General features: G+C 62.7%; 51 protein-coding genes, 1 tRNA gene and 1 pseudogene (2 of these 53 only partly in view). 36 read left to right on the top strand and 17 right to left on the bottom strand.

Annotation, left to right across the window (positions count from 1 at the left end; genetic code table 11):
- Positions 1-355, bottom strand: partial view of a helix-turn-helix domain-containing protein gene (locus EN824_RS35810; protein ID WP_245464380.1) — the 5' portion only. It extends 47 nt beyond the left edge of the window; only the first 355 of its 402 coding nucleotides appear in the window; its start codon is at positions 353-355; its stop codon lies off the left edge, out of view.
- Positions 356-1252: 897 nt separating this feature from the next.
- Here EN824_RS35810 and EN824_RS00555 point away from each other — a divergent pair.
- The 5 genes from EN824_RS00555 to EN824_RS00535 all read left to right on the top strand — a co-directional run bounded on the left by EN824_RS00555 (position 1253) and on the right by EN824_RS00535 (position 8331).
- A complete protein-coding gene (locus tag EN824_RS00555; RefSeq protein WP_127278545.1) occupies positions 1253-1441 on the top strand; it encodes a hypothetical protein in 189 nt (62 codons plus the stop codon).
- 82 nt (positions 1442-1523) lie between these two features.
- Positions 1524-3080: an arylsulfatase gene (locus EN824_RS00550; protein ID WP_245520920.1), complete on the top strand. Its 1557-nt coding sequence runs from the start codon at positions 1524-1526 to the stop codon at positions 3078-3080.
- A 121-nt stretch (positions 3081-3201) separates the two neighbouring features.
- A complete protein-coding gene (locus EN824_RS00545) occupies positions 3202-4113 on the top strand; it encodes a formylglycine-generating enzyme family protein (RefSeq protein WP_135867413.1) in 912 nt (303 codons plus the stop codon).
- A gap of 168 nt (positions 4114-4281) precedes the next feature.
- Positions 4282-6504 carry a mechanosensitive ion channel family protein gene (locus EN824_RS00540; protein ID WP_135916378.1) on the top strand — a complete coding sequence of 741 codons (2223 nt, stop codon included), beginning with the start codon at positions 4282-4284 and terminating at the stop codon, positions 6502-6504.
- A 150-nt stretch (positions 6505-6654) separates the two neighbouring features.
- A complete protein-coding gene (locus EN824_RS00535) occupies positions 6655-8331 on the top strand; it encodes a tetratricopeptide repeat-containing sulfotransferase family protein (protein WP_135882400.1) in 1677 nt (558 codons plus the stop codon).
- Positions 8332-8956: 625 nt separating this feature from the next.
- Here the strand turns inward: EN824_RS00535 and EN824_RS00530 are convergent.
- Entirely contained in the window at positions 8957-10117 is a 1161-nt protein-coding gene (locus EN824_RS00530) for a porin (protein WP_135882398.1), read from the bottom strand.
- A gap of 377 nt (positions 10118-10494) precedes the next feature.
- On the opposite strand from EN824_RS00530, the pseudogene EN824_RS35805 reads away from it, so the two are divergent.
- Positions 10495-10816 (top strand): annotated as a pseudogene (locus EN824_RS35805) (site-specific integrase); the annotation flags it as partial.
- Between the two features lie 178 nt (positions 10817-10994).
- On the opposite strand, the gene EN824_RS00520 reads toward EN824_RS35805, so the two are convergent.
- Positions 10995-12062: a cyclic nucleotide-gated potassium channel gene (locus EN824_RS00520; RefSeq protein ID WP_127870105.1), complete on the bottom strand. Its 1068-nt coding sequence runs from the start codon at positions 12060-12062 to the stop codon at positions 10995-10997.
- A gap of 202 nt (positions 12063-12264) precedes the next feature.
- On the opposite strand from EN824_RS00520, the gene EN824_RS00515 reads away from it, so the two are divergent.
- Positions 12265-13317, top strand: coding sequence for a RelA/SpoT domain-containing protein (locus EN824_RS00515; protein WP_189522104.1), 1053 nt, complete (start codon positions 12265-12267; stop codon positions 13315-13317).
- Here EN824_RS00515 and EN824_RS00510 read toward each other — a convergent pair.
- On the bottom strand, positions 13314-13754 hold the full coding sequence (locus EN824_RS00510) for an Lrp/AsnC family transcriptional regulator (protein WP_095771477.1): 441 nt from the start codon (positions 13752-13754) through the stop codon (positions 13314-13316). The genes EN824_RS00515 and EN824_RS00510 overlap by 4 nt on opposite strands.
- Before the next feature lie 133 nt (positions 13755-13887).
- Between EN824_RS00510 and rocF the strand changes: the two genes are divergently transcribed.
- The 5 genes from rocF to EN824_RS00485 all read left to right on the top strand — a co-directional run bounded on the left by rocF (position 13888) and on the right by EN824_RS00485 (position 22205).
- On the top strand, positions 13888-14820 hold the full coding sequence (gene rocF / locus EN824_RS00505; RefSeq protein ID WP_127870103.1) for an arginase: 933 nt from the start codon (positions 13888-13890) through the stop codon (positions 14818-14820).
- A gap of 2 nt (positions 14821-14822) precedes the next feature.
- Entirely contained in the window at positions 14823-15878 is a 1056-nt protein-coding gene (locus tag EN824_RS00500; protein WP_127870102.1) for an ornithine cyclodeaminase, read from the top strand.
- 583 nt (positions 15879-16461) lie between these two features.
- On the top strand, positions 16462-17568 hold the full coding sequence (locus tag EN824_RS00495; protein WP_245511731.1) for an efflux RND transporter periplasmic adaptor subunit: 1107 nt from the start codon (positions 16462-16464) through the stop codon (positions 17566-17568).
- Positions 17565-20768, top strand: coding sequence for a multidrug efflux RND transporter permease subunit (locus tag EN824_RS00490; RefSeq protein WP_135931674.1), 3204 nt, complete (start codon positions 17565-17567; stop codon positions 20766-20768). The genes EN824_RS00495 and EN824_RS00490 overlap by 4 nt, the downstream gene beginning before the upstream one ends.
- Before the next feature lie 351 nt (positions 20769-21119).
- Entirely contained in the window at positions 21120-22205 is a 1086-nt protein-coding gene (locus EN824_RS00485; protein WP_135867306.1) for an ABC transporter ATP-binding protein, read from the top strand.
- A 51-nt stretch (positions 22206-22256) separates the two neighbouring features.
- Here the strand turns inward: EN824_RS00485 and EN824_RS00480 are convergent, their stop codons facing one another.
- The 5 genes from EN824_RS00480 to EN824_RS00460 form a co-directional block, all read right to left on the bottom strand.
- Positions 22257-23099, bottom strand: a complete 843-nt coding sequence (locus tag EN824_RS00480) for a carbohydrate ABC transporter permease (RefSeq protein WP_127276611.1) — start codon at positions 23097-23099, stop codon at positions 22257-22259.
- Positions 23096-23980 carry a sugar ABC transporter permease gene (locus tag EN824_RS00475; protein WP_127276608.1) on the bottom strand — a complete coding sequence of 295 codons (885 nt, stop codon included), beginning with the start codon at positions 23978-23980 and terminating at the stop codon, positions 23096-23098. Before EN824_RS00475 ends, EN824_RS00480 begins: the two co-directional genes overlap by 4 nt.
- 58 nt (positions 23981-24038) lie before the next feature.
- The gene (locus EN824_RS00470) at positions 24039-25313 is read right to left on the bottom strand and encodes an extracellular solute-binding protein (RefSeq protein WP_135931673.1); all 1275 of its coding nucleotides are present in this window, start codon (positions 25311-25313) and stop codon (positions 24039-24041) included.
- A 114-nt stretch (positions 25314-25427) separates the two neighbouring features.
- On the bottom strand, positions 25428-26933 hold the full coding sequence (locus EN824_RS00465; RefSeq protein WP_135931672.1) for an alpha-N-arabinofuranosidase: 1506 nt from the start codon (positions 26931-26933) through the stop codon (positions 25428-25430).
- 104 nt (positions 26934-27037) lie between these two features.
- Complete coding sequence (locus tag EN824_RS00460; protein ID WP_127276601.1) at positions 27038-27964, bottom strand: transcriptional regulator; 927 nt, start codon at positions 27962-27964, stop codon at positions 27038-27040.
- A 910-nt stretch (positions 27965-28874) separates the two neighbouring features.
- On the opposite strand from EN824_RS00460, the gene EN824_RS00450 reads away from it, so the two are divergent.
- The 9 genes from EN824_RS00450 to EN824_RS00410 all read left to right on the top strand — a co-directional run bounded on the left by EN824_RS00450 (position 28875) and on the right by EN824_RS00410 (position 37461).
- Positions 28875-29108 carry an acylphosphatase gene (locus EN824_RS00450; RefSeq protein WP_135882370.1) on the top strand — a complete coding sequence of 78 codons (234 nt, stop codon included), beginning with the start codon at positions 28875-28877 and terminating at the stop codon, positions 29106-29108.
- Between the two features lie 158 nt (positions 29109-29266).
- Entirely contained in the window at positions 29267-29917 is a 651-nt protein-coding gene (locus EN824_RS00445) for a Rieske (2Fe-2S) protein (RefSeq protein WP_135882369.1), read from the top strand.
- Positions 29914-30759, top strand: a complete 846-nt coding sequence (locus EN824_RS00440; protein WP_135882367.1) for an aromatic ring-hydroxylating dioxygenase subunit alpha — start codon at positions 29914-29916, stop codon at positions 30757-30759. Before EN824_RS00445 ends, EN824_RS00440 begins: the two co-directional genes overlap by 4 nt.
- Positions 30756-31415, top strand: a complete 660-nt coding sequence (locus EN824_RS00435; protein ID WP_135931671.1) for a glutathione S-transferase family protein — start codon at positions 30756-30758, stop codon at positions 31413-31415. Before EN824_RS00440 ends, EN824_RS00435 begins: the two co-directional genes overlap by 4 nt.
- Position 31416: 1 nt before the next feature.
- Positions 31417-32796, top strand: coding sequence for an amidohydrolase (locus EN824_RS00430; RefSeq protein ID WP_135931670.1), 1380 nt, complete (start codon positions 31417-31419; stop codon positions 32794-32796).
- Positions 32797-32835: 39 nt separating this feature from the next.
- Positions 32836-33930 carry a BMP family ABC transporter substrate-binding protein gene (locus tag EN824_RS00425; protein ID WP_189343778.1) on the top strand — a complete coding sequence of 365 codons (1095 nt, stop codon included), beginning with the start codon at positions 32836-32838 and terminating at the stop codon, positions 33928-33930.
- A 2-nt stretch (positions 33931-33932) separates the two neighbouring features.
- The gene (locus EN824_RS00420; RefSeq protein ID WP_135931669.1) at positions 33933-35456 is read left to right on the top strand and encodes an ABC transporter ATP-binding protein; all 1524 of its coding nucleotides are present in this window, start codon (positions 33933-33935) and stop codon (positions 35454-35456) included.
- On the top strand, positions 35453-36553 hold the full coding sequence (locus tag EN824_RS00415) for an ABC transporter permease (RefSeq protein ID WP_127870088.1): 1101 nt from the start codon (positions 35453-35455) through the stop codon (positions 36551-36553). The genes EN824_RS00420 and EN824_RS00415 overlap by 4 nt, the downstream gene beginning before the upstream one ends.
- On the top strand, positions 36550-37461 hold the full coding sequence (locus EN824_RS00410; protein ID WP_135882356.1) for an ABC transporter permease: 912 nt from the start codon (positions 36550-36552) through the stop codon (positions 37459-37461). The genes EN824_RS00415 and EN824_RS00410 overlap by 4 nt, the downstream gene beginning before the upstream one ends.
- A 75-nt stretch (positions 37462-37536) precedes the next feature.
- Here the strand turns inward: EN824_RS00410 and EN824_RS00405 are convergent, their stop codons facing one another.
- Positions 37537-38208 carry a GntR family transcriptional regulator gene (locus EN824_RS00405; RefSeq protein WP_135931668.1) on the bottom strand — a complete coding sequence of 224 codons (672 nt, stop codon included), beginning with the start codon at positions 38206-38208 and terminating at the stop codon, positions 37537-37539.
- Between the two features lie 335 nt (positions 38209-38543).
- Between EN824_RS00405 and EN824_RS00400 the strand changes: the two genes are divergently transcribed.
- From EN824_RS00400 to atzF, 8 genes are read left to right on the top strand one after another with little or no spacing between them, the layout of a single operon-like run.
- Positions 38544-39671, top strand: coding sequence for a BMP family ABC transporter substrate-binding protein (locus EN824_RS00400; protein ID WP_127278477.1), 1128 nt, complete (start codon positions 38544-38546; stop codon positions 39669-39671).
- 15 nt (positions 39672-39686) lie between these two features.
- Positions 39687-40811 carry an ABC transporter permease gene (locus EN824_RS00395; RefSeq protein ID WP_135882352.1) on the top strand — a complete coding sequence of 375 codons (1125 nt, stop codon included), beginning with the start codon at positions 39687-39689 and terminating at the stop codon, positions 40809-40811.
- Positions 40811-41737, top strand: a complete 927-nt coding sequence (locus EN824_RS00390; protein WP_127278475.1) for an ABC transporter permease — start codon at positions 40811-40813, stop codon at positions 41735-41737. Before EN824_RS00395 ends, EN824_RS00390 begins: the two co-directional genes overlap by 1 nt.
- Before the next feature lie 31 nt (positions 41738-41768).
- Positions 41769-42470: an isochorismatase family cysteine hydrolase gene (locus EN824_RS00385; protein WP_127870084.1), complete on the top strand. Its 702-nt coding sequence runs from the start codon at positions 41769-41771 to the stop codon at positions 42468-42470.
- Positions 42471-42480: 10 nt separating this feature from the next.
- Positions 42481-44010: an ABC transporter ATP-binding protein gene (locus EN824_RS00380; RefSeq protein ID WP_135931667.1), complete on the top strand. Its 1530-nt coding sequence runs from the start codon at positions 42481-42483 to the stop codon at positions 44008-44010.
- Positions 44010-44678 (top strand): cysteine hydrolase, encoded by a 669-nt coding sequence (locus tag EN824_RS00375; protein ID WP_127870082.1) that lies wholly within the window; start codon positions 44010-44012, stop codon positions 44676-44678. Before EN824_RS00380 ends, EN824_RS00375 begins: the two co-directional genes overlap by 1 nt.
- On the top strand, positions 44671-45021 hold the full coding sequence (locus tag EN824_RS00370) for a cupin domain-containing protein (RefSeq protein WP_135931666.1): 351 nt from the start codon (positions 44671-44673) through the stop codon (positions 45019-45021). Before EN824_RS00375 ends, EN824_RS00370 begins: the two co-directional genes overlap by 8 nt.
- On the top strand, positions 45018-46838 hold the full coding sequence (gene atzF, locus EN824_RS00365; RefSeq protein ID WP_135920872.1) for an allophanate hydrolase: 1821 nt from the start codon (positions 45018-45020) through the stop codon (positions 46836-46838). Before EN824_RS00370 ends, atzF begins: the two co-directional genes overlap by 4 nt.
- A gap of 178 nt (positions 46839-47016) precedes the next feature.
- Here atzF and EN824_RS00360 read toward each other — a convergent pair.
- A tRNA-Ile gene (locus tag EN824_RS00360) sits at positions 47017-47092 on the bottom strand.
- Positions 47093-47226: 134 nt separating this feature from the next.
- Here EN824_RS00360 and EN824_RS00355 point away from each other — a divergent pair.
- A complete protein-coding gene (locus EN824_RS00355; protein WP_127276910.1) occupies positions 47227-47937 on the top strand; it encodes an SIMPL domain-containing protein in 711 nt (236 codons plus the stop codon).
- Between the two features lie 202 nt (positions 47938-48139).
- Here EN824_RS00355 and EN824_RS00350 read toward each other — a convergent pair whose 3' ends face one another.
- Positions 48140-48499: a hypothetical protein gene (locus tag EN824_RS00350; protein WP_127276908.1), complete on the bottom strand. Its 360-nt coding sequence runs from the start codon at positions 48497-48499 to the stop codon at positions 48140-48142.
- A 250-nt stretch (positions 48500-48749) separates the two neighbouring features.
- Entirely contained in the window at positions 48750-49196 is a 447-nt protein-coding gene (locus EN824_RS00345) for a YcgN family cysteine cluster protein (RefSeq protein WP_127276920.1), read from the bottom strand.
- Positions 49197-49394: 198 nt separating this feature from the next.
- Between EN824_RS00345 and EN824_RS00340 the strand changes: the two genes are divergently transcribed.
- From EN824_RS00340 to EN824_RS00330, 3 genes are all read left to right on the top strand, one after another.
- Positions 49395-51554, top strand: coding sequence for an OmpA family protein (locus EN824_RS00340; RefSeq protein ID WP_135931665.1), 2160 nt, complete (start codon positions 49395-49397; stop codon positions 51552-51554).
- A gap of 396 nt (positions 51555-51950) precedes the next feature.
- Positions 51951-52190, top strand: a complete 240-nt coding sequence (locus tag EN824_RS00335; RefSeq protein ID WP_245464295.1) for a type II toxin-antitoxin system ParD family antitoxin — start codon at positions 51951-51953, stop codon at positions 52188-52190.
- Positions 52187-52480 carry a type II toxin-antitoxin system RelE/ParE family toxin gene (locus tag EN824_RS00330; RefSeq protein WP_127276902.1) on the top strand — a complete coding sequence of 98 codons (294 nt, stop codon included), beginning with the start codon at positions 52187-52189 and terminating at the stop codon, positions 52478-52480. The genes EN824_RS00335 and EN824_RS00330 overlap by 4 nt, the downstream gene beginning before the upstream one ends.
- Here EN824_RS00330 and EN824_RS00325 read toward each other — a convergent pair.
- A complete protein-coding gene (locus EN824_RS00325; protein WP_127276900.1) occupies positions 52477-53343 on the bottom strand; it encodes an NAD(P)-dependent oxidoreductase in 867 nt (288 codons plus the stop codon). The genes EN824_RS00330 and EN824_RS00325 overlap by 4 nt on opposite strands.
- Before the next feature lie 67 nt (positions 53344-53410).
- Here EN824_RS00325 and EN824_RS00320 point away from each other — a divergent pair, with 67 nt between their 5' ends.
- On the top strand, positions 53411-53569 hold the full coding sequence (locus EN824_RS00320; protein WP_245464294.1) for a type II toxin-antitoxin system VapC family toxin: 159 nt from the start codon (positions 53411-53413) through the stop codon (positions 53567-53569).
- A 6-nt stretch (positions 53570-53575) separates the two neighbouring features.
- Here the strand turns inward: EN824_RS00320 and EN824_RS00315 are convergent, their stop codons facing one another.
- Both EN824_RS00315 and EN824_RS00310 read right to left on the bottom strand, forming a co-directional pair.
- Positions 53576-54208: a helix-turn-helix transcriptional regulator gene (locus EN824_RS00315; RefSeq protein WP_127276898.1), complete on the bottom strand. Its 633-nt coding sequence runs from the start codon at positions 54206-54208 to the stop codon at positions 53576-53578.
- A gap of 8 nt (positions 54209-54216) precedes the next feature.
- Positions 54217-55089, bottom strand: coding sequence for a S1C family serine protease (locus EN824_RS00310; protein WP_127276896.1), 873 nt, complete (start codon positions 55087-55089; stop codon positions 54217-54219).
- Between the two features lie 170 nt (positions 55090-55259).
- Between EN824_RS00310 and EN824_RS00305 the strand changes: the two genes are divergently transcribed.
- Positions 55260-56210, top strand: a complete 951-nt coding sequence (locus tag EN824_RS00305) for a trypsin-like peptidase domain-containing protein (RefSeq protein ID WP_135931664.1) — start codon at positions 55260-55262, stop codon at positions 56208-56210.
- Between the two features lie 9 nt (positions 56211-56219).
- Here EN824_RS00305 and EN824_RS00300 read toward each other — a convergent pair whose 3' ends face one another.
- A complete protein-coding gene (locus EN824_RS00300) occupies positions 56220-56645 on the bottom strand; it encodes a VOC family protein (protein WP_127276892.1) in 426 nt (141 codons plus the stop codon).
- 66 nt (positions 56646-56711) lie between these two features.
- Between EN824_RS00300 and EN824_RS00295 the strand changes: the two genes are divergently transcribed.
- Positions 56712-57057, top strand: partial view of a TetR/AcrR family transcriptional regulator gene (locus EN824_RS00295; RefSeq protein WP_127276890.1) — the 5' portion only. Its footprint extends 248 nt past the window's final position; 346 of the gene's 594 nt are visible here — the first part of the coding sequence; it begins with the start codon at positions 56712-56714; its stop codon lies off the right edge, out of view.

Here is a 57057-nt window from a genome sequence, read left to right as displayed (position 1 = left end):
CGCCGAAGAGCTGGCGATAGTTCGCTGCGAAGCGGCCAAGATGGGTGAGCCCAACCTCCATCGCGATGCTTGTGACACTCGAGCCTCTTGCTCCCCGGGCGGTGAGCAGTCGCCTGGCTTCATTGAGACGGAGCGCCCTGATGAATTCCAGCGGGCTTAGAGCAAAGGTGGTGCGAAAGGCGTACTCCAATTGACGGCGGCTGACGCCGATTTCCTTACACAACCGGATGATGGGGATGTCTTCGCGGATATGGGCGCGAATGAAAGCCTCGGCCGCCCATGCCTGCCTGAGATGACGGCTGGAGGACCGATCCAATCCTGCGTTGCTAGGCGCGCCAGCGAAGGCGTCAGCCATGCCTCGCAAATATTCCATCAACGCGATCGGAGTATGCTCCGGCAGAGCTGCACCGCTTGCGGCTGCTTCGAAGCGATCTGCCATCGCCTCCATTTGGCTTCGAAACATTTTCGCATCGGTGGTGGTGAGCTGAACGGCGTTTGGGTGGTCTGCAGCCCTAGCCAAGATCGTGCCAGCGGAAAGTGCCTGGATCTCTACCCAGATCGACATCGGGACAACGGCGCCTGTATAACTAAGGCCGGGCTGGACCGTTGCTGTTACGCTCGTGCCGGCGGGGATTGTCACGATCATGTCGTCTTTGAGCGGAATGCCGCAGATCGTTGAGTCCCGGGCCTGCTCTATGGCCACTATCGCCACGGAACCTGGGGCAAAGCCGCCGCTGGCGCGGAAGGCGCAGTTGAATTCGGCCAGATCGAGCGCCCACTTGCCGTGGGACCGGATTTGCCGGAGTCGCGACGGCAGTTGCCCTGGCGAAAGCCTGTCGACCTTCACAGGCAGCCCAGAGGCGGCATCGCCGAGCCCGCCTGGGCCGAGCTGTACGTCCCTGTGCGAAGGCGATGAAGGCCAGGTGCTCAAAAATACGTCCTTTGCGCAAAGTGGATAGCAGGATGATTGTATTAGCTGTAACTTAAATGCAAATTGCGCGAGATCAATCGGCGCAAAGTATCGCCGACTCACGGCCAATGGGGACTGTGGACGAAATAGATCTCTGGGTCAGCCGGATGCGCCGAGAACATCGAGCGCCTTTGCCATGATTATCGTGTGGCGCCGAGACCGGAAGGGCGTATTGCACAGGGTGTTGGTGTGTTAATCTGTCACGTTCCGCTGCATCGCGGCCGAATTGATCTAGCGCAAAGCGAGACTTCATCCAGTCTAAGATGCTGCATCGAATATGACTTGGTCGATGAAGCCGTCTCTTCGTCGCGATTGACGGTCTACGAGGAAGAGAAATGGGGGCTATCAAGAACAGGCTTTGTCGGTTATCGGGCCGTGCACGACAACTATAGCGACGATGGCTTCGTGAACAAACTCACTCAGCAGGGGCCGATGTTGGGGTTCACCTATCAATTCGCGGTCGCCCAATAGAGGATTGTTGTGAAGTGGCTGCGTCATGGCGGCCGTGAAGCAGAACGTGGTCCTGAAGCGTCGGCCTTCAGAGTGAGTGACGATGATATCTCAAAAGCATTTACCCCTAAGGGGAGAAGGGTGGGAGAGTATGAGTATCGATCGAGACTTCCCGGCTGAAGCCGGCACAACCAACAGAATAACGCGGCGCGATGCATTGATGGCCGGCACGGCGGCTGCCGTTTCGCGCTTTGCGGTTCCAGCCGGTCTATCAGGCGCGCTTGCCGGCCTTGCCGGTGTTCAGCCCGCGGCGGCTCAAGGGACACCTCCCAACATCGTCTACATCATCTCCGACGACCAGGGCTGGAAGGACGTTGGCTTCCACGGCTCGGACATCAAGACGCCAAACATCGACAAGCTGGCTGCCGAGGGCGCGCGGTTGGAACAGTTCTATGCCCAGCCGATGTGCACGCCCACCCGGGCGGCGCTGATGACGGGACGCTATCCGTTGCGCTATGGGCTGCAGATGGGTGTTATCCCGTCAGGCGGCGGCTACGGCCTAGCCACGGACGAATACATCTTGCCTCAGATGCTCAAGGACGCCGGCTACAAGACGGCGATGGTGGGCAAGTGGCATCTGGGTCACGCGAAGGCCGAATACTGGCCGCGCCAGCGGGGATTCGATTCGTTCTACGGCGCCCTGGTTGGCGAAATCGATCACTTCAAGCACGCTTCCCATGGCGTGATGGACTGGTATCGCAATAACAAGCCGCTAAAGGAGCCCGGATACGATAACACCCTGTTCGGCACGGAAGCCGCCAAGGTGATCGAAAAGCATGACGGGAAGGCGCCGTTATTCTTGTACCTGGCATTCACCGCGCCGCATTCGCCTTATCAGGCACCCGAAGAACATATCAAAAGATATGCTCATGTTGCCGACGACCAGCGCCGGCTCTACTCCGCCATGGTTTCCGCCATGGACGACGAGATCGGCCGGGTCGTTGCCGAGCTCGAGAAGAAGAAAATGCGCGACAATACGATCATCCTCTTCCAGAGCGACAATGGCGGTGTCCGAGATGCAATGTTTGCGGGTGAATCGAAGGTCGGCAACAGCCTACCGGCCGACAATGGGCCGTACCGCAGCGGCAAGGGCACGCTTTACGAGGGCGGCACCCGCGTCTGCGGCCTGGTGAACTGGCCGGGCAAGGTGAAGGCTGGCGACGTGAACGGCCTGATACATGTCACTGATATCTATCCGACACTTGCCGGACTTGCCGGGGCAAAACCGACCAAGAACAAGCCGCTCGATGGCATGGATGTTTGGGAAACGATTAGCGAAGCCAAGCCCTCGCCCCGCACCGAGATGGTCTACAATGTCGACCCGACCGGCGGCGCAATCCGCCAAGGCGATACGAAGCTCGTATGGGCAGCCGGTGTGTTGGAGCGGGTCGAACTGTTCGATCTTGCAGCCGACAAATCCGAAAAGACCAATCTGGCCGACAAGAATCCTGACAAGGTCAAGGAATTGAAAGGAAAAATCGTGGATCTCGCCAAGCAAATGGCGCCGCCGCTGTTGATAGGAGAGGCGATCAAGCTGACCTTCGGCGCACCGCCCATTTCGGCTGATCCAGCCACGGCGTTCAATGAGCTTGGAGACTAAACGCGCAGGATCGAAGTCCGTAGCTGCCAAAACCATGGACGATGTCGCCACGGCTGTGCCACCTGGAGGGGATCTGGAGTCCGTACGCTCCGTTCCCGGGCGCAGCCCGCCATTTCCAAATATGGTGTGGGTGCCAGGCGGCGAATTCCTGATGGGCTCGAACAGCCACTATCCCGAGGAGGCGCCCGCGCACCGCGTCATGGTCGCCGGCTTCTGGATGGATCGCACGACCGTCACGAATGACGAGTTCAGGCGCTTTGTCGAGGCCAGCGGTTACGTTACGCTGGCCGAGCGTCCGGCAAATGCTGCGGACTATCCTGCGGCGGGCGCCGAGTCATTGGCGCCGGCTTCAGCGTTGTTTGTCAGGCCCACGCGCGGCATCGATCGCAGCAATCACTACAACTGGTGGGCCTACGTGCGCGGAGCGAATTGGCGGCATCCGCGCGGCCCGGCCAGCACCCTCAAGGGCCTTGAAACCCATCCAGTCGTCCATATCGCATACGAGGATGCGCAAGCCTATGCGGACTGGGCGGGAAAGGCGCTGCCGACCGAGGCCGAATGGGAGTTTGCCGCGCGCGGCGGACTGAACGGCTCGGAGTTCGTATGGGGCGACGAACTAACCCCGGGTGGCCAGCATATGGCCAACACGTACCAGGGTGAATTTCCATACCGAAATAGCTGCGAGGACGGCTACGAATGGACCGCGCCCGTTGGCTCGTTTCCGGCAAACGGCTATGGGCTCCACGATATGGCCGGCAACGTTTGGCAGTGGACCGCGGACTGGTATCAGGAGCACCGCCGGATCGAGAGCCCATGCTGCACGATGACCAATCCGCGCGGCGGTGAGCGCGAGGCGAGCTATGATCCGCTGACGCCCGATATCACGATCCCACGCAAGGTCACCAAGGGTGGGTCTTTCTTGTGCGCTCCGAGCTATTGCCGGCGTTACCGACCGGCCGCTCGCATGGCGCAGCCCGTGGATACATCCACTTGCCACCTTGGGTTTCGCTGCATCGCTCGCCCGGAACGGTGACGTCTTGCACAGCAACATCGGTTTCTTCAAGGTAGGGGCAACGGCGGGCATAGATGTCGTTGCTTGCCGATTCTATCGGAAGGTCACAGCACGATGCCACTCATGATTCGACGATTGGGAGCCTGGTATCTGGCACGCGCGGCGCGACGTCTCGGAGATTTGACTGCGATGTTCGTCCTGATTGCCAGGCCGCTCGTCTTTGGCATCGCCCTCTTGCTGGCTGGTCAGGCAGAGGCGCAGGCGCCGGCGACCGTGCCGCCTGAAAGGGTCAAGCAGCTGTTCGAGCTTCTCGACGATCCGTCCGTGAAGGCCTGGGTGGTCGAGCAGCGAAAACAGGACGCCGGGCCAACCGAAGCGCCTGCCAAGGCTGGAGCTTCGCCGGCCGACGCATCGTCCGATGCCGTGGCCGCACCAGGCCAGATGAATACGATGGCATCCTCGACGCTCGATCGGATCAAGCATCATATCGAAAGAATCGTACAGACTTTGCCCTTGCTGCCGGGCCAGTTCGCGCACGTTCGGGCAAAGACCATGGAGGATATGTCCGGCAAGAGGCCTGCAGGCGTATTTCTGCTGATTGCGCTGTTCATCGCAGCCGGCCTGGCGCTCACTTGGGCAACGTACAAGTTGACCCGCCCATTCCGCCTTTGGATTATCGCGCAACCGAAGAATACACCCATGGGGCGAGCCAAGAAGATTGGTGGCCGCCTGCTTTATTCCAGCCTGCTGATCGTCTCGTTCGCACTGGGCAGCGCCGGCGCATTCATGTTGTTCGACTGGCCGATGCTCATCCGCGAGATTGTACTGACATTCCTGATTGCGGCGGTCGTTACATGGGGTGTGCGCATGTACGTCATGGCCACGCTCGTCCCTTCCTTCATGAAGGTCGAGAGCGCCGTCGAGGTTCGTGCTTTGCCGGTCCCCAACGAAGCGGCTGACCATTGGTCCTATTGGCTACCCCGGATCGTCGGCGTCTTCGCCTTCTTCGGCGCCGCGTTCCACCTCTTGCCGGGTCTCGGCATCGATCCGGACGGAATGATGGTCCTGTCGCTGGGCGCCGATTTCGTCCTGCTGTTGCTCTTTCTGTTTGCCGTTTGGCGCCGGCCAAGGAAGCGAGACGGGGCGCCCCAAAGCGGTCACACGGGAGCGACATGGCTATTGACTGCTTATTTCGTCGTTCTGTTCCTGGAGCGCATTGCCGGCTTTAACATAATCTTCTGGTTTACCTTGGCCGCATTCTTCCTGCCTTTGGCAATCGTGCTGACGCAGCGCGGGGTTAATTTCGTGCTGCGGCCGGGTTCGGAAGAGGCCGGCCGGCCGACGATCCCGGCGGTGACGATCGCTGTCATCGATCGCGGTATCAGGATGATTTTCATCCTGGCGGCGGCTTACCTTCTCGCGCGTGTCTGGGGCCTGGACATGCAGTCCATGCAGGGCAGCGATACGATGACGACGTTCATATTGCGCGGCTTGATCAATGTCGTGGTCATTGCCCTTGCAGCCGATTTCGGCTGGTCGATCATCAAGGCTTTGATCGAACGAAAGCTGGGCATCGAAGTACCGCACCCCGTGGCCAGCGAGGAGGAAGGCCCGATCCTCGATCCGCAGCAGGCGCGACTGCACACGCTGTTGCCGATCCTCCAGAACATTCTGCTCGCATCGATCATCGTGATGGCGGTGCTGATGATGCTCTCCTCGCTGGGTATCCAGATCGGCCCGCTGATCGCCGGCGCTGGCGTTGTCGGCGTTGCGGTGGGTTTTGGGGCGCAGACCGTCGTCAAGGACATTATTTCGGGCGTGTTCTTTCTGCTCGATGATGCGTTTCGTGTCGGCGAATATATTTCCTCGGGCAATTACAAGGGTACCGTGGAGAGCTTTTCGCTGCGCTCGGTGAAGCTGCGCCACCATCGCGGTCCGCTGTTCACGATACCTTTCGGTGAACTCGGGGCAGTCCAGAACCAGAGCCGTGACTGGGTTATCGACAAATTCAACATCACCGTTGGCTATGACACCGATATCGACTTCGCTCGCAAGCTGATCAAGCGGATCGGCCTCGAACTGGCGGAAGATCCCGAGTTCAAAAACTGGGTGCTCGACCCGATCAAGATGCAAGGCGTGCAGGAGTTCGGTGAGTACGGCATCGTATTGAGAGTCAAGGCCATGACCAGACCGGGAGGCGCCTTCGGTATGAAACGCAAATTCTATGTGCGGCTGCGCCAGGTCTTCAAGGAGCAGGGCATCGAACTCCCATTCCCGACCGTTCACGTCGAGGGGCTACAGACACCACATGAGGCACAGAATGCGCCGTTGGAGATCACACCCGCGTTAAAAATGGCCGCCGCGCAATCGCACACTATTCGTCGCAGAAAAAAAGCTGGCGCAACGGAATAGGAAAGAGCGCCATCACCGGGCCGACTGGAACGGAAACCTATTAGGGTCGAGTTCGGAACACTGGGCAAATCCGTGGGCCACGCCGGCGCTCTGCGCATAACGCGGCTGTTGAGGCTGGATTCTCCAGCCCCCTTTTGCTAGCCAGACAGGATGAGCAACCGATTGCCGCCCGCATGGGCAAAGCACCTCAAGATCCAACCCTCGCCGAAGGCGGCATCGCCGAAGGCTGCGCCACTCAAAGCGCAGTCCAACGCAGGCGCCCACCGCAGCCACGCCGACGACCTGCTTTTACGGCAGGCGCTCGAGTTGCAGCAGGCCGAACGTCTGTCCGAAGCCGAGGAAGTGTGCCACAGGGTGCTGGCTCGCACGTCAAACCATCCGCTGGCCCTGTATATCCTGGGAACGCTCGGGCTCGGTTTCGATAACGAAAAGTCACTGCGGTACTTCGCTCGGGCGGTGGCAGAGGATCCGCGGAATCCCTACTACCATCTTAGCCTCGGCGAGACCTATTTGAAGGTCAGCGAATTTACGCCGGCAATCAGGCACATCCAGCACGCCCTCGACCTGAAGCCGGATCTGGTCGAAGCGCTTTGCGCCTTGGGCAATGCCCACAAAGCGTTTGACAAGGGGGAAATGGCGTTGCCGCTCTTTGAGAAGGCGCTCAAGATAAGTCCAGATCATCCTTTGGCCCGGTTGGGGCTGCCCGAGGCACTCGCGAGCCTCGGTCGTATGGGCGAAGCCCGAATTCATCTGAAGTCGGCCATAGAACAGCGCATTTCGGTGCCGGCTGCATACAATGCACTTGTGCACACGCACAAATACACGGAAGAGCCGCCGGAACTCGCGGCAATCCTGGCAGAGCTTCGAGACCCGGACCACGGGTCGAGGGGAATGGCAGCGCTTCATCACGCGGCCGGGAAGGTGCTCAATGACACGCGCCGCTACAAGGAGGCGATTGATCATTTCAAGAAGGGAAATCAAGCCGCCGGTCATAAATTCGATCTGGAAAGCTACCGTCGCTGGGTCGATGCCACGATCGAAACCTTCACGCCCGAGCTGGTGGCGTCGAGGGCCGTCTATGGCAATCCCTCAGAGGTGCCTGTATTCATCGTGGGCATGCCTCGCTCGGGCACGACGCTGACGGAGCAGATCTGTGCCAGCCATCCCGATGTTCATGGTGCGGGCGAGCTCAGCAAGCTTAGACGAATCGCCAGTGGTATCGGTATAGGAAACCGATTCGACGCGAACATCAGCGAGTCGCTAGCGACAATTACTGGCGATCTTGCTGGGGCTTTGGCCGAGGAGCACCTTGCTTATCTGCGTGAGCGGGCTCCAGATGCCCTTCGTATAGTCGACAAGATGCCTCACAATTTCGAATTGATCGGCTTGATCGGAATTCTCTTCCCCAACGCGCGCATCATTCATTGCCGCCGCGATGCCATTGACAATTGCGTCTCCTGTTTCGTTTTGCAATTCAATGAGGCTCACGGCTATAGCGCCGATCTTGAGACACTGGGGCTTTACTACAGGGAGTATGATCGCCTGATGCGGCATTGGGACAAGGTTTTCCCGGGTCGTATTTTCGAAAATCGCTACGAGACGTTGATCGAAAATCAGGAGGAGCAGTCGCGCCGGCTCATAGATTATCTCGGATTGCCGTGGGACGATGCCTGCCTGCGCTTTTTTGACAGGGATGGCTCGGTAAATACCTACAGCCGCTGGCAGGTTCGCCAGCCGATCTACAAGTCGTCCGTCAAGCGCTGGAAGAATTACGAAAGCGAGATTCAGCCGTTGATCGACGCCTTGGGCGATCTTGCCGAGGTTTGAACGCTAGTCTCCAGGGCCGATGTCCCCGGAACCATGTGGTCGGCTCGCGCCGTATCATCATATTTGTTCCTTTCGCTAAGACACCGCGTGCCGGCTCCGAGCCAAGTGGAGAGGCGAGGCGAACTGCGAGCGAGCCTGCCGCCACGCAGTCGTGGAGAACCGGCTTCAATTCGCCCTTGGGCCTAGCGAGACGAAGGGGAGCAAAGACCCGAGGATCCCTTGCCATACAGCACGTCGCCGCGAATAGGACTCACCGACGTGCTGTAAGCTTCTGATTTTATGCATGCCGTTATCCCGGAACCGAGGACACTTCCGGGCGACATGCATTAACTCCCACCGAAAGGTGCAACTGAGCAGAATCCTGCAGAAGTCGCGGCATGGACCCTGGGGTGTTCGGTGCGTGGCTTCGCTCGTTGCGCCGCCCCTGGATGGCGAAGCTGTGAGCCTCTGCAAATCGTGTAATCTTGGCTGACGACATGCCTGCGGCCTGTCGGAATCGGCTCCGCATGCGCGCTGATTCTTTGTAATCGTGCCGAAGACCGCACTGCGCGCATTCAGCACAGCCGGCAAAACAAAAACCCGGCGGTTGCCCGCCGGGTTTTCAATTTCACCGAAGTGAAATCTATCAGAACGAGCGCTGGAAGCGGAGCATACCGCCGACCGCATCCTTCTTCGCGAAGACGGACCTGTCGGTCCAGTTGACGCCTTCTTCGCCCCAGTGGGACCAATCGACTTCGGCCGTGACCGTAAAGCCGGGAACGATGTCGTAAGCGACGTTTGCCGCGACGCTATAGTTCTTTTCGTCGTCACCCGACGCCTGGAGGTTGAACGAGGTCTTCTCGTTGAACTTGTAGGTGCCGCCGCCCCATACTGCCCAGTTGCCGCCCCACTGCTTGTAGAAGCCGCGGCCACCAGCCGGGATAGCCCAGGTCGGATCGCTGAGATTGTCGTCGGTGCCGTAGCCGGCCATGATGAACAGCGACAGCGCATCGGAGACATTGACGTCCAAGCGGACCTTGCCAGCGACTTCTTCGTAGTTGCTGTCGTAAGCCACGACGCCGGAGATGGCGCCCCAACCCTGCGTCCACTTCAAGCCGCCGACGACGTGCGGAACGTAGCTGTCGATGGTGCCGACAACACCGGAGCCTTCTTCGAGCGAGACCACCGCCGAGAAGCCGTTGCCGGCATCGAAGTAGTACTGCACGACGTTGGTGTCGAAGTCACCGTAGGGGACCAGCGTATCGTTGATGACGCTGCCAGCGTAGCCGATGAACGTATTGAAGGCCGATTCGTCCTTACCGACGCGCAGGCCACCGAGCTGGATCCAGGCGAAGTTCAGCGAAACGCTGCCGTTGCCAGCAGGATTGCCGAGCGTAGTGCCATCGGTGCCATAGCGGCCGTAGCCGTTGTTGTTGCCGAAGTTGAAGCGGGTCTCGGTGTAGGTCTTCAAGGTGCCGAGCTCGGTTTCCTGGCCGGTCCAGGTCTTCAGCGTGAAGCGGGCATGTTTGTAATAGGTGCCCTGCTGTTCGCCGTCCTCGTGATCGTTCGACTTCGCGCCGTCGAACGAGCCGACGTCGCCCACGCCGATGTCGTAACGGACATAGCCGCCGATGCGCAGGCAGGTTTCGGTGCCGGGGATGTAGAAGTAGCCAGCGCCGTAGACGTCGCAGATCTTGACGTATTCAGCGGGTTCCGGCTCGGCGACGACGACGGCGTCGGCGGCGCGCGCACCGGAAACTGCGATCAGGGCCGCAGCGGAGCCGAGAAGCAGGCTCTTGATGTTCATTTTCTGACCTCCAGTCAAAAGTTAAAAAACGGGTCTGGGTATTCTTTGCTGAAGGACAGCGTTCCCTGCCCCATCCCCACTACCGAAAAAGATGCGCACCGCGCCGCTCCTTCGAATTCGACATTACCCATGAGCCGGCGGCGTTCAACAACGATCGTACCGGCGAAAGGGCTGTTCGGCTGCTATCCCCCAGCGTTGTTGCACAAATGACACGATTTGGCCTCACTCAGAAAGCTCTCGTTAACCATCGGGTCCGCGGCAACCGCTTATTCCCGGCCGAATCCGGCGATCGGCTGACGGAATCATGGCAAGGCCTTGCGTCAACTGCCAGGAAACTGCCGCGGATCCGCCGCATCCGGGGAAAAGCCGATGTTCGGCGCGTTCACATTTCCTTGCTGGTTGACATCGGATGCCTCCTCGACGTCGCCTCAGTTTCCGGACCAGCAAATCCGGCCGCAGCCGCACCATTCCGATGACCGGGCGGAAGGAAGTCATCAAGCTGCCTCCGACCGGGCGCCAGCCGAAAGAACCGCCACCAGGCTTAGCCAGGCATGGTTCCGAGCCATGTGGAACGATGCCAAGGCGGAAGTCGGCCTCGGCGCCGATGATCAGGTCGTCCCCACATCCTGCGCCACCACCTGTGCTTCACATCTTGTCCAGGGCGGCATCGACATCAGGCGCGTGCGGATGTGCCTCGGCCGTCCGCCGTCTGAATGACGCCCCCCCGAGCGCTCGGCGGCTGCGCCTCTGGGAACTTCCACGTTCCGTCCAGAACCTCCGCGCGTGGCCGATAGAGCCGCCCACATAGTTCCAGTCAGCCATTGTCGACAGGGGCAGCCTTGCCATCACGTCCTCCCCCTGACGAATAGTGGCACGATCAAGCCATCGGTGCCGCGCCGTGCCGCTCGCGCGCGGTCTTGCGGATGATTTCCGCGATTTCCGGGCTGCTGCTGCACAGCATCTGGAAATCCGCCGCGTGCAGCGACAGGAGTGAGACCGCCGTTGCGGCGCTGACGGTCGCCATGCGCGGTTCGCCGCTCATCAACGCCATCTCGCCGAAGAAGGCGCCAGGGCCAAGCTCCACCGGGTGTGGCGTCGCGACGCTGACACGCCCCTCCACAACGAAGAACATCCGATCCCCGGTCTCGCCCCTGCGGCAGATCACGGCACCCGCCGGCAAATTACGAGGTCTCAACGCGCGCACGATCTCGACCAGCGCGGCCGGGCCGAGCTTCTGAAACAACGGCACGCCGGCGACCAATTGCCAATTGCGGACGAAATCCTCGCGACGGATTTCTTGATAGAAGCCGGAGGCAAGAATGCCGGCCCAGAGCGCGAAGACGCCGATGCCACACATCATGACCGCCCCGGCAAGGACGCGGCCGGCGAAACTTTGCGGAATGGCGTCGCCATAACCGGTGGTGGACAGCGTGACCACCGCCCACCACATTGCCTGGGGGATGCTGCCGAACTTTTCCGGTTGGATGTCGCGCTCGATGACATAGGCGGCGAGCGCGACACCGAACAGAACGACGCCGAAGAGCGTGGTGACGCCGATCAGGTTGCGCGCTTCGTTGGCCAGCACCCTGCCCAGTACCGGGAAGAATGTCGAGTCGCGCAGCGGCTTCAGCAGCCAGACAGCACAGTAGAGGCTGCGGTCGGGCGTGCCGTCGAGCAGAAATGCAGCGAGCGGAACCAAAACCGCGAGCATATCGATGGCGATTGCCGGCGTCCTGTCCAGAAGGTCTCCCGCCCAGCGCTTGAGCAGCGTCTCGGCCATCTGCAGAAGATAGGCGCCCCAAATGACCGCAAGCACGGCAGTCAGGGCCAGCCTGCTTCGTCCCGACATGTTCGGCATCGTGAGCGCAGCCACCGCCAGCAGCCCAGGCGCGGCCAGCACCGCGTTGAGCGGCGCGTAAATTCTCAGGAAAGGCAGTACCGACATTCTATGCCCACGAGCGGATGCTATTCCTCCAGAATAGGATGCCTTCAAGGCAAGCGCAAAGGTGCTTACTTTCGTCTTTCGCGTACTCAAAGATACGGTCCATGAGATCCGATTCGCTTGCGGTCGTCTCGCCAGTCCAGAATGAGGCGCCCTACCTTGACTTTATGGTCCAATGACTCAGTACCCGCGCCTTGAATACAGCATGAATGCCGTTCGCAAGGCAGGCGAGCGGCTGGCAAAACCCATGCTTTTCGGACCAGACATCACTGCCGGCCAGTACGTGGACGCACTCGAAATCTTCTCGATCGCCAACAGCTGGCGCGCCTCGCACTTTCTGCCGATGCGGAGCGTCCAGTTCTCTGTCGGTCACCACATGAGAGCCCTGCGACTGAAGGGCGACATGGCATCGCGTCCGAAACGCATGGCATCGATTCGTCGGAAGCTTCGAGAGTCCACCACCAATTTGGACACCATGAACGACATCGGCGGTTGCCGAGCGATCATGCCCGACATCAAAAGTGTCCGCTCGCTTCTCGCATCGATGCGAGACAACTTCCCCCATGAGATACACCCTCGGGAATTCAACTATATCGATGAGCCGAAGCCGGACGGCTATCGAAGTCACCACATTGTTTTCCGGTACCGACCCAGAGCTGCCGACACCGAGGCTTTCGAGGGTCGACGCATCGAACTGCAAGTTCGGACCACACTTCAGCACTCATGGGCAACCGCGGTTGAGGCTGTCGGGCTATTCCGGCGCCAGGATTTGAAGCACGGAAAGGGCGAACAAGATTGGCTACGCCTTTTCCAGCTTATGTCGGCGGAATTCGCGCACATTGAGCAGTGCTCCGTTCATATCGGCGCTCCGGATCACAATGACCGAGTGCGAGAATTGCGCGATATCGACAGACGTATAGGGGCGACAAGCATATTGGAAGACATAAAGAATATTACTCTCTCCTCGAAGAACTTCGCACAGTCGACTGGAAAATCCAGATACTACTTTATTCAATACAGCAATGATCATAATGTGACCGTCGAGCCATTCCGAACTCTTATGTCCGGCGCGCGGAAATTGGAAGATATAGAGAAGAAAATCGAGCTAAGGGACAGTGATACAAAAGCGGTCTTGGTCGAGGTAGACAAGGTCGAAAAACTTGTTGAAATGTATCCGAATTACTTTGGGAACGTTTCCCTGTTTGTCCGTAATCTGAAATCCATCTGCACGGGAAAGGCGGCGTCGAATACAGTCTAGGTCAATCGTGCCCGCGTCGTGCGCGGGGTGGCCAGGAGCAGGCTCGTTTCGCTGCCCGTTATGCCGGGAATCAACCGGATACGCCGCAGCACCGCATCGAAATCCGTCAGGGATGCCGTCCCGAGCTCTACCACCAGATCCCAGCGACCATTGGTGGTATGGATGGTCGAGACTTCCGGGAAGCCGCCCAGTGCCCGGACCACGCGGTCGGCGGCATGGCCCTCGATCTCGATGAGCATGATGCCGCGGATGCGCTGATCGACCGCGTCGGCGCGCAACACCACCGTGTAGCCAATAATGTCGCCCGACCGTTCCAGCCGCTCCATGCGTGCCCGAACCGTGGCGCGCGAGACGCCGAGATCGACGGCGAGATCCGATACGCTGCGCCGGGCGTCATGCCGCAGCAAGGTCACGAGCCGTTCGTCCAGTGCATCCATGGGGTACCATTTTGCTCAGTTTCGCTGCCATTATGATAAACTACGCTTTTCGGATTGCCAATTTTACCTGTTCGTATCGCCGGCTCGGCATGGTTCCCTCGCGGCCATCAGAACTTGGAGCGCGGGAGAAACAATGCGTTGCAGAATCGTCGGGGCGCCCGTGCAGGACGGTGCCGGCCGAATGGGATGCGAAATGGGGCCGAGCGCGCTGAGGACCGCCGGGCTTGCTGAGATGCTGTCCGGCCTCGGCCATGCAGTGGAGGATATGGGCGCCGTCCAGCCAATTCCGGTAAGGCGCGTCGTGCATGGCAACCTGGCGCTGAAGGCCCTGCCCGAAATATCGGCCTGGACATCCGCCATTGCCGCCGCGGCCTACGCAGCAAGCGACGACGCCATGCCGATCTTTCTCGGTGGCGACCATTCGATCTCCGCCGGGACCGTGTCGGGCCTCGCCCGCCGTGCCTCGGAGGCCGGTCGCCCCCTATTCGTCCTGTGGCTCGACGCGCATCCCGATTTTCATACGCTCGACACCACCGCCAGCGGCAATCTGCACGGTGTTCCTCTCGCCTACGCCAGCGGCCAGGCGGGTTTCAGCGGCTATTTTCCCGATCTGCCGGCGGCGGTCGATCCCAGGCGTATCTGCACCATGGGCCTGCGCAGTGTCGACCCTGCCGAGCGCAGCGCGCTCAACCAGGCGGGCGTGATCGTGCACGACATGCGCGCCATCGACGAGCATGGCATCGCGCCGCTGCTGCGCGCCTTCCTGGCGCGCGTGTCTGATGAGGACGGGCTGCTGCATGTCAGTCTCGACGTCGACTTCCTCGACCCCTCTATCGCGCCGGCGGTCGGCACCACGGTTCCCGGCGGCGCGACGTTTCGCGAGGCGCATCTGGTGATGGAGATGCTTTCCGACAGCGGGCTCGTCTCCAGCCTGGACCTGGTCGAGTTGAACCCCTTTCTGGACGATCGTGGCCGAACCGCGACACTGATGGTCGACCTGACGGCGAGCCTGATGGGCCGCCGCATCATGGACCGCCCGACTCGCAGCCATTCAGGGAGCTTTTGACCATGACCGCGGCAAAACTGAACATCGTCCCCTTCGTCAGCGTCGATCGCATGATGAAGCTGGTGATCGCAATCGGCGTCGAGCGCTTCCTGACCGAGCTCGCCAGCTACATCGAGGAAGACTTTCGTCGCTGGGATCTTTTCGACAAGACGCCTCGCATCGCCTCGCACAGCCATGACGGGGTCATCGAGCTGATGCCGACAAGCGATGGGCGCCTCTATGGCTTCAAATACGTCAACGGCCATCCCAAGAACATGCGCCAGGGCCTGCAGACGGTCACCGCCTTCGGCGTGCTCGCCGATGTCGGCAGCGGCTACCCGATGCTGCTCACCGAAATGACCATCCTGACCGCGCTGCGCACCGCCGCGACATCCGCGGTTGCGGCCAAGTATCTGGCGCCCAGCGGTGCTCGCACCATGGCCATTATCGGCAATGGCGCACAGTCGGAGTTCCAGGCGATCGCGTTCAAGGCGCTGACCGGTATCGATCGGCTCCGGCTCTACGACATCGACAGATCCGCGTCGCTGAAATGCGCGAAGAACCTGGCTGGCATGGGATTCGACATCACGATCTGCGAAACAGGGCAGGAAGCGGTTGAAGGCGCCGGGATCATCACGACCGTTACCGCCGACAAGCAGAACGCCACCATTCTCACCGACAACATGGTCGGCGCCGGCGTCCACATCAACGCCGTCGGTGGCGACTGCCCGGGCAAGACCGAACTGCACAGGGACATCTTGCTGCGTTCCGACATTTTCGTCGAGTTTCCGCCGCAGACACGCATCGAGGGCGAAATCCAGCAGCTGGATCCCGACCACCCGGTGACCGAGCTCTGGCAAGTGATCGCCGCCAAGACCCAAGGCCGCCGCGAAGCCAAGCAGATCACGCTGTTCGATTCAGTCGGCTTCGCCATCGAGGATTTTTCGGCCCTGCGCTATGTGCGCGACCAACTGCGAGCGACCGGCCTCTATGAGGAGCTCGACCTGCTCGCCGATCCCGACGAGCCACGCGACCTCTTCGGAATGCTGCTGAGGGCGGCCGTGCAAACGGCAGCGTGAGGACCTCGACCAAAACGAGCCCGTGGTTTTCTGGATGCCTGCTTTCGGGCGGACGTAAAGCCGACGTCGACGACCGAATGAGGCGCAAAGCTGCCGCGTCCTGGCAAATCTAGCATTCCCAATGCGGGGAACAACATAACGCTTTTGGTCACCCATCTCGCGTGGCCGAGAGGTTGGCCACAAGCCGGGCCACCGAGGTAACTTCGGCAAACACGCCAGTCCCGCCGGCATGGAAATGCCCATACGGTCTCCTTCGACCAATATGAATCATAAGCCGTCCATCAAGGAATCCTGAATCCATTGAAACGCGACTGGTTTTAGCCCGGTGGCGCGGCAGCCACAGGCTGGACATTTCAGCCCACATGGAAAATGATCATGTTGCCGTGCACAATACTGCAGTGCTCTGATCTCGACGAAAGCCTGAGCGTAGAAGCGGATCAACCGACCCCCCCGGGTCTAGCGAGCGAGGACGCAGATGGACACCCCAGGGAACGGGCAATTGCATCGCGACGCGGGCGGGCGACCCCGTCGATCGGCCGGCTGGCTTGCCCGCGCCGCCCTGTCGGCGGCATTACTGCTCGGCATGGCTTTCAGCGGTACTGCGTTTGCGCAGGAGCAGCAGCTACCCCTGGTGACGGCGGCCAAGCCGGTGGTCCGTGAAATCGTCGAAGACGACGAGTTCGTCGGGCGCTTCGAAGCCGTCGACCAGGTCGCCATCCGTTCGCGCGTCAGCGGCTATCTGGACAAGGTCAGCTTCCAGGACGGCGCACTGGTCAACAAGGGCGACCTGCTCTTCACCATCGACCAGCGTCCGTACCAGGCGGCCTATGATGCCGCCAAATCGCAAGTGGACGTCGCCAAGTCACTGCTCGAATTCTCCAAGATGCAGCTCGATCGCGCCGACGAACTTGCCAAGACCGGCAATATCTCAACCGCGACGGTCGACGACCGCCGGCGGGAATACCTTTCGGCGCAGGCGCAGATGCAGGGCGCGACGGCGGCGCTGACGACGGCCAGCCTGAACATGGAATTCACCGAGATCAAGGCGCCCTTGTCCGGCCGCATCGACCGCCGGCTGGTGTCGGTCGGCAACCTCGTGCAGCCGGATTCCACCTTGCTGACCACCATCGTTACGCGCGATCCGATCGACTTCTATTTCGACGTCGATGAGCGCCTGTATTTCAGCTACGCCCGCGACGCGAAGGCGCGTGGCGGCACCATGCAGGAAGGCGCCGGCGGGCTCGATGTGGAGGTTCGTGTCGCCGACCGCGCGGAGGCGGTATTCAAAGGCAAGCTCGATTTTGCCGAGAACCGGATCGACAATGCGACCGGCACTATGCGGGTGCGTGCGACGTTTCCCAACGCCGACGGCATTCTCCAGCCAGGCATGTTCGGGCGCATCAATGTGCCGGGGTCGCTGCCGCATGGCGGCGTGCTGGTGCCCGACGAGGCGATCGGCGCCGATCAGGATCGCCGCATCGTGCTCCTGGTGGATGAGGCCGGGATGGTGTCTGCGAAGCCTGTGCGCACCGGCCCGCTTCTCGACGGCTACCGGGTGATCCGCTCGGGCCTGACCGGCGGCGAGACGATCATCGTCAACGGGCTGATGCACGCCAGGCCCGGCACCAAGGTGAAGGTCGAGATGGTGACGTTGCCGCCCAAGGCCGAGACCGCCGGGTTGCAGCAATGAGGTTCGCACATTTCTTCGTCGACCGCCCAATCTTCGCGTCGGTCGTTTCGATCGTCCTGCTGATCCTCGGCGGAATTGCCTATACCCAGCTGCCGGTCGCGCAGTATCCCGAGATCGCGCCGCCGACCATCGTCGTACGCGCGCAGTATCCGGGCGCCGACGCCGAGACGGTCGCTGCGACCGTGGCAACGCCGATCGAGCAGGAGATCAACGGCGTCGAGGGTATGCTCTACATGTCGTCCTATTCGTCGGGCGACGGGGCGATGGCGCTGACCATCACCTTCAAGCTGGGCACCGATCTCGACAAGGCGCAGGTGCTGGTGCAGAATCGCGTGTCGGTCGCCGAGCCGCGTCTGCCCGAAGAAGTCCGCCGCCTCGGCATCACCACCACCAAGAGTTCGCCCGACCTGATGATGGTCGTGCACATGCTGTCGCCCGACAATACCTACGACCAGCTCTACGTCTCGAACTACGCCCGCTCGCGGGTGCGCGACATACTGCTCAGACTGGATGGCGTCGGCGACCTCATCATCTTCGGCGAACGCGAATATTCGCTGCGCATCTGGCTCGATCCGGAAAAACTGTCCGCCCTGGGGATGACCTCGGGCGATGTGGTGCAGGCGCTGCGTGACCAGAACGTCCAGGTGTCGGGCGGCTCGATCGGCGCGCCGCCGACCAACACCGGCACGGCGTTCCAGTACACGGTCACCACGCAAGGCCGCTTCAACGATGCACGCGACTTCCGATACGTGATCGTCAAATCGACCGACGACGGCCGCCTGATCTCGCTGCAGGACGTGGCGCGCATCGAGCTCGGCGCCAAGGATTACGTCACCAACTCCTATCTCAACGGCAAACCGGCGGTGGCGCTCGCCATCTTCCAGCGGCCGGGGACCAATGCGCTCGCCGCGGCCGCGGAGATCCAGGACAAGATGAAGGAGCTTTCCCGCGACTTCCCGAAGGGGTTGAGCTACGACATCGTCTACAATCCGACCGAGTTCGTCGCCGAGTCGATCCAGGAGGTCTACAAGACGATCCTCGAGGCGATGCTGCTGGTCATCATCGTCATCATCGTCTTCCTGCAATCGTGGCGCATGGCGATCGTGCCGATCGTGGCGATCCCCGTGTCGCTGATCGGCACGCTGGCGGTGCTTTACGCCGCCGGCTTCTCGCTCAACATGCTGACGCTGTTCGGCCTCGTTCTGGCGATCGGCATCGTCGTCGACGATGCGATCGTCGTGGTCGAGAACGTCGAGCGCAACATCGCCGGTGGGCTGGCGCCCAATCCGGCGTCGCACCTGACCATGAACGAAGTCGGAACGGCCATCATCGCGATCTCGCTGGTGCTGATAGCCGTGTTCGTACCGACAGCCTTCATCCCCGGCATTTCCGGGCAGTTCTACCTGCAGTTTGCGATCACCATCGCGGTGTCGACGGCGATCTCGGCATTCAATTCGCTGACGCTTTCGCCGGCGCTGGCCGCACTGCTGTTCAAGCCGCACCACACCGCTGCGGCGCCGCCGCGCTTTTTCCTGGCGCGGTTCGGACGGGCGCTCGCCGACGGCTTCAACCGCGGCTTCGACAGGGTCGCCCATTGGTATTCGAGCATCATCCGCGTGCTGGTCGGATCGTGGATAGCGATCGCCGCCATGCTGGCTGTTTTCGCAGCCCTCATCTACGCCACGGTCTACATGGTGCAGACGGTGCCGCGCGGTTTCATTCCGTCGCTCGACCAGGGCTATGCGATCGTCGTCGTCCAATTGCCGGACGGCTCCTCGCTGTCGAGGACCGATGCGGTCATCCAGCAGGCGTCGCAGATCATCCAGAAAACGCCGGGCGTCGACTACGCCGTCGCCTTCGCCGGCTTCTCCGGCGCGACCTTCACCAACGCCAGCAACGCGGGCGTGATCTTCGCCAGGTTCAAGCCATTTGACGAGCGACTGAAAGCCGGCCAGTCGGCGACCCAGGTCATCGGCAATCTGTTCGGCAGCCTGCAAAGCATCAAGGAAGCCTTCATCATCGCACTGCCGCCGCCGCCGATCCGCGGTGTCGGCAATGCCGGCGGCTTCAAGCTGCAGATCCAGGAGCGCAACAGCGCCGACATGCGGCAGATCCTGGCGCTTGCCTATGAAATCGCCGGCAAGGCCAACAAGACGCCGGGGCTGACGGGCGTGTTCACCACCTTCTCGGCGTCGAGCCCGCAATTCTTCCTGGCGATCGATCGCGACAAGGCGCGCATCCTGAACGTACCGATCCCCAACATCTTCGAGACGCTGTCGATCAATCTGGGGACCGCCTACGTCAACGACTTCAATGCTTTCGGGCGCGTCTACCAGGTGCGGGCGCAGGCCGACCAGGCGTTCCGCCTCGATCGCGCCGACATCTTGAAACTGAAGGTGCGCTCGGCGACCGGCGCGCTGGTTCCGCTCGGCACGTTGATCGAGATCCGCGACGTCACCGGCCCGGCGCTGGTCCAGCGCTACAACATGTACGTCTCGGTGCCGCTGCAGGGCAACGCCGCGCCCGGCGTTTCCACGGGCGACGCGCTGGCATCGATGGAAAAGATCACCGCCGCGACGCTGCCGGCCGGTACCTCCTATGAATGGACCGAGCTCGCCTACCAGGAGCGCAACACCGGCAATGCCGCTGTCTATATCTTCGGACTGTCGGTGCTGTTCGTGTTCCTGGCGCTGGCGGCGCAATATGAAAGCTGGGTGCTGCCATTCGCCATTGTGCTGGTGGTGCCGCTCGGCGTGCTGGCGGCGTTGCTCGGCGTATCGTTCCGAGGGCTGGACAACAACATCCTCGTGCAGGTCGGCCTCATCGTGCTGATCGGGCTTGCCGCCAAGAACGCGATCCTGATCGTCGAATTCGCGCGGCAGGCGCAGGAACGCGGCCTGTCGGCCGCCGAGGCTGCCGTCGAAGCCTGCCGGCTCAGGTTGCGGCCGATCCTGATGACCGCCTTCGCGTTCATCCTCGGCGTCGTGCCGCTGATGATCGCAACGGGCCCGGGCGCGGAAATGCGCCAGTCGCTCGGCACCACGGTGTTCTCCGGCATGCTCGGCGTCACCTTCGTCGGCCTGTTCCTGACGCCGGTGTTCTACGTCACGCTCAGGTCGCTGTTTTCACGGCGCAAGCCCCGTGCCGAGGCCGAGCCTTCGGGCCCGGCAGAGGCGCCATCGGAGACGGCCGCCGAGTAGGGTTAGGAATTCGCCGCGTCCGGCGCGGCTTATCACTCCAGAAAATCGGCGCGACGCGCTGCACACGACCCCCACCAAACGGTCAAAAATCAGCCACTTACGCGGTCGTTTTGGTGAGCCCGCCGGGTCATCGTTTTCTACAGGAAGTCAATACGTTAGCGGCTGGTTCGCCAATCCATTTCCTTCATATTCTCTCGTATGGTCTGGCGAACCTCTCAAACCGCCCGCTGTTGGCAGGACAGCTGGCAGCTGTTCCGGGGACCAGGAATGAGCCGCTCATTGTGCCGCAGCCCCACATTCCTTGACATCGGGTATTTATCCGAAATTATGTAGGAAAGAAGGATCGCAAGCATGACGGGAATCGCGCTGTCGGGCGTATCAAAGCACTTTGGCGCTGTCGAAGTGATCCGCGACGTGAGCCTGGACATTGAGCCAGGAGAGCTGGTCGTGTTTCTCGGTCCGTCCGGTTCCGGCAAGACGACGCTGCTCCGGATGATCGCCGGCCTCGAAAGCATTGACCAGGGGACGCTGACGATCGACGGGGTGCGCTCGGAGAACCTTGCGCCTGGCAGGCGCAACGTTGCCATGGTCTTCCAGAACTATGCGCTTTACCCACATATGACCGTCGCGGAGAACATGGCCTTTGGGCTGAGGAACATTCGGGTTGCGCCGGATGTCATCCGCCAGCGGATCGCCGAGGCTGCGCGTATCCTGGAGATCGAAGCGCTGCTTCACCGGCGGCCGTCGCAGCTCTCCGGCGGGCAGCGCCAGCGCGTGGCCATCGGGCGTGCGATCGTCAAGGAGCCCAAGGCATTCCTGTTCGACGAGCCACTCTCCAATCTGGACGCAGCACTTCGAGCCCGTACACGCGTCGAGCTTGCCGAACTGCATCAGCGTTTGAAATCGACGATGATCTACGTCACCCACGACCAGGTGGAAGCGATGACGCTCGCCGACCGCATTGTGATCCTCAACGATTGCCGGATAGAGCAGATGGGAAGACCCGTCGATGTCTATGCACGTCCGGCGTCGCGCTTCGTCGCGACCTTCGTCGGGTCGCCGGCGATGAACATCCTGCCTGTCACGGTTTCGGGCTCGGGCGACAGGCTCAATGCGCGCTTGACCGATGGATCGCTCGTCGAACTTCCCGGCGCGCCAATCGACATGGATTGGCGCGAACTCGGAGTGCGGCCGGAATCGCTGACTGTCGTCGCCGAGGGCAATGAAGCATTCGCCACGGCGACCGTTGTCGAGCGCCTTGGCGAGCGAACGCTCGTCTATGCGCGGCTCGCGGATGGGACGCAGGTGACGGCACAGGATCGCGGGCTTTCGAGCGTCAAACCGGGCGACGCCGTTCGGCTGAAGTTCGACGCCACGGCCCTGCATCTCTTCGCCGCGGACGGATCGGCCTGGCACGCACGCGCCGACGGAGCCTGAACCCGCCGAGCGGGTCGTGCCCTCCGGCATTGCGGTGCACCTGCCGGGGCTCTAGCCCTTGATACCTGCCGAGAGCGTTATAGCCTCGGTCACCCGGCGCTGGAAGAAGAGGTAGGCCAGTGCCACCGGCAGGCCGGCCAGTACGGCTGCCGACAGCTGGCGCGCGTAGTAGACACCGAAGGCGTCGTTGACCTGCGTAATGCCGACCGTGATGGTCATCATCTCGGTGCGGGTCACCGAGAGGAACGGCCACAAGAACGCGTTCCACGTCCAGATGAAGCAGACGATCGACAGCGCGGTGGTTACCCCCCAGTTCATAGGCATGTAGATCTTGAAGAGGATCCCGAATTCGGACGCATTGTCCATGACCGCGGCCTCGCGGAAGTCCTTCGGGACCTGATCGAAAAACTGCTTGTACACGATGATGATGACGGGGTGGATAAGCTGCGGCAACATGATTCCGGCCCAGCTGTTGAGCAGGCCGAGGTTGGCGACCAGCACGAAGTGATTGATGATCAGCGCCGAAGTCGGCACCATAAAGGAGGCAAGGATCAGCCACCAAAGCGCGATCCGCCCCGGGAACCGCAACTGCGAGATTGCGTAGCCGCACAGCATCGAGATGAAGATGGTGATGACCGTTACGCCGACCGCGACCGCCACTGAATTGACGTACCAGGCGCCTATCTGCGTGGTGGTCAGGGCGCTGACGTAGTTCTCCAGCGTCGGCGTCTCGGGCCAGAGTTCGATGTAGGGCCGCACGACCTCGTCGTCCGGTTTGAGCGATGAGATCACACCCCAGTAGAGCGGGAACGCCCATAGGATGGCCCAGACGAGCGTCAGTGCGGTGATGATCCCGCCCCAGAAGTTCCAGCGTTGCGCAGCCACGGCGTTCATCGGCGCCGCCTTTCGGCGAACCGGAGCAGTTGGAATTGCAGGACCGAGACGACCACCACAAGCACGAAGAGGGTCACGGCGACGGCCGCCGCCCTGCCTCCCTGGTTCTGCTGGAAGGCCTTCTGGAAGACGTAGTAGACGAGCACCATATTGTCGTTCGGCCGGCCGCCGATTGAGAACAGATAGACTTGGTCGAAGATCTTAAGCTGCAGGATGAGCTGGATGGTGAACACCAGCGAGGTGATCGGCCACAGCAGCGGCCAGGTGATGCGCCGGAACGTGGTCCATCGCGTCGAGTTGTCGAGCGCCGCGGCTTCGTAGATCTCCGCTGGTATGGACCGCAGTCCGGCGAGGAAGAGGAGGATCGAGAAGCCCGCGGTCCACCAGATCGTCACCCCGGCCACAGCCGGCAAGAACCAGACGCGCGACTTGAAGACCGGCACGCGCGGGATTCCGAGCCAGTCCAGCACATGCATCGCGATCCCGAACTGGAAATTCAGCGTCCAGTCCCAGATCAGATAGACGACGGACACCGGCAGGATGTAGGGCAGGAAGAACAGTGCCAGCACGATCGACTGGAAGCGGCCCTTGAGCCGCGATACGCCTAGCGCGATCAACAGGGCGATGAGTGTCCCTGGGACGACCGTCATCAGCACGAAATAAGCGGTGTTCCAGAGCGCGCGCCGGAACATCGGGTCGTTGTCGAGCCGCAGGTAGTTGTCGAGACCAACCCATCGACCAGCGCCGATCAGCGGCGCATCGGTGAAGGAGATGCGGAACATCTGGACCGTCGGATAGACGAACGCCAGCAGATAGATCGCCAGGAAGGGAGCGACCAGCACCAGCGCGACAAGACGTTCAGTGCGGGAGTTGCGAAGCATGGCTCTTCCTCGAACACGGCCGGGGCCGCCCTGGGCGGGGCGGCCCCAGCCTTGAGCCTTACATGCTGTTCAACTCTTCCTTGATGGATTTCACCGCCTCGCCGGGGTCCATCTCTCCATTGAGGGTCGGCACAAAATAATTTGACATGATGTCGAAGATCGGCCCGGCGACACCAGCCTTGGGCGACTTCGGATCGAAGATCATGTTGGCCGTCAGCGTCGAGTAGGTCGCATTGGGCTCCATTGCCTTGTATTCAGCGGTTTCGGTGACTGGCTTGTAGGCAGGGATGTGCCCTGCCGTGGCCCAGAACAGCGAGTGCTTGTCCATCCAGGAGATCACCTCGAGAACGGCAGTACGCTTTTCCGGGCTGATTTCCTTGCCCTTGTTCTTCGGGATTGCGAATGAATGGCTGTCCGCATAGGTGCATGGCTTGTCGAAGATCACCGGGATCTCGACGGCGCCCCAGTCGAACAACTTGCCTTGCTTGGCGAGGTCGGTCATCGTGGGAACTTCCCAGACGCCGTTGATCATCATCGCGGCCTTGCCCGAGGTGAACAGGGCGACGGTCGCGGGATAGTCCGTATAGGTCGACTGCAGCCCGGCCTTCGTCCACCCTTGCAGGACCGCTAACGCTTTCGCCAGCTTTTGAGGATTGTCGCCGGCGAGGAACTCGTTGCCCGTCAGAAGCTCGCCGCCTTGCTGGCACACCAGCGAATAAATGGTGCGGTACATGAAGTTGCCGTCGGCGGTGACGCTGCCCAGCGGGAACTCGACGCCGGCATCCTTCAACTTCTGCAGTGTCGCGGTGAATTCCTCCTTGTTTCTCATACCCACGGGACGGCCGTCGTCGCCGAGCACGCCTGCCTTCTTCAGGAGGACGCGATTGTAGTACAGGACGATCGGATGGGTATCGAGCGGCACCGCGTATTGCTTGCCGTCGACCGTCACGGCGCCCATCGTCGTCTGGGCGAAGTCCGAGGCCGAGAGGCCCATCTTGCTCATATCGTCGGCGGTGATTTCTTCGAGAATGTCCTGGCTCACCGCCAAGGGGATGCGGCTGGCATGATAGGTCATGACGTCAGGCGCCTCACCGACCGCGGCCGAGGTCTGCACCTTCGCGTAGAAGGGCGTGCCCCACTCCAGCGTCGTGGCGTCGATCTTGATCTTGCCGGCGTGGGCGGCGTTGAAGTCGGAGATCATCTGCTTCATGCGCACGCCGTCACCGCCGCCGAGGAAATCCCACCATGCGACGGTTTCTTCGGCCTGGGCAGCGACGGCCCAAAATCCTCCGGCCGCAACCACCGCTAGGGCCATCATCTTGCGAAAGTTCATCTCAGCTTCCTCCCGAGTACGGCGGTTAGATCCGCCTTGAACGTTTCAATGCTACACCAAACCACTTCGCCTGCAACGGATTTTACGGTATATATCTGATACTCGGATATTAACTCAAAGTGTCACGCGCACCATCGAATAGGAGTGCGGCGGCAAGTTCAGCGTCATTCCCTTGCCGCTGAGCGCTGCCCCATTGCCTTTGACCGGTGATACGTTGTCCGGCGCGTCCTTCGTGTTGCAGGCCTCGAGATCGTCATGACGGATGATCGTATGCTCGATGGACTTGGCGGCGAACCGCTCTAGGGCGACGTCGGCCTCTATCCTCTCGGACCCATGCCGGTTGATTGCGAAGAAGGTCAGCGTGCCGGCGTTCGAATTATGCACGCCCGCAATGTCGAGCCATGGCACTTTGTCGGCAGCGGCCGCGTCATAGGTAGGCACCTCGACCGCGAGCTGCAGCGCGGTGCCGCGGCCGTGCTTGGAGGCCAGCATAAAAGGCCAGTAGATCGTCTGCCGCCAGGCGCTGCCGCCGGGATCGGTCATGATCGGCGCGATAACGTTCACCAGCTGCGCAATGCAGGCGATGCGAACAATATCCGACCGTCGAATGAAGGTGTTGATGATGCAGCCGACCTGCAGCACGTCCTCGAAATTGTAGATGTCTTCCAGAAGCCTGGGCGCTTCCGGCCAGTCCCAGTCGCGCATACGCTCGGCGTCCCGCTTGCGCTGATGGTACCAGACGTTCCACTCGTCGAAGGAGATCTTCACCTCCCGCTTCGAGCGGGTCTTGGCCTTCACGTAGTCGATGATGCCGGAGACCGTGCCAATGTAGCGGTCGAGTTTCGCCGGAAGAGCGAGATATTCGGCCGTATTCTTCTCGTAGTTTTCGAAATACATGTGGAGAGAGATGTAGTCGACCTGCTCGTAGGTCGCTTCCAACACGGTTGCTTCCCACTGCGGATAGGTCGGCATATTGGAATGCGACGAGCCGCAGACGACCAGTTCCACCGTTGGGTCGAGGCCGCGCAACGCCTTGGCCGTCTCGTTGGCCAGATGGCCGTATTCTTCCGCCGACTTGTGGCCGACCTGCCAGGGACCGTCCATTTCATTGCCGAGACACCAGAGGCGGCAGTTCCAGGGCTGCGCGCGTCCGTTCTTGGCCCTGAGGTCGGACCAGTAGCTGCCGCTCGGGTGGTTGACGTATTCAACGAACGCCCGCGCCTCGTCGAGGCCGCGGGAACCGAGATTGACCGCAAGCATCATCTCGGTGCCGGCCTTTTCGGCCCAGTCGGCGAATTCGTGGATTCCAACCAGGTTCGGCTCCGTGGTGCGCCAGGCAAGATCCAGCCGCCGCGGGCGGTTCTCCTTTGGGCCTATGCCGTCTTCCCAATTGTAGGCGGACACGAAGTTGCCGCCCGGGTAACGGCAGATCGGCGTGTCGAGCGCACGCACCAACTCGATCACGTCCTTGCGCATCCCCTCTGCGTCCGCTTGCGGATGTCCGGGCTCGTAGATGCCCGTGTAGACCGCCCGACCAAGATGCTCGAGGAACGAGCCGTAAAGACGTTTGTCGATATCCGCGACGGCATAGGCCGCGTTCGCCGTGACTCTGGCCTTCATGATCCCTCCCACTGCGGATTATCAATCCGACTTTCCGGTCTATATCCGGGTCGCGGGTCAGTTAAGGGCGGAGTTCGTTCGCCCGTCAAGGGCCTAATACGCTCTCAAGCCTTCAGCAGGCGCAGAACGATGTCGTTGCTGTAATTGCCGAAGCCGCTACCGAAGATGTTTATGCCGCCGGGGTGACGCGCATCTTCCTTCACGCCGATTCGTATCCGGATCGAGCGGTGCCGCTCAAGCTCCAGATCAGCCAGCGAGCATTTGGAAACCTTGTTGTTGTTGCGATAGGTGCCGTTGTTCGTGACGCGCCAGTGTGTGAGGTCGCCATATTGCGATCCGGCCAGTTTCCACCAGCCGGGCGTATGCTTGCCGCGCTTGTCGCCATAGTCGGCTGGGGCCGTCCAGGTATCTATCTCGTGTCCGTTGATCGCTACCGTGATGTCCGATGGCCAATCCTTCGATGTGCCCGGGACCTCAGACGAAAGCTCCATCGCCAGTTCCAATCCGCCGACTTTGGCATTGGCAAGCGTCGCATTGTTGGGAAACTGGTATTCGACGAAGCCGCGCGTGAACCACAGCAGCCCTGCCCGCATACGGTCAGGATCGAGGAAGGTGTCGGGCACATCGAGAAGTCCGATGACGCCGTCTTTTGAACACAGGCCGCAGGGAGCGGAAACTTCGCATCTCGTATAGAGTCCAAGCGGCATCGCCACTTCTATGACGCCGAGATCCTGCGCCGGCGGGCGGTCCTTAAAGACGACAACCAACTCGGAGAAGGTCGAATAGCAAACCTTCTGGCTTCCCTTGCGCGCCTTCTGTGATTTCGTCTCGATCAAACCGACATCGACAAGAACCTGGATGTTTGCGGAAATCGTTGATTGCGGAAGACCCAGTTCTTCGGCCACTTGATTGACGTTTTTCGGCCCCTTGCGGTGCAGCAGATCGAGAATCCGGACCCGGACCTCGCTCGCGAGGCTCTTCAACAAGTCAAGCCGCTCAAGCGGATCGACAACCATGATTTCATTCGACATATGGCCCCGCAGTCGTCACACGGGGTTATGTATCAGCAGATCAGATACAAATAAAGACGGTGGCGTTATGAATTGAACCTCCTGGCTGGCATATCTTTCGTAACGACTTCGTCATTCAGTAGTTGACTAGCACGGCCACAACGGCGGCGCGTTGCCTGCGTTGACCAGTCCGGGGGAATGCCTGGCCGTCAGCATGCCCATGCACTTGGCAAAAGCGTCGCGGAACTTCTCATGCGCCGTTTGAAAGGTGAAATGCGCGCCCCAGAACGGCTCGTCTTGCCGACAGAGATCATTGAGCGCGGATCCGTCGGTCTGATCAGGATGAGCGCTAGGTCCTCATGCTCAGCCGATCAGGACTTTCCCAGTCCCATGTTTGAGCGGGGTTGGATGAAGCGCGCACAGCGCGCACTCGATATGTCAATCCCTTGACGCCCTTAGCCCTCAGCAGCCCACCGTAAGGCAACAAAATCAAAGTGATGCGCGGAGGCTCGCCGCCTCCCACTTGGCTAACACGAGGAAGAAAATGGCCATAAAGCATTGATAAGTAACGACGATGGTGGGCCCGGAGGGGCGTCGTTTTCCACGGAAAATCAATATGTTAGAGGATGGTTCGCCAACCCATTCCCTTCGTATTCTCTCGTATGGTCTGGCGAACCCAAGGTCGAGCAGCAGGACTAGTTTTAATGCAAGCGGTAAGTCTGTCTTGTCTCACAAAGTGTCGATGGACGCATGTTGACCAGGGATTTTGCGGACGTCATAGACGACTGAGGGGTCACAAGCCCACACTCGACCTTCTCATGGCGCTTGGTTAGATGCATCAGCGATTGAGCACAATGCAGATAGATAGATATCTGTTTCATTGCCGAGGTTTTCTGTGAGCGAGCAATATCGATTCCCTTGGCGGGAGCGCATGACGATCCTCGGCGATGTCGAGGCGGCATCCTTTCTTCCTTGGATCGAGCGTCATGCCGCCAAGCTCGGGCTCGCGCAGGCCATATGCGTTGCCGGTCCCGACCGGATCGAACTCGACATTTCCGGCCCGGCCGAACTCATCGACATGATGGAGATGGGGTGCTCGCTTGGACCAATCGATGTCTGGGTCGAGGCCATCCGCCGCACGCCGATCGAGAGCGAATCGGGCTAGTTTCCGGCCTGCGGCTTCTGCCTGCCAAGGTGCCATGCACCTTTTTTGGGCATTATTGCCCGTGAGGAAATGTTGTGCAAACGTGACCCGCCTATTAGCATATGCTTGACCGCGAAGCTGCGCTCAGGAAGATGCTGGTGTTGTTTGAAAGTTGATGTATGCCGCCTTATCCGACCGGCTCATGGATACCTGTTGCCCTCTCCGCGGACTTGCCGGCGGGAACCGTAATGCCCGCGCAGTCCCCGGCTGGGCCGGTTGCGCTTTGGCGAAGCCGTTCGGGCCGAGCATCGGCGTTTGCGGACAGATGCCCCCATCGCGGCATGCGCCTTTCCCACGGCTTTGTACGCGGTGAGACCCTGTCCTGCATCTATCACGGCTGGGGCTATGCTCAGGAGGGAAATTGCCTGCGCATTCCCGCTCATCCGGCGCTGACTCCGCCGGACACGATTCGCGTTGCAACGCAGCATGTCGAGGATGGCGACGGTGTCATCTGGATTTCCGCCGGCGAAGCCGCTGCCCCTCCGCCGCGGCTCGACGGCGTTGCCCCGCTGCGTTCCATGATGGTGGAAGCGAACGTCGCGGCGCTGGAGGCGGCCGCGGGCGCGAAGGCCGCGGGAGGCCTGCTCGACCATAGCAACCATGGCCTGACGCTTCGGCTGCTGCTTGCGCCCGATGGGGAAGCCCGGACGCTTATGCATGTTCTGGTGGGCGAGGACGCCAATCCGACCGAACGGATCGCCGCGTCGAGGGCCGCCGAAACGCTGCGGCGGGCGGCCGAGAGAATTCGGAGCGGTGGGGCCGTCCAATGACCCGCAACGCGATGATCGACGAATGGTATCCGGTCGGCCTTGCGAGCCAGCTCGACGCGCATGGGCGCGGCACGGCCCTGATGGGCGAGCCCATCGAGGTGAGACGCGGCGAAGACGGAACCGCCAAGGTCACAGGCGGCAACGGACGTGTCCTCCCAACCTGCATCCGCTATGGCCATGTCTGGTCATCGCTCGGCGATCCGAAAAAGCCGCTGTTTGCGATCCCCGAGGCCGATCAGCCTGGCCGCCGGCTCGTCGATGTCGGCGTGGTTCGCGTGCGCTGTTCGCCATTGCGCGCGGTGGAGAACTTCCTGGACATTGCGCATTTTCCATTCGTCCACACCGACATATTGGGCTCCGAACCGCACACGGAGGTCCAGAACTACAAGGTCGAAATCCGCGAGGACGAAGACGAGGTTTGGGCTACCCAGGTGAAGTTCTACCAGCCGCAGGCCGCGAAGTCGGCGGAGGGCGGCATAACGACGGAGTACATGTATCGCGTGCCCGCGCCGACATGCTCGATCCTCTACAAGACCTGCCCGCCGCGTCCCGGCGAATGGGACGTCATTACGCTGTTCGTGCAGCCGCTTGCCGAAGACCTGTGTGACGTGTGGCCCTGGATGGCGCTGTTCGACGACGAGACGCCGATGACGGACCTGATCCATTTCCAGCAGACGATCTTCGTCCAGGACCGGTCGATCCTCGAAAACCAGATCCCGAGGTTGCTGCCGCTCGACCCCGGCATGGAGATTCCCACGCGAGCCGACCTGACTTCGGTTGCCTACCGGCGCTGGCTGAAGCGCCATGGCTACACCTACGGCGCGCAACTGGTGGCGCAATGAAGCTCTACGACTACGTGCTGTCGCCGAGCTGTTACAAGGTGCGCCTGATGGCGGCGCTGGCAGGGGTGAAGCTCAGCATCCGGCCCGTCGACTTCCATCCCGGTGCCGAGCATCGCGGTCCGGAACTCATGGCGCTCAACCCGGCGGGTTCGATCCCGATCCTTGAGGACGGCGACCTCGTCCTGACCGAATCCTCGGCCATGCTTGTCTACATCGCTACAAAGGCGGCACCGCAATGGCTGGGCAACGACACGGCCGTGCAAGCGGCGCGTGTCCAACAATGGCTTTCGTTCTCGCATCGACTGACAGCAAGCCTGGGGGCGGCGCGCCTGCACGAGATGCTGCTGCGCCCGGGCAACATCGATGCCCTTAAGGGACAGGGGACGGCAGCCCTGCGGGAATTGGAAGCTGGTCTCGTAGAACAGAGTATCCGCGGCCAGCGCTTCCTCGCATCGGACCGGCCGACGGTCGCGGACATCGCCTGTTTCCCCTATGTGGCGCTGGCGCCGGACGGCGGGGTCTCGCTCAATCCTTATCCCGCGATCCGTCTATGGTCGCGGGCCATCCGCGGTCTCGACGGCTTCATCGAGATGCCTGGCATCCACCGGCTGCATGAGCTCAAACCCGAGCCCGTCCCAGAAGTAGGCGAGGCCTGAAATGGCGGGTTATCTGTTGAAGAACTGTGCCGCGGTCATCGTGGACGATGGCGACGGTCCGCGCGTCCGCCGCAACGTCGATGTGTTGACCGACGGCCCGGCTGTACGGGCCATCGGCGAAGCCCTGGATAAGGGTGAGTTGCCTGTGGGGACCGTCACGCAGGACGCCGCCGGTTGGTTCGTCTATCCCGGCCTCGTCAACACCCATCACCACTTCTTTCAGTGCTTCGTGCGCAACCGCGCCGATCTGGACTGGACGAAGCTGTCGGTCATCGAATGGCTCGACCGCATCTATCCCATGTTCTCACGGCTGACCGAGGAGTGCTTCTATCACTCATCGGTCACGGCCATGGCGGAATTGATAAAGCACGGCTGCACGACGGCATTCGATCATCAATACTGCTTTCCGCGGCATGCCGGCAAAAGGCTGATCGACCGACAGTTCGAGGCGGCCGAACTGCTCGGCATGCGCTTCCATGCCGGACGTGGCGGCAACACGCTGCCGAAATCGGAAGGCTCGACCATCCCCGACGCCATGCTGGAAACGACGGACGAGTTCATCGCCGACTGCGCCCGGCTGATCGACACCTACCATGATGACGGCAAGTTCAGCATGCGTCAGGTCGTGGTCGCGCCCTGCCAGCCGGTCAACTGCTATCGCGAGACATTCGTGGAATCGGTAGCGCTGGCGGGCGACCGCAAGGTGCGCATGCACACCCATGTCGGCGAAGGCGAAAGTCCGGTCATGCAAGCCCGCCACGGCCTGCGCACGGTGGATTATTGCGCCGAGATCGGTTTCTCCGGGACGGATGCCTTCTATGCCCATTGCTGGGAACTGACCCACGACGAACTGCGCAAGATGGCCGCTATCGGCACCGGCGTGGCGCACTGCCCGGAGCCGGTCTATCTCGTCGGCGCCGAAATCACCGACATACCGGCGATGTCGGCCCTCGGGCTGAGTGTAGGACTGGGTTGCGACGGCGCCGCCTCGAATGACAATTCCAACCTGATGCACTGCATCCATTCAGCCTACATGCTGCAATGCCTTGCGGCGTCGACACGCGACCACCCGGTTCCGCCGCCGGTCGATTTCCTCGGCTATGCGACGACAGGTGGCGCGGCGCTGCTCGGGCGCGGCGACATCGGCAGGCTGTCGCCCGGCATGGCCGCCGACCTGTTCGCCATCGACACGCGGCGCATGGACTATGTCGGCACGCGGCATGATCCGCTGAGCCTGCTGGCCAAGGTCGGCATCGGCACGCCGACCGACATGACGATGATCAACGGCCGCATCGTCTGGGCCAAGGGAGAATTCCCGGGACTCGACGAGGCAAGGCTGTTCGCGCAAGCCGAGGCGGCGCTCGCCACCGTGGAATTCTAGCAACCAAAACCAAAACCAAAAGCAAGGGGAACCGACATGCTGACAAATCTTACCCGCAGAACCTTGATGAAGGGCGCCGCCGCTACCGGGCTCGTCGCCGCGGTGGGCAGCCGCGTGCTCGCCGCCGACGGACCGCTGGGCATCGTGCTGGTGGTCCCCTCGCCGGTCGGCGACGTCGGCTGGGGCCGTGCGCTGGCCGACGGGCTCGAGCCGGTCAAGGCCGCCTATGGCGACAAGGTGAAGGTCACCATCCTCGAAAACATTCAGGAAGGCCCCGACGCCGACCGCATCATGAACAAGGCGGTCGCGGACGGGAACAAGGTCCTCATCGCCGGCTCCTTCGGCTATCAGAACGGCGCCCTGCAGATCGCGCGCCGCAATCCCGATGTCACCGTGCTGCACGCGTCCGGTTTCGAGGTGGCGCCAAACTTCTCACCCTTCGCGGCACAATATTCCCAGGGCACCTATCTGATGGGCATGGCGGCGGCCTCGCTTTCGAAGACGGGCAAGCTCGGCTCGGTGTCGGCCTTCGCCATCCCCGAGCTGATAACCTCCATCAACGCGTTCACGCTGGGTGCGCAGGCTGTGAAGCCCGATGTCGAGGTTTCCGTCGTATGGGTGAATTCCTGGTTCGACCCGGCCAAGGAGCAGGAAGCCGCCAAGGCGCTGCTGGCGCAGAAATGCGACGTCATCTTCTCCAACGCGCAGGACACGCCTTCCGTCGTCGCGGCTTGCGAAGAGGCAGGCATCCCCGCCTTCAACCTCAACTCGTCAATGAAGAAATACGCGCCCAAGACCTATCTCGGCTGCGTGGCGACCGATTGGTCGCCCTTCTTCAAAGCCTCGGTCGACGCCCACTTTGCTGGTACCTTCAAGGGCGCCAGCGCCTTCCTGGGGGTCGGCGACAAGGTCGTCGAGGTCGTCGACTGGAACCCGGGCATCCCGGCAGACATCATGACCAAGATCAAGGAAGTCGAAGCCAAGATCGCCGACGGCAGCTTCTCGCCCTTTGCCGGTCCGATCGCCAAGGCCGACGGCAGCGAAGGCGTCCCCGCCGGCAAGACTATGGCCGTGGCCGAGATCGTCGCCATGGACTGGCACGTCAAGGGTGTCACCACGCCGCTGCCCAAGTAACCATGACCGCCCCGCTCCTGTCGCTGCGCGGCATCTCCAAGAGCTACGGCCAGATCCATGCCAATCGGGACATCGATCTGGACGTGGCTCCGCGCTCTATCCACGCGATCCTCGGAGAGAACGGTGCGGGCAAATCGACGCTGATGAAGCTCATATACGGCGTCGAGCAGCCGGACGCCGGAACAGCGACCTGGAAAGGAGACCCCCTGGCGCTCGCGTCCCCGGCGGATGCGAGGCGCAAGGGGATCGGCATGGTCTTCCAGCATTTCTCGTTGTTCGAGACGCTGACGGTGGTGGAGAACGTCCGGCTGGTCGTGCCCGGGAGGAAATCGGACCTTGCGCAAGGCATCTGCAAGCTCGGCCGCGACTTCGGCCTGGAAGTCGATCCGCTCGCCCATGTGCACGCGCTTTCGGTTGGAGAGCGGCAGCGGGTGGAAATCATCCGCTGCCTGATGACCGAACCGCAGCTCCTGATCCTCGACGAACCGACCTCCGTCCTGCCGCCGCAATCGGTGGAGAAGCTTTTCGAGACATTGCGGCGGCTGCGCGACGGCGGCGTGTCCATCCTTTTCATCTCGCACAAGCTGGAGGAAATCCGTGCGGTCTGCGACCGCGCGACCATCCTGCGCGGCGGTCACATCACCGGCAATGTGGATCCCCGCGACCACGACGCGCACGACCTCGCCCGCATGATGATCGGCCGCGACATGCCGCAGTCCATGCCGGCAGTCGCACATTCCGGCGGGGAAAAGCGCCTTGAAATCGTCGGCCTCGACCATCGACCCGACGATCCCTTCGCCGCGGCGCTTTCCGATGTCAGCCTGACGCTCCGGGCGGGCGAGATCCTCGGCATCGCCGGCATCTCGGGTAACGGGCAGAGCGAACTCGCCGCGCTGATCTCGGGCGAGACGATGCTGCCGCGCGAACAGTCACAGCGTATCTTCATCATGGGAAAGGATGTCGGCGCGCTCGATGCGGCTGCCCGCCGGCGGCTGGGCTTCGCATTCGTTCCGGAGGAACGGCTGGGCCGTGGCGCGGTGCCCGAAATGTCGCTCGTCCTCAACAGCCTGCTGACCGCACATCCCTCCGGCCTCTTGAAACGCGGCCTCGTCGACACGGCCCGTGCGAAGGCCTTCACAGAAGACTGCGTGCGGCAGTACGACGTGCGTACACCGGGTCCCGAGGCCGAGGCGGGGGCGCTTTCGGGAGGCAATCTCCAGAAATTCATCGTGGGCCGCGAGATTATGTTATCCCCTAAATTGCTGTTTGTGGCGCAGCCCACCTGGGGCGTGGACGTCGGCGCGGCATCCGCCATCCGCCAGCGCCTTGTCGCCCTGCGCAACGAAGGCATGGCCATTCTGGTCATCTCGGAGGAACTGGAGGAACTGTTCGAGCTTTGCGATGCGATCCAGGTGATCCATCAGGGTCGGCTGAGCGCGCCGCTAGTGACGCGCGACACCAGGCCCGAGGAGATCGGCCGTTACATGATCGGCGCGCATTCGACGGCCGAAAAGATCCCCGCATGAGCGCTTCGTTCCGACCCTCCCTTCCCGTGCTGATTCGACGTGAACACGCCTCGCCAGCAATCAAGCTGGCCGCACCGGCCGCGGCACTCGGCGCGGCGACGCTGCTCAATCTCGGGCTCTACCTCCTGATGGGCCGCGATCCGGTCGCCGTTTTCCAAGCGATGCTTCTTGAGCCCTTCCTGTCCTGGGCCTCGTTTTCGGAAGTCCTGCTCAAGATGGGGCCGCTGTTGCTGATTGCGCAGGGGCTTGCCATCGGCTTTCGCGCAAAGATCTTCAACATCGGCGCCGAAGGCCAGTTCATCCTCGGCGCGATCTTCGCGTCGGCCATTCCCATTTGGCTCCCGCAGGCAACAGGTCAGTGGATCTGGCCCGCCATGCTCGTCCTCGGCGCGCTGGGCGGCGCGCTTTGGGCCTCGCTCACGGCGTTCTGGCGCGTGCGGCTCAACGCAAACGAGATTCTCGTGTCGCTCATGCTGGCGCTCGTTGCGGCGCAACTTCTCAACTATCTGCTTCTTGGCCCCTGGAAGGACCCGGCCGGCTTCAACTTCCCGCAGTCGGTGATGTTCCAGTACGACGCGATGGTACCGATCCTGATCCCCGGCACCCGCGTCAACGTCTCGCTGCTTATCGCCTTCGCGTTCTCCCTCGCGGCCTGGGTCTTCATGCAAAGGAGTTTCGCCGGCTACAAGCTGCAGGTCGGCGGCCTTGCGCCGCGCGCGGCCGGATACGCCGGCTTCAACGAAGGACGCGCGATCTGGCTTTCGCTCCTCATCGGTGGCTTAGCGGCTGGCCTCGCCGGGGCTGCCGAGGTGGCCGGGCCGCTCGGCCAGTTGCAGCGCTCCATCTCGACCGGCTACGGCTACGCCGCCATCATCGTGGCCTATCTCGGTGGCCTTCACCCGATAGGCATCGTTTTTTCCGCGCTGCTCATGGCGGCCCTCTATATCGGCGGCGACAACGCCATGGTCTCGGCAAATCTGCCGATCGCCGCTGTCCGGGTCTTCCAGGGCAGCCTGCTGCTCGCCTATCTCGTCGCCATGGCCTTCGTCCGCTACCGGCTCGAATGGCGCCATGCCGCTCACGGAAGCACTCCATGAATGCCCTCGAGTTCATCGTCGCCGGCATGCTGGCGGCGGCCACGCCGTTCCTTTTGGCCGCGCTGGGCGAAATGGTGGCCGAGCGGGCCGGCGTCCTCAATCTCGGCGTGGAGGGAATGATGGCCATGGGAGCGGTCGTCGCCTTCATCATCGTCTATCACGGCGGCGGTCACCTCCTGGGTTTCCTCGCCGCGGGCCTCGCCAGCGCGGCTCTTTCCCTTGTCTTTGCCATCATCGCGCTGGGGTTCCGCGCCAACCAGGTCGCGGTGGGACTCGCTATAGGCATACTCGGCCAGGGCCTCTCGGCATTGTTCGGCAAGAGCTATGAGAGCCTTACGGTCAAAGGCCTGCCGAAGCTTTCATTGCCCTGGCTTTCAGATATCCCGGTCATCGGCGGCCTCTTCGCTCAGGACGTCATCGTGTGGCTCTCGCTGGCCGTGACCGTCGCCATCTGGGCGATATTCGCCTACACCAAGACCGGCCTTGTCGTGCGCGCCGTCGGCGAGAATCCCAAGGCGGCCCATGCGCTGGGCTATCCGGTGATTGCCGTGCGCTTCGCCGCTGTCGCTTTCGGCGGCGCGTTTGCGGGTTTCGCCGGTGCCTACGCGGCCGTGGTCTACACGCCGCTCTGGGCCGATGGCATGATCGCCGGGCGCGGCTGGATCGCGATCGCGCTGGTGGTCTTCGGCACTTGGCTCACCAGCCGTATCTTCCTCGGCGCCTGCCTTTTCGGCGCCGTCTCCCTGGCAAGCCTCGCGGCCCAGGCGACCGGGCTCGACGTTTCCTCGCAACTTCTGTCGAGCCTGCCTTATCTCGTGACAATCGTCGTGCTGGGCGTCATTTCCTCGAACCGGCGCCTGCTCAAGCTCAACGGCGTGGCTTCGCTGGGAGAGCCTTTCGAACACTGAGCAATTCCAATGCCGCTTGTGAGCAGGCCTCAGGGGCCAACATACTCGAAAGTGGATGAGCCTCAGAAGCTCAGGTCATTTGCCTGATAAGGTGGCGGCGAATGGCGTTGCTGCTCTTGGGCCACTTGACTGCTCACCGACGGCAAAAACTGCGCTTGCCACGCTGACGATTGCGACATGGTCCTTTGCGGCCGCCCCCGCAGCGGCACTGTCGCCACGCAGGATCGCGGTGACTATGGCGTCATGCTCCTGCCAGGATTTGGCAAGGCGTCCGGCCAACCTGAACTGGGCACGCCGGAAAGGGGCAAGACGGCTGCGCGTCGTCGCTGTCAGCTCATAGATGTGCGTGCTGTGAGCGCCGCGATAGAGCCGGCTGTGAAACTCGGTGTTGAAATATTCATAGTCTTCCTCGGCGCCCAGCCGCACCAGCCGTGCCGAGGCCTCGTGCTCGGCCTCGAGCGCGCGGCGCTCGCTGACGGTCATGCGCTCGGCGCAGAAGCGCGCGCATATGCCTTCAAGTTCAGCCATGCTTTCGAACATCGAGGTGAGATATTCCTGGGTGACGACGGCGACGATGGCGCCTCTGTTCGGTCGCCTTTCAACCAGACCCATGGCGCTTAGCTGTCCGAGCGCCTCGCGCACAGGGGTGCGCGACACCTCGAAGCGGGCGGCAAGCGAGGTTTCGTCGAGCTTTTCACCAGGGCGCAGTACGCCGGTGACGATGCGGTCGCCGATGGCCCTCACCATCTGATCAACGGTCGTTCCCAATCGGACCAAGCTGCGCTTTCCCGACACGCCTCCTCCAAGCCTCCGTTTTCATTTCCAGACCATGAACCGGCCGAACGAAAGTCCGCTTCCGACTCAGTCGTACCCTGTATGCCTATGTTTTAATCTTCCTGTCAAATTGTCTGATTTCAAGGCAAAAAGTGCATGCAGTTGCCTTTCGATTGTGCAATGCCAAAAGATATTATTACTGATTTTATTGGGTAAATTTTAATTTCTGGATTGGCATAGCAATTGCATGCACTTTCTTGAGAAGGCGTTAACCGACCCGGAAAAGGTCCTACAGGGGAGCATAAGAAATGACCGACCGATTCTTGCTTAGCCGCCGCCAGCTGCTCAAGACCTCCGCCGCCGGAGCGGCACTCGGGCTTGCGTCCGCGGCCTTTCCCGTCAGCAGGGCCTTTGCCGCCAGCGCCACCGTCGGCTTCATCTATGTCGGGCCGAAGGATGACTATGGTTACAACCAGGCGCATGCCGAGGGTGCGGCGACGCTGAAGGCCATCGAGGGCATTACCGTCGTGGAGGAGGAGAACGTACCGGAGACGGTCGACGTCCAGAAGACGATGGAATCGATGATCAATCTCGACGGCGCCTCGCTGATCTTCCCGACCTCTTTCGGCTACTTCGACCCCCACATGCTGGCCATGTGCGCGAAATTCCCCAACGTGCAGTTCCGCCATTGCGGCGGCATGTGGGACAAGGCGAAGCACCCGATGAATGCCGGCTCCTATTTCGGCTATATCGGCATGGGCCAGTATCTCAACGGCGTTGTCGCCGGCCACACCTCAAAGACCAAGAAGCTCGGCTTCGTCGCGGCCAAGCCCATTCCGCAGGTGCTGCTCAACATCAACTCCTTCCTGCTCGGCGCGCGCTCGGTCGATCCGACCATCACTTGCCAGGTCATCTTCACCGGCGAGTGGTCTCTGGCGGTTAAGGAAGCAGAAGCCACCAATGCGCTGGTCGACCAAGGCGCCGACGTCATCACTTGCCATGTCGACAGCCCGAAAGTGGTGGTCGAAACCGCCGCCGGGCGCGGCGCTTTCGTCTGCGGCTACCATGCCAACCAGAGCCCGCTGGCGCCCGAAAAGTATCTCACCGGCGCCGAGTGGAACTGGGCCAAGGTCTACAAGATGTTCGTCGACGATCTCGTCGCCGGCACGCCGCTGCCGAACTTCACGCGTGGCGGCCTTGCCGACGGCTTCGTCAAGATGAGCCCGCTAGGGCCCGCCGTCGGCGAAGCAGGCCGCAAGCAGTTCGACGCCACCCTGGCTGAAATGATGAAGGGCGGCTTCGCCGTCATCAAGGGACCGCTGAAGAGCAACAAGGGCGCCGTCGTCGCCACCGCGGGGCAGGCTTTCCCGGAGACAGCGATCGAGCTCGAAAGCATGGACTATCTGGTCGAGGGCGTCGTCGGCTCGACCGCCTGATCTGGGGGTGGGACGATGGTGGACACGGTGACAGGGGCCGGCATGCCGGCACTCTTCGGCGCCAGGGGATATCCTCCGGTGCTGGAATGGATCGCGCGGCGGGCGGAAGCCTTCGTCATTCCGCTCGCAGCACTTGTCGTCGGCATGGCGCTGTTCAGCCTGTTCATCGCACTGGTCGGCAAGTCGCCGATCCTGCTCTACGAGACCATGTGGCGGGGCGGCTTCGGCTCCTGGTTCTCGATCCAGAACTCGCTGTCGCGGGCCGCACCGCTGCTTCTGGCGGCGCTCTGCGTGGCACTCCCGGCGCGGCTTGGCCTCGTCGTCATCGGCGGTGAGGGCGCCATCGTGCTGGGCGGCGTTGGTGCTGCTGCCATCGGCGTGGCGCTCAGCGGCTCGCCATCGTCAATCGTCATTCTTGCCATGGGCGTGGCGGGCATGGCCGCCGGCGGCATCTGGATCGGTGCCGTCGGCGCGCTGCGCCACTACCGGGCCGTCAACGAAACCATCTCCAGCCTGCTGATGGCCTACATCGCCATCGCGCTGATGAACCAGTTGGTGGAAGGGCCGCTGCGCGACCCGGCCTCGCTCAACAAACCTTCGACCCAGCCGCTGGCGGACATCTACCGCATCGGCAACATTCCGGGCATGGACGTGCATTGGGGGCTGGTCGTTGGCGTGGTCGCCTGCGTTCTCTCCTGGGTGCTCATCGAAAAGACCCGCTGGGGTTTTGCCGCGCGCATCGCCGGCGGTAATGTGCGCGCGGCACAGGTGCAGGGGCTGGCCGTCGGACCGCTCATCGTCGGCTTCACGGCACTGGCGGGCGGCTTCGCCGGGCTTGCCGGCATGCTGGAGGTCGCCGCCGTGCAAGGCAGCGCCAATGCCTCGCTCGCCGCCGGCTATGGTTACACCGGCATCCTCGTCGCCTTCCTCGCCCGCCACAACCCGCTGGCCATCATTCCGGTCGCCATCCTGCTTGGCGGCATCGACGCCTCGGGCGGGTTGATCCAGCGCCGCATGGACCTGCCCGACGCCACGGTGCTGGTGCTGCAAGGCATGATCTTCATCGTCATCCTGTTCAGCGAAACCTTTTACGGCCGCTTCAAGGCCTTCAATCCCGACCTCTGGAAAAGGGCCTCCTGATGGACGCGACCGAGATCGGCCTCTGGGGCGTGCCGCTGGCCATTCTGGGCGGCGCCATCCGCGTGTCGACGCCCTTCATCTTCGTCTCGCTGGGCGAGGCGATCACCGAGCGTTCCGGCCGCATCAATCTGGGGCTGGAAGGCACGCTCGTCTTCGGCGCCATGACCGCCTATGCGGTCGCGGTGATGACCAACTCGCCGTGGCTCGGCCTGCTTGCCGCAGCTTTCGCCGGCCTGTTCTTCGGCCTGTTCCATGGCTGGATCTGCAAATTTCGTGGGGTCAACGACATTGCCATCGGCATCGCGCTGATGCTGTTCGGCTCGGGCCTCGCCTTCTTCTTCGGCAAGCCGTTCATCAAGCCGAAGGCGCCCAACCTGCCGGCCATTCCGTTCGGCGGTTGGTCCGATATCCCGCAGGTGCAGGCGGCGCTCGACGTCAACGTGCTGTTCCTGATCGGCGCGGTGCTTTCCGTCATACTGTGGTGGGCGTTCCGCAACACGCGCGCCGGCCTCATAGTGCGTGTCGTCGGTGACAGTTCCGATGCAGCACGCGCCATGGGCCTCAACCCCGACACGGTGCGGCTGCTCGCCACCGGCGTCGGCGGCGCGCTGGCCGGCATCGGCGGCGCCTACCTATCGCTCTACTATCCCGGCAGTTGGACCGAGCGCATCTCGTCAGGCCAGGGCCTGATGGCGGTGGCGCTGGTCATCTTCGCGCGCTGGAACCCGCTCGGCTGCTTTGCCGCGGCCCTTTTGTTCGGCGGAGCCGGCGCGCTCGGCCCGGCGCTGCAATCGGTCGGCGTCACGCAAGGCTACTACCTGTTTTACGCCGCTCCCTACATCCTCACCCTCATCATCATGATCGTCACCTCCTCGCCGACACGAACGCTTGCCGGCGCGCCAGGCGAATTGTCGATCACCAAATGAGACTTGGCACCAAATGACTGGAGTTTTGCCTATGAACGCCAGAGCCGAGATTGCCCAGCACACCATCGATGCCGAGCCCTATCCGTGGCCCTACAATGGTGACCTGCGGCCCGACAACACGGCGCTGATCATCATCGACATGCAAACCGATTTCTGCGGGCCAGGCGGCTATGTCGACCATATGGGTTACGATTTATCGCTGGTGCGGGCGCCGATCGAACCGATCAAGGCGGTGCTGTCGGCGATGCGGGCCAAGGGGTATACCATCATCCACACGCGCGAGGGGCACCGGCCCGATCTCGCCGACCTGCCGGCCAACAAGCGCTGGCGTTCGCGCCGCATCAATGCCGGTATCGGCGATGCCGGCCCGTGCGGGCGCATCCTGGTGCGCGGCGAGCCGGGCTGGGACATCATCCCCGACCTCTACCCGATCGAGGGCGAGCCGATCATCGACAAGCCTGGCAAAGGCTCGTTCTGCGCCACCGACCTGGAGCTGATCCTCAACCAGCGCCGCATCGAGAACATCGTACTGACCGGCATCACCACGGATGTCTGCGTGCACACCACAATGCGCGAGGCCAATGACCGCGGCTATGAATGCATGATGCTGGAGGATTGCTGCGGGGCGACCGACCACGGCAACCATCTGGCGGCGATCAAGATGATCAAGATGCAAGGCGGCGTCTTCGGCACGGTGTCGAATTCGACGGCGCTCGTGGCTCAGTTGCCATGAGGAGGCCGCGATGAGCGACAGCGTCCGAAAAGCCGTCGGCGTCGAAACCATCGGCATGACCATGCGCTTCGGCGGCTTCACCGCGCTGGACGCCGTGTCGGTGAAAGTGCCGGCAGGTTCCTTTCACGCGCTGCTTGGCGAGAATGGCGCCGGCAAGTCGACGCTGGTCAAATGCATGATGGGTTTTTATCACCCGACATCAGGCGACATGGTGGTCGACGGCCGCGAGGTGGCAATCGCCAGTCCGCGCGACGCTTCGGCGCTTGGGCTCGGCATGGTCTACCAGCATTTCACCCTAGTGCCGTCGCTGACAGGGGCGGAAAACCTCGTCATCTCGCGCGAGAAGGTTCCTGGCATCATCGACTGGCGCAAGGAGCGCAGCGACCTTGCCGTGTTCATGGAGCGCATGCCGTTCAAGCTGCCGCTCGACGTCAAGGTGGCGGAGCTTGCTGCTGGCGAAAAGCAGAAGCTCGAAATCGTCAAGCAGCTTTATCTTGGCCGCTCCTTCCTGGTGCTGGACGAGCCAACCTCGGTGCTGACGCCCGGCGAGGCGCAAGAGGTGCTGGGGCTTGTGCGCGACATGACGAAAGCCGGCGACCTCACCGTGCTGATGATCTCGCACAAATTCCATGAGGTGACCGCCTTCGCCGACGATGTCAGCGTGCTGCGCAAGGGCAAGCTGACGGGAACCGGCCGCGTCGCCGACCTGGACCATAAAACGATGGCCGCGATGATGATCGGCGACCAGCCGATCGCTGCCCTTGACAGCCGTGCGGCGCCAAAACCCGATGCCGAGATCGTGCTGAAGGTCAGATCGCTGAAGGCGCCTGACCGCACCGGGCTGAAGTCGATCCGTATCGAGGATCTCGGTGTGCGATCGGGCGAGATCGTCGGCATCGCCGGTATTTCCGGCAACGGCCAGAAGGAATTTCTGGAAGTGCTGGCCGGTCAGCGTCCGCGCGAGGCCGGCGAGGTGCTGGTGCGCGGCGCCACCTACGCAGCGACGCGGGCCGAGGCGCGCGCGCTCAATGTCCGGCTCATTCCCGAGGAGCCGCTGAAGAATGCTTGCGCGCCGAAAATGACCGTGGCCGAGAACATCTCCTTTCGCACCTTCGACATGGACGGCAATGGCAGACCGGTGAGCTGGATCAATGCCAGTGCGATCCGTGCTTTCAGCGCCAGGCTAGTCGAACAGTTCAAGGTCAAGACCGCATCGCTGTCGTCGCCCATCGCCTCGCTGTCAGGCGGCAATGTGCAGCGCGCGGTGCTGGCGCGCGAACTGACCGGCGGGGTCGATCTGCTCATCGTCTCCAACCCATGCTTCGGCCTCGACTTCTCGGCGGTGGCCGAGATCCGCGCCCGTATCATGAAGGCGCGCAATGCCGGGGCCGCCGTGCTGCTGATGTCGGAGGACCTCGACGAACTGCTGGAACTGTCGGACCGCATCTTCGTCATGTCGGACGGCGCGCTGGTCTACGAAACGCCGATCGCGCAGGCGAGCGTGCAGACCATCGGCGAACATATGGCGGGACATCATTGATGGCTGAAATCGATGCGCAGCCGTTTGCATTTGCATTCAAGTCCGACACGATGGCGCTGGTGGTCATCGACATGCAGCGCGATTTCGCCGAGCCGGGCGGCTTCGGCGCCAGCCTCGGCAACGATGTCAGCCGGGTCACCGCGATCGTGCCGACGGTGAAGAGACTGATCGAGGGGTTCCGTGCCGCCGGCCTGCCGGTGATCCACACCATGGAGTGCCACCGGGCTGACCTCTCCGACCTGCCGCCTGCCAAGCGCGACCGCGGCAATCCGTCGATCCGCATCGGCGATGTCGGGCCGATGGGCCGCGTGCTGATCGTTGGCGAGCCGGGAACGGCGATCCTCGACGAGCTGGCGCCGCTGCCCGGCGAGGTCGTCATCGAGAAGCCGGGCAAAGGCGCCTTCTACGCGACCAGTTTTGATGAGGAACTGAAGCGGCTCGGCGCTCGGCAACTGGTTTTCGCCGGCGTCACCACCGAGGTCTGTGTACAGACGACGATGCGCGAGGCCAACGATCGCGGTTATGAGTGCCTGCTCGCCGAAGACGCGACGGAAAGTTATTTCCCCGAGTTCAAGGCGGCGGCCATCGCCATGATCCGCGCGCAGGGCGCCATCGTCGGTTGGACGGCGACGACCGATCAGGTGCTGCAGGGACTTGCCGATGGCTAATCTGAGTTTTGCCGGCCTGATCGATGGCGGCTGGCGCGGGCTGGCGTTCGAGCCTTTTCGCGAAGGCATCACGGTGCACTGGCTGCTCAAGGGCGGACCGGTCGAGCCGTCGGTGGCGATCCTCGACTACCGGCCCGGCGCCGGCGTACCGCGCCACCGCCATGTCGGGCTTGAAACCATCGTCGTGCTCGAGGGTACGCAGAGCGACGAGAATGGCGACTATCCCACGGGAAGCGTCATCCTGAACCCGGTCGGGACCGAGCATTCGGTGTGGACCAAGGACGGCTGCGTCGTGCTGATCCAATGGGACCTGCCGGTGATCATTCTAGGGGAGGCCACATGAGCGAGATCCACTTCGACATTGGCAGCCTGCACGCCGCCTATGCGGCCGGCGTCAGCGTCGCTGACATGGTCGATACAGTTCACGCCCGCATCGAGGCGGCTGACGATCCCGGCATCTTCATTCATCTCGCCGCCAAGGCAGAGATGCTGGCGCAGGCGAAACAGCTCGGGCCGTTCGATCCGGTGGCCAAGCCTCTGTGGGGCGTGCCGTTCGCGGTCAAGGACAACATCGATGTCGCCGGCATGCCGACAACCGCCGCCTGCGCCGAATATGCCTACATACCAGACAAGGACGCAACCGTGGTGGCGCGGCTGAAGGCTGTCGGGGCGCTGGTGGTCGGCAAGACCAATCTCGACCAGTTCGCCACCGGTCTGGTCGGTGTGCGCACGCCCTATCCGATCCCGAGGAACGCTGTCGATGCCAGCCTGGTGCCCGGCGGCTCCTCTTCGGGATCCGCCGTTGCGACGGCGCGCGGCATCGTCTCCTTCGCGCTAGGCACCGACACGGCCGGGTCCGGCCGCATCCCCGCCGGTCTCAACAACATCGTCGGGCTGAAGCCGACGGTCGGCGCGCTTTCGGCCGCCGGCGTTGTGCCAGCCTGCCGTACGCTCGACTGCATCTCGGTATTCGCGCTCACCGTAGACGATGCCTACGCAGTGTACGGCGTGGCGGCGGCCAAGGACCCGGCCGATGCCTATTCGCGCGCCATCAAGGTGCCGGCGCTTTCCGCTCGCCCACCCGTGCTGACGGTCGGCGTGCCGCAGAAGGCGGATTTGAAATTCTTCGGCGACGCATCGATGCAGACGGGCTTTGAGGCGGCGCTTGGCTTGCTGGAAAAGCTTGGTTGCCGGCTGGTCGAAATTCCGTTCGCCGATTTCTACGCCACCGCAAATCTTCTCTATGAAGGAGCCTGGGTTGCCGAACGCTACGCGGCGATCCGCGACTTCATGGACGCTAACGAAGCCGCAATGCATCCGGTAACGCGCAAAATCATTGGCGGCGCGCGCGGCCTGTCAGCGGCCGATGCCTTCAACGGCCTCTATGCGCTTCAGGCCTACAAGGCCAAGCTCGCCCCGATCATCGCCTCTGTCGACCTGTTCTGTGTGCCGACGGCACCAACGCATTACGCTCTCCAGGCGGTGCTTGCCGATCCGATCACCACCAACAGTCGGCTCGGTACCTATACAAATTTCGTCAATCTGCTCGATATGTGCGGCATCGCCGTGCCGACCGGCAAGCGCGACGATGGGCTGCCGATGAGCGTGACCCTGCTGGGTATGGTAGGCAAGGATTGGCTCACGGCGTCGCTCGCGCGCGACGTTCATGCCATGAGCGCTCTTCCGCTCGGCGCGACCGGCTGGGCGCAGCCGGGGAGTGCCTTGCCTGGCAACGTTGCACAGGACCAGACGATTGATCTGGTGGTGGTCGGCGCGCATCTGTCGGGGATGCCGCTCAACGGTCAGCTAAGGGACCTAGGCGCCCAATTCTCGAGAGTAACGAAAACCACACCTGCCTACCGGCTCTACGCGCTTGCCGGCCAATCCGTGCCCAAGCCGGGCCTTGTCCGGGTCTCCAGGGATGGAATGCGAATAGACGTCGAGGTCTGGCGGCTGGGTCCGGAGGCGTTCGGACGATTCGTCGCCGCCATCCCCCCACCGCTGGGCGTAGGAACGATCGAACTCGAGGATGGCAGCGCAGCCAAGGGGTTTTTGGTGGAAACCGCCGGCCTGACTGACGCCGCCGATATCTCCGCCTATGGCGGGTGGCGCAGTTTTGTAAGACGCGACCAAGAAAGGGCCAACATTCTCGCGACCTAGAAACGCAGTCTCCGACGATGTCTGCTTCAGGAAACGGCGAAGGTGAACTTAATGACCAAGCGATTCCGAGATCGCAAGGAAAATCGCCGGGTAGTTCTGGTCAGAAAGAGGGGTTCGAGTCCACGTTGTGGGCCGCCTCTGAAATATCTATCAAAATCAACTACTTGAATGAGACTTTTGGTGGGCCCGGAGGGACTCGAACCCCCAACCAAGCGGTTATGAGCCGCCGGCTCTAACCATTGAGCTACAGGCCCCACGCGGGCTGGATTAATGTTTTTCGCATCGCCGCACAAGGCTTTACCGGCGGGCTTTCGCAGATCGCCCAAATCAACCCATAATCGCGCTCTACGCGACCCTTGCGACCTGATCGCAGACCAAGGAGATTTTCATGACCAAACATCTTTTGCCCCTCGCGCTCGCCGCTGCAATCGCCTTTCCGGCGATGGCTGGAGCCACCGATCTGCCGACGCCGCCCCGCATCATCGTTTCCGGCGAGGGCGAAGCAACCGTGGCTCCCGATCTGGCGATCCTGACGCTCAGCGTCATGCGCGAAGCCAAGACGGCGCGCGCCGCGCTCGACGCCAACAATGACGCCATGGCCGCCGTGATCGCCGCGATGAAGGCCGCAGGCATCAAGGATCGCGACCTGCAGACCGCGGGCATCCAGATCAACCCCCGCTACAACTACACCAACAAGCCCGACGGCAGCCAGGAGGCCGAACTCATCGCCTATCAGGTGACCAATACGCTTTCGGTGCGCGTGCGCGACGTCGACAAGACAGGCGAGGTCCTCGACAAGGCGGTGTCGCTCGGCGTCAACCAGGGCGGCGGCATCGCCTTCACCAATGACAATCCGGCGGCCACCGTCACCGAGGCGCGCAAGAAGGCTGTCGCCGACGCCACGGCCAAGGCCAGGACGCTGGCCGAGGCGGCCGGCGTCAGCCTCGGCCGGGTGCTCGAGATCACGGATCAGAACATCAGGCCGGCGCCGATGCCGATCAACGCCAAAGCCTTCGACGCCGCGGCCGGGGCAGCGCCGGTGCAGGCCGGCGAGAACGCCTACAATGTCCAGGTCACCGTTACCTTCGAACTGAAGTAACCGGGTTGAGTGGATGGCCGGTCCTGCCGGCCATCGTCCGTCCCTTGGCCCGCATGAAAAACCCCGCGGGATCGCTCCCGCGGGGTTTTTTCGAGCCGCATCCGCCCAATGGGACAGGGGCTCCGCTAGTCCAGACCGACCTTCATGGAAGGTCGTGTCTCCAGGCTGGTCTTCGCAGAAGATCAGCCTCCAGGCCTAAGCCTCAGCGATAGATGACCGGGCAACCGCGCTCGTTGGCGAACACGATGACGACACGGTCGCCGTCCTGACGGCCCATCACCTTGACCACGCGACGGTTGGCATCGACGATGCGGGCTCGGTAGAGGCCCATGCGCTCGGCCTTGTCGAGGGCGCGATCCGGCGAGCAGCCGCGGCGCCAGCCGTCGCGGCGCCAGTCGTCGCGGCGATGCCGATAGCCGTCGTCGCCGGCATAGACGCCGAAGCGCGGATCCTGGTTGTTGCCGAAGCCGAGATAGAGGCTGTCGGCATGGGCGGGGATGGCCGTCAGCGCGCCGAGGCCGACCAGAGCCGAAAGCGCTGCCGTCTTGATGGTGGTGTACATGGTTCTCTCTCCTTGTTGCGGGCTTGCGCCCGTCCTCGTGAAACCGATGGCGGGAGAATGCACTGGCCTGCCTGAACTGTTTACGAACTGCCCGTTCATCTGCGGTTCATCTGGCGCCGGCGGGGCAAAGCCCCGGTCATTTGCAAATCCCTCGCCGGCCAAATCCCTTGCCGGCATTCAAACAATATCCGCGCCAAACGCCTCCCTCGTCCTTGTTCCCGACAGGCAAACTCCTGCCGATGTCCGCGCGTCAGGGCTCGTCGTCGAGCATATAGTCAAAATAGTCTTCCGGCTCGGCAAGGTCGGTCTCGCTGGCCTTGACCCGGCCGCGCATCGAGATGCCGGCCTCATGCACGGTCTCGGCACTGCCCGATACCAACCGGTGCCACCAGTAGAGGTCGCGGCCCTCGGCCACCAGCCGGTAGGCGCAGGTGCTGGGCAGCCAGCTGATGGTGCGCACATTCTGCGGCGTCAGCCCGACGCAATCGGGAACGCGCGCCAGTCGGTTGGCATAGTCGGCACAGCGGCAGCTTTCGGCGTCGAACAGCCGGCAGCCGACGCTGGTCCAGTAGATTTCGCCGGTGTCTTCGTCCTCGAGCTTCGACAGGCAGCACTTGCCGCAGCCGTCGCAGAGCGATTCCCACTCCGTGGGGCTCATCTCTTCCAGCGTCTTGGTTTTCCAGAACGGCGTTTCCATTTCCGGCATGTGGCCCCAGCCGACGCCGAGGTCAAGCGCTGCAAGAGCGGGAAATGGCGCGGTAACTCGTTCGAATGACACGAATTTGCCTTCAAAAGGCCGGCCAATAGCCCCGTACGGCCCCTAACGATGCGCCGCTGGAACCAATTTCGTTAAAAGCGGTTTCGGCAAGGATGGGACCCCACAAGGAGAATTTCGATGAAACGCCAACCACGGATTCTGGCAGGCACAGCCCTTGGCCTGTTGATGGCATCCGCGCCGTTAGGCGCGTCCCCGCTCCAGGGGACAGCCGCGTTCGGCCCCATGCAGCGCGGCGCGACGCCGCTGATCATCCTGGCGCAGGACACGCCCACCGATCAGGGGCAGAGCGACCAGGAACAGCTGCGCAAGAAGAAGCGCGAGCAGCAGCAGCAGACGGAGTCCGCTCCCGCCGCCGAGAAGCCCGCCCCCGCGGCCGAAGAACAGCAGCCGCGCAAGAAGAAGCGCGACCAGCAGCAGCAGGCTGAGCAGGCACCGGCCGGCGAGGCAGCGCCCGCCACCGACGAGCAGCAGCCGCGCAGGAAGAAGCGCGACCAGCAGCAGCAGGCCGAGCAGGCGCCCGCCGGCGAGGCAGCGCCCGCCACCGACGAGCAGCAGCCGCGCAGGAAGAAGCGCGACCAGCAGCAGCAGACCCAACAGGCGCCCGCCGGCGAGGCAGCGCCCGCCACCGACGAGCAGCAGCCGCGCAGGAAGAAGCGCGACCAGCAGCAGCAGACCCAACAGGCGCCCGCCGGCGAGGCAGCGCCCGCCAACGACAACCAGCCGGTCAAGCCCGGCAGGAAACACAAGCAGGATCAGCAGAAAGAGGCGCCGGCCGCCGTGCCGGAGACCGCCCCGACGCCCAAGGAAGCTCCTGCCGGCGAAGCGACGCCGAAGGTTGAACCGGCCCCCGCCGGCGAGCAGCCTGCCGCCCAGGGCGAGCAGTCGCAGGACAAGACGAAGAAACACGGCAGGAAACCGGCTGGCGAACCGCCGGCGACCGGTGAGCAGCCTGCGACCGGCGAACAGCCGCTGACCGGCAAACAGCCCGCCACCGGCGAACAGCCGGCGACGGGAGAGCAGCCCGCCACCGGCGGGAAGGCCGCGCCTGTCCAGGGCGAAAACCCCGTTCAGGGGGAAGCACCCGCCGACAAGAACGCCGCCCCCATCCTCGACAGCCAGAAGGATGCCAAGCGCAAGGGTCGCGGCGAGAATGGCCAGGGCGGCCGCAAGCCCGCCAACCAGAATGGCGAAGAGCAGAATGGTGGGCAGCAAAATGGCGGGCAGAATGCCCAGCAGGGCGGTGACCAGGGCCGCAAGCCGGTAGTGGCGCCGGTGGATCAGGGTCCGCCCCCAACGGACGATAGGACCGCCCAGGAGGCGATCAAGCCCGAAAAGATCGCGCCTGTGACTCAGGAGCAGGGCAAGCGCCTCGAGCGCGCGCCTGACGAGGACATTCGTGATCGCCGCCGGCCCGAGGGCGTCGACGTGCTCAAGGAGATCGGTGACCGGGTCATCATCCAGTTCAACGATCAGACGTTCGTCCAGAGCAATGATCGCCCACGCCTGACCCGCGGCGCCAAGGACGTCTACTACGAGGACCTGCCGCAGGGCCGCACGCGCGAGACGGTCGAGCGCGACAATGGCTTCCGGATCGTCACCATCCGCAACCGCTACGGCGACATTCTGCAGCGGTCGCGCATCGCGCCCGACGGTCGCGAATATGTGCTGAGCTATGTCGACGAGCGCAGCTACCAGGACGAAAACGACTGGCGCGATCCCGGCGATGACCTGCCGCCGATGCGGCTGACCATCCCGCGCCGGGATTACATTCTCGATTCCGAGGATGTCGAAAGCGACGACGACTATTATACCTTCCTCGAACAGCCGCCGGTGGAGAAGGTGCAGCGCCTCTATTCGATCAACGAGGTCAAGCGTTCGGCCCGCGTGCGTGACATTGCTCGGCGCATTGACCTCGACACGCTGAACTTCGAATTCGGCTCTTCTTCGATCTCCGACACCGAGGTGCAGAAACTGGAGGGCGTCGCCAACGCCATGGAGAAACTGCTGAAGAAGAACCCAGCCGAGACCTTCCTGATCGAGGGCCATACCGACGCCGTCGGAACGCCGGAGGCGAACCTTGCACTGTCGGATCGCCGTGCCGAAGCGGTTGCGGAAGCGCTGACCAATGCCTTCGGCATCCCGCCCGAGAATCTGACGACACAGGGTTATGGCGAGGAGTATCTGAAGGTCGACACCTCGGCGCCCAACCGCGAGAACAGGCGCGTCGCCATCCGTCGCATCACCTCGCTGGTGGCGCCGGTGGCGAGCAACAATTGACCTGCGTTTCCAGCGCCTTCCGGTGATTTCTGGAATCAGGTCGGCAATAGCAGCTCATCCCGGTCACCGGGATGGGCTGGAACTGGCAGCAGCGCTGCCGGGTCAACAAGAATTGTACAGCCCTTGGAGCCGGCTCATTGAATCACCGGGCTTCGAACCCCAGATTCTGCACTGGGCGTTCCCTGCCCCGTCCCGACTCCAGCGGGACGCATCGAGCCCCGCCGGCCCTCTCCGGCGGGGTTTTTGCTTCAAGCCCATCTAACGATGGTCTGGTGGCCGAATACGCTGCCAACGCCGGCTGAGGGGCCTGAGCAAGGCAGGCGTGAATGAGAGACCGCGCTCCAATGCTTGTCAACTTTCCGACGAATTGATACCATCTATTGGTATCGGAGATTGATGATGCCCAAGAACACGTCCATCACATTGGGTGATCAGTACGACGCCTTTATCCAGCGACAGATCGCGAGCGGCCGCTTCGGCTCAGCCAGCGAAGCCGTTCGCGCAGGCCTGCGTCTTTTGGAAGAACAGGAACTGAAGCTTGAGCAGCTTCGGGCTGCTATTGATGAGGGGGACAACTCTGGCGATCCCGAGCCATTCGACATCGAGGCTTTTCTCAAGTCCAAGAAACACCGGTGAAGCGGACCGTCCGGTTTTCGCCGAAGGCGAAAGCAGACCTGGACGCCATATGGGACCATTCCTTAGGTGAATGGGGCGCGGAGCGAGCGGAGGCGTATATCCGCACCATCCACTCCGTGGTCAAACTTATAGATCAATTCCCAACGATCGCGAGAAGCGCCTCGAATATCCGTCCGGATTTGTTGAAGTATGCCGTCGGGTCACACGTGGTGTTTCTGCGAATGGGCCAGGGATCCATCAACGTCGTACGCATTTTGCATCAGCGCATGGACTATCCCAGGCATTTCTAGAAGGCTGTCCTGATCTTCGTATCGGAATTCGCAAACACCTCGTCCGGCACAAAGAAATCTCCCGCCAGCGGTCCGGTAGCCCCGGGCGCATAGACCGAGAAATCGTTGACGCCCTCGGCGCGCAGCACCTCCTCGTCGATGTAGAAATTGCCTGTTGCCTCGCGCGACGGCCGCATGAAGATCGCATGCGCGGCGTCGGCCATGATATCGGGCGAGCGGCTCATCGCCGCCACGGTCGCCCCGCCCAGGAGATTGCGCACCGCCGCCGTGTCGATGGTCGAGATCGGCCACAGCGAATTGACCGCGATGCCATCCCTGGCGAATTCCGCGCTCATGCCCAGCGTGCACATCGACATGCCGAACTTGGCCATGGTGTAGGCGACGTGGTTCTTGAACCATTTGGCCTTCATGTCGAGCGGCGGCGCCAGATTCAGGATGTGAGGGTTTTTGGCCAACTTCAGGTGCGGAATGCATGTTTTGGACACGAGGAAGGTGCCGCGCGTGTTGATCTGATGCATCAGATCGTAGCGCTTCATGTCGGTTTCCAGCGTGCCTGTGAGCTGGATGGCGCTCGCATTGTTGACGCAGATATCGATGCCGCCGAATTTCTCGACGGTTTTGGCGACCGCGTCGGCCACCTGCGCTTCCTCGCGAATGTCGCACAGCACCGGGAGCGCCTTGCCGCCCGCCTGCTCGATCTCTTGCGCCGCGCTGTAAATCGTGCCCGGCAGCTTCGGATGCGGCTCGGCGGTCTTGGCCGCGATCGTCACATTGGCGCCATCGCGCGCGGCGCGCAGCGCGATCGCCAGCCCGATGCCGCGCGACCCGCCGGAGATAAACAGCGTCTTTCCCTCGAGCGACATTTTCTTCGCCTCCCTGCAACTTTTCGTCGGCGCGATCCTTGCCCGCGCCGCGGCGGGATACAAGAGCTTGCGACAGGAAGCCATGGTGACGCTGCGGAGGCCGATGGCACCCGGCGGGCTGAATTTCGGTGACTGCATTGCCTACGCCACGGCAAGGCTCGAAGCCATGCCATTGCTTTTCAAGGGCGATAACCTTCGACTGACCGATATCGAAACGGCCGTCTGAGCAATATCAGACCAGCACCAGCCCCTGACGCATCGCAATGGCGATGGCATCCGTACGATTGGCGGCGCCGAGCTTGATCAGGATCGCGGCGACATGGAACTTCGCCGTGTGCACGGAGATGTTGAGCCGCCGCGCGATCACCTTGTTGGGCGCCCCTTCGGCAAGCAGCGCCAGCACTTCCGCCTCGCGCGGGGACAGCGCTGGCCGGGCGGCGTGCTCGTCCAAAACTTCGTCCTCGAACGGCTCGCCTGCGTGGAAATCCTCGCGATGTCCGGGCGCGCGGCCATTGCCCGATATGCTGTACCCAGCGGCGGCCAACCGCGCCGCCGCGGCGATCAACAGGTCGTCCGCGCCGGCGGGCATGACGGCAGACACCGCGCCGGCAGGCCGCTCTGCGCTGGCGCGCGCCGAGAGCAGCACCCGTGGCACCGAGGTCGGCACGGCATCACCGCTCCTGTCGTCGACGACCGCAACGTCGGCCCTGCCGCCGCCAACGACCACCGGCAACAGGTCGTCGCTGGCGGCAAGCGATGCCGCCAGGCGCTCGGCGCGCCCGGCATCGGCAAGCGCAATCAGCACTACCAGCCGCCGCGAAGCCGCGCTGTCGGTCTCGATCCGGTCGCTGGCGAGTGTTTCCATCGATCCTCTCAGCTCAGCGGCTTTTCGCCGATGGTCAGCGCGACGTCGCGCTGCTCGCCGCCGCGCACGACACCCAACGTCACCGAAGCGCCCGCGCTGTCGGGCCCGAGCCGGCGGATAAGGTCGCGCGGACCATGCACGGCCTCGCCGTTCCACGCCACGATGATGTCACCGAGCGAGAGGCCGGCGGCCTTGGCCGGGCCATTGTCGTCGAGGCTCATCACCATTGCGCCATGCGCGTCGCGGTCGCGAACCGGATGCAGGCCGGCGCCGAGATAGCCGCGCGCGACATGGCCCTTTTCGCGCAAGGTGGCGACGGCCCGTTCGATCGTCTCGTACGGCATGACCAGCGCGCGCCCGCGCGGCCCGAACAGCAGCATGCCGATCAGCGCGCCCTTGGCGTCGAGCACCGGGCCGCCCTCGAAGCGGCCGCCGGCGCCGACGGCCAGATTGATGCGCCGGTCGATGGCGCCGCCGCGCATCGAGCGCCAGGCCGGACCAACCTCGCCGACCGCGCCGGACACAGCCAGTGCCGAACCCTGGCTGTTGCCGATGGCAATGGCGATGTTGCCCGGCCGAACGGCATCGGCCTTGGCAAGGGCAGGCGCGTTGGCCGCATCCGCCGGCTTCATCAGGGCGACGCCCGTCGAAGGATCGCGACCGACCAGCTCGGCCTTCACTGTCTCGCCCGAAGCCAGCGTCAGTTCGATCTCCTCGCCGGCCTCGACGGCTTCCTCGGCGGTGACGAAATAACCGTCCCTCCAATGGAAGGCACTGGCCGTGCGGTGATGATGGGTGGTGAAGCTCGCCGTTGCGGGGGCGGCCTTGGCGGCCAGATCGGCGATGGCGTCTGAAAACGCGCTCAGATTGAAGTCGCTCATAAGGGTCTCCTGGGTTTCTTGCATGTCCCAGATATCGCTCGACGGCGCGCCTGCAGGTACTCGCCTGACGGCTAGTTACGGGTTCGACTGGCCATCTGGTCAGGTCGCGGCGGTTCGGGCCCCTCCGCACATATAGTCACGAAAAAGCCTGAAAACACGGAACCCAACCGATGGCCCTCGCCGCCCCCAAAATCCAATCCGATAACACCTTGCTCGACGCCTATTCCGAAACAGTAGCCGACGCCGTCGACCGCATCGGCCCGGCGGTCTGCCGCATCGAGCGCATCGGCGGCCCGGGCGGCCATGGCTCGGGCTTCGTCATCGCGCCGGACGGCTTGGTCGTCACCAATTTCCATGTCGTCGGCGATGCCAAGACGGTGCGCGTCTCGATGCCGGACGGCGCTTCCAGCGAGGGCCGCGTGCTCGGCCGCGACCCTGACACCGACATCGCCCTGGTGCGCGCCGACGGCAGCTTCGCCGATGTGGCGCCGCTCGGCGATTCCAAGCGGCTGCGGCGCGGCCAGATCGCGATCGCCATAGGCAATCCGCTGGGCTTCGAATGGACCGTCACGTCAGGCGTCGTCTCGGCGCTCGGCCGCTCGATGCGCGCTTCGACCGGCAGGCTGATCGACGACGTCATCCAGACCGATGCGGCGCTCAACCCCGGCAATTCCGGTGGGCCGCTGGTGTCGTCGGCGGGCGAAGTGATCGGCGTCAACACCGCCATGATCTACGGCGCGCAAGGCATTGCCTTCGCCGTCGCCTCCAACACCGCCAGGTTCGTCATCTCCGAGATCATCCGCTTCGGCCGCGTGCGCCGCGCCTTCATCGGCATCTCCGCCGACACCGTCAATTTGCCGCGCCGCGCAGCACTCTTGTCGCAGGTGTCGACCAGCACGGCCGTACGGCTGCGCAGTGTCGAGAAGGACGGCCCGGCGGCCAAGGCGGGTCTCAAGGAAGGCGACATCATCGCCGCCATTGACGGACGACCGGTCACCGGCGTCGACGACCTCGTGCGCATGCTCGACGCCGAGCGCATCGGCCGCGAGACCCAGTGCACCGTGGTGCGCCGCACCGGCGTCAGCCAGGTGGCGGTGACACCGGTGGCAAGGGCGAGCTGAGGCGGCCGCTCAAGCCCCCGCCGCGCCTTCCGCATACTGCGCCAGGAACTCCTCGCTGGGCGGGATCGGCTTGATGACGTCGATCAGCACGCCGTTGGGGTCTTTGGTGATGAAATGGCGCTGGCCGAAGGGCTCGTCGCGCAGCGTGCGCAGGATCGGCAGGCCGGCAGCAAGGATCCGCTCATAGACCGCATCGGGATCCCTGACCTCGAAATTGATCAGCAGGCCCGAGGTCCGCCCTCGCCCCTCCTCCGGGATCGTCTCGTGGTCGCCCTGGACGATGCCGAGGTTCACTCTGCTGTTGTCCACCGATCGCAGGTGCACGTACCAGTTGCTCGTAAACAGGGCCCGGAAGTCGAAATGCTCGACATAGAAGGCCGCCGTGCCGGCGACATCGCCGGTCATCAGCACCGGATAGTAGCTCGTCGTCTTCATCTTTCCTTCTCCCGTCAATTAACATACAGTCTGCATGTAAATTCGATTAACATACAGGCTGCATGTATGCAACAGGAATCCGGACGCCGCTCGAACCGCGACCGCACCGAGGCGACACGCGCCGACCTGATCGCGGCGGCGCGCAAACTGTTTACGGAGAAGTCCTATGCCGAGACCGGCACGCCGGAGATCGTCGCCGCCGCCGGCGTGACGCGCGGCGCGCTCTACCACCACTTTGCCGACAAGCAGGCGCTATTCGCCGCCGTGGTCGAACAGGAGGCCGCGGCGGTGGCGAAAGAGATCGACCGCGCCTCCCCGCCTTCGCTCAGCCCCCGCGATGCGCTGATTGCCGGGTCAGAAGCCTATCTCACCGCCATGCGCGCGCCCGGCCGCACGCGGCTCTTGCTGCTCG

This window comes from Mesorhizobium sp. M8A.F.Ca.ET.181.01.1.1 (assembly GCF_004792025.1).
Lineage (GTDB): Bacteria > Pseudomonadota > Alphaproteobacteria > Rhizobiales > Rhizobiaceae > Mesorhizobium.
This window is presented reverse-complemented; position numbering and strand designations above follow the sequence as displayed.

Excerpts from the sequence above, each read along its gene's own strand:
- EN824_RS00550 (WP_245520920.1), top strand. The coding sequence starts at position 1,524 with ATGATATCTCAAAAGCATTTACCCCTAAGGGGAGAAGGGTGGGAGAGT.
- EN824_RS00545 (WP_135867413.1), top strand. The coding sequence starts at position 3,202 with ATGGTGTGGGTGCCAGGCGGCGAATTCCTGATGGGCTCGAACAGCCAC.
- EN824_RS00540 (WP_135916378.1), top strand. The coding sequence starts at position 4,282 with ATGTTCGTCCTGATTGCCAGGCCGCTCGTCTTTGGCATCGCCCTCTTG.
- EN824_RS00535 (WP_135882400.1), top strand. The coding sequence starts at position 6,655 with ATGAGCAACCGATTGCCGCCCGCATGGGCAAAGCACCTCAAGATCCAA.
- EN824_RS00530 (WP_135882398.1), bottom strand. The coding sequence starts at position 10,117 with ATGAACATCAAGAGCCTGCTTCTCGGCTCCGCTGCGGCCCTGATCGCA.
- EN824_RS00520 (WP_127870105.1), bottom strand. The coding sequence starts at position 12,062 with ATGTCGGTACTGCCTTTCCTGAGAATTTACGCGCCGCTCAACGCGGTG.
- EN824_RS00515 (WP_189522104.1), top strand. The coding sequence starts at position 12,265 with ATGAATGCCGTTCGCAAGGCAGGCGAGCGGCTGGCAAAACCCATGCTT.
- EN824_RS00510 (WP_095771477.1), bottom strand. The coding sequence starts at position 13,754 with ATGGATGCACTGGACGAACGGCTCGTGACCTTGCTGCGGCATGACGCC.
- rocF (WP_127870103.1), top strand. The coding sequence starts at position 13,888 with ATGCGTTGCAGAATCGTCGGGGCGCCCGTGCAGGACGGTGCCGGCCGA.
- EN824_RS00500 (WP_127870102.1), top strand. The coding sequence starts at position 14,823 with ATGACCGCGGCAAAACTGAACATCGTCCCCTTCGTCAGCGTCGATCGC.
- EN824_RS00495 (WP_245511731.1), top strand. The coding sequence starts at position 16,462 with ATGGCTTTCAGCGGTACTGCGTTTGCGCAGGAGCAGCAGCTACCCCTG.
- EN824_RS00490 (WP_135931674.1), top strand. The coding sequence starts at position 17,565 with ATGAGGTTCGCACATTTCTTCGTCGACCGCCCAATCTTCGCGTCGGTC.
- EN824_RS00485 (WP_135867306.1), top strand. The coding sequence starts at position 21,120 with ATGACGGGAATCGCGCTGTCGGGCGTATCAAAGCACTTTGGCGCTGTC.
- EN824_RS00480 (WP_127276611.1), bottom strand. The coding sequence starts at position 23,099 with ATGAACGCCGTGGCTGCGCAACGCTGGAACTTCTGGGGCGGGATCATC.
- EN824_RS00475 (WP_127276608.1), bottom strand. The coding sequence starts at position 23,980 with ATGCTTCGCAACTCCCGCACTGAACGTCTTGTCGCGCTGGTGCTGGTC.
- EN824_RS00470 (WP_135931673.1), bottom strand. The coding sequence starts at position 25,313 with ATGAACTTTCGCAAGATGATGGCCCTAGCGGTGGTTGCGGCCGGAGGA.
- EN824_RS00465 (WP_135931672.1), bottom strand. The coding sequence starts at position 26,933 with ATGAAGGCCAGAGTCACGGCGAACGCGGCCTATGCCGTCGCGGATATC.
- EN824_RS00460 (WP_127276601.1), bottom strand. The coding sequence starts at position 27,964 with ATGTCGAATGAAATCATGGTTGTCGATCCGCTTGAGCGGCTTGACTTG.
- EN824_RS00450 (WP_135882370.1), top strand. The coding sequence starts at position 28,875 with ATGACGATCCTCGGCGATGTCGAGGCGGCATCCTTTCTTCCTTGGATC.
- EN824_RS00445 (WP_135882369.1), top strand. The coding sequence starts at position 29,267 with ATGCCGCCTTATCCGACCGGCTCATGGATACCTGTTGCCCTCTCCGCG.
- EN824_RS00440 (WP_135882367.1), top strand. The coding sequence starts at position 29,914 with ATGACCCGCAACGCGATGATCGACGAATGGTATCCGGTCGGCCTTGCG.
- EN824_RS00435 (WP_135931671.1), top strand. The coding sequence starts at position 30,756 with ATGAAGCTCTACGACTACGTGCTGTCGCCGAGCTGTTACAAGGTGCGC.
- EN824_RS00430 (WP_135931670.1), top strand. The coding sequence starts at position 31,417 with ATGGCGGGTTATCTGTTGAAGAACTGTGCCGCGGTCATCGTGGACGAT.
- EN824_RS00420 (WP_135931669.1), top strand. The coding sequence starts at position 33,933 with ATGACCGCCCCGCTCCTGTCGCTGCGCGGCATCTCCAAGAGCTACGGC.
- EN824_RS00415 (WP_127870088.1), top strand. The coding sequence starts at position 35,453 with ATGAGCGCTTCGTTCCGACCCTCCCTTCCCGTGCTGATTCGACGTGAA.
- EN824_RS00410 (WP_135882356.1), top strand. The coding sequence starts at position 36,550 with ATGAATGCCCTCGAGTTCATCGTCGCCGGCATGCTGGCGGCGGCCACG.
- EN824_RS00405 (WP_135931668.1), bottom strand. The coding sequence starts at position 38,208 with ATGGTGAGGGCCATCGGCGACCGCATCGTCACCGGCGTACTGCGCCCT.
- EN824_RS00400 (WP_127278477.1), top strand. The coding sequence starts at position 38,544 with ATGACCGACCGATTCTTGCTTAGCCGCCGCCAGCTGCTCAAGACCTCC.
- EN824_RS00395 (WP_135882352.1), top strand. The coding sequence starts at position 39,687 with ATGGTGGACACGGTGACAGGGGCCGGCATGCCGGCACTCTTCGGCGCC.
- EN824_RS00390 (WP_127278475.1), top strand. The coding sequence starts at position 40,811 with ATGGACGCGACCGAGATCGGCCTCTGGGGCGTGCCGCTGGCCATTCTG.
- EN824_RS00385 (WP_127870084.1), top strand. The coding sequence starts at position 41,769 with ATGAACGCCAGAGCCGAGATTGCCCAGCACACCATCGATGCCGAGCCC.
- EN824_RS00380 (WP_135931667.1), top strand. The coding sequence starts at position 42,481 with ATGAGCGACAGCGTCCGAAAAGCCGTCGGCGTCGAAACCATCGGCATG.
- EN824_RS00375 (WP_127870082.1), top strand. The coding sequence starts at position 44,010 with ATGGCTGAAATCGATGCGCAGCCGTTTGCATTTGCATTCAAGTCCGAC.
- EN824_RS00370 (WP_135931666.1), top strand. The coding sequence starts at position 44,671 with ATGGCTAATCTGAGTTTTGCCGGCCTGATCGATGGCGGCTGGCGCGGG.
- atzF (WP_135920872.1), top strand. The coding sequence starts at position 45,018 with ATGAGCGAGATCCACTTCGACATTGGCAGCCTGCACGCCGCCTATGCG.
- EN824_RS00355 (WP_127276910.1), top strand. The coding sequence starts at position 47,227 with ATGACCAAACATCTTTTGCCCCTCGCGCTCGCCGCTGCAATCGCCTTT.
- EN824_RS00350 (WP_127276908.1), bottom strand. The coding sequence starts at position 48,499 with ATGTACACCACCATCAAGACGGCAGCGCTTTCGGCTCTGGTCGGCCTC.
- EN824_RS00345 (WP_127276920.1), bottom strand. The coding sequence starts at position 49,196 with ATGGAAACGCCGTTCTGGAAAACCAAGACGCTGGAAGAGATGAGCCCC.
- EN824_RS00340 (WP_135931665.1), top strand. The coding sequence starts at position 49,395 with ATGAAACGCCAACCACGGATTCTGGCAGGCACAGCCCTTGGCCTGTTG.
- EN824_RS00335 (WP_245464295.1), top strand. The coding sequence starts at position 51,951 with ATGATGCCCAAGAACACGTCCATCACATTGGGTGATCAGTACGACGCC.
- EN824_RS00325 (WP_127276900.1), bottom strand. The coding sequence starts at position 53,343 with ATGTCGCTCGAGGGAAAGACGCTGTTTATCTCCGGCGGGTCGCGCGGC.
- EN824_RS00315 (WP_127276898.1), bottom strand. The coding sequence starts at position 54,208 with ATGGAAACACTCGCCAGCGACCGGATCGAGACCGACAGCGCGGCTTCG.
- EN824_RS00310 (WP_127276896.1), bottom strand. The coding sequence starts at position 55,089 with ATGAGCGACTTCAATCTGAGCGCGTTTTCAGACGCCATCGCCGATCTG.
- EN824_RS00305 (WP_135931664.1), top strand. The coding sequence starts at position 55,260 with ATGGCCCTCGCCGCCCCCAAAATCCAATCCGATAACACCTTGCTCGAC.
- EN824_RS00300 (WP_127276892.1), bottom strand. The coding sequence starts at position 56,645 with ATGAAGACGACGAGCTACTATCCGGTGCTGATGACCGGCGATGTCGCC.